Origin of the sequence: Stenotrophomonas maltophilia group sp. Smal17 (assembly GCF_030237045.1) — a bacterium.
Taxonomy (GTDB): domain Bacteria; phylum Pseudomonadota; class Gammaproteobacteria; order Xanthomonadales; family Xanthomonadaceae; genus Stenotrophomonas; species Stenotrophomonas forensis.
The window spans coordinates 1-51,972 of record NZ_JASJSU010000005.1; the positions used below are offsets into that span (position 1 = coordinate 1).

Annotated in this window: 58 protein-coding genes and 1 tRNA gene; 42 read left to right on the forward strand and 17 right to left on the reverse strand. The window is 66.5% G+C overall.

The features are described from left to right. Nucleotides 1-2,037 (forward strand): TonB-dependent siderophore receptor (locus QRO93_RS02725; RefSeq protein ID WP_285303939.1); only part of this gene is annotated, 2,037 nt, incomplete at its 5' end. On the opposite strand, the gene QRO93_RS02730 is transcribed toward QRO93_RS02725, so the two are convergent. Further along, nucleotides 2,021-3,538: an MFS transporter gene (locus QRO93_RS02730; RefSeq protein WP_180879656.1), complete on the reverse strand. Its 1,518-nt coding sequence runs from the start codon at nucleotides 3,536-3,538 to the stop codon at nucleotides 2,021-2,023. The genes QRO93_RS02725 and QRO93_RS02730 overlap by 17 nt on opposite strands. A 106-nt stretch (nucleotides 3,539-3,644) precedes the next feature. Between QRO93_RS02730 and QRO93_RS02735 the strand changes: the two genes are divergently transcribed. Then, nucleotides 3,645-4,544 carry a LysR substrate-binding domain-containing protein gene (locus tag QRO93_RS02735; protein ID WP_053508672.1) on the forward strand — a complete coding sequence of 300 codons (900 nt, stop codon included), beginning with the start codon at nucleotides 3,645-3,647 and terminating at the stop codon, nucleotides 4,542-4,544. Nucleotides 4,545-4,557: 13 nt separating this feature from the next. Here QRO93_RS02735 and QRO93_RS02740 read toward each other — a convergent pair whose 3' ends face one another. The 3 genes from QRO93_RS02740 to QRO93_RS02750 form a co-directional block, all read right to left on the reverse strand. Next, a complete protein-coding gene (locus tag QRO93_RS02740; RefSeq protein WP_180879658.1) occupies nucleotides 4,558-5,436 on the reverse strand; it encodes a LysR family transcriptional regulator in 879 nt (292 codons plus the stop codon). 38 nt (nucleotides 5,437-5,474) lie between these two features. Beyond that, a complete protein-coding gene (locus tag QRO93_RS02745; protein WP_285303940.1) occupies nucleotides 5,475-6,311 on the reverse strand; it encodes an SDR family oxidoreductase in 837 nt (278 codons plus the stop codon). Nucleotides 6,312-6,512: 201 nt separating this feature from the next. Then, nucleotides 6,513-7,376, reverse strand: a complete 864-nt coding sequence (locus QRO93_RS02750) for a DMT family transporter (RefSeq protein WP_053451252.1) — start codon at nucleotides 7,374-7,376, stop codon at nucleotides 6,513-6,515. A gap of 132 nt (nucleotides 7,377-7,508) precedes the next feature. Between QRO93_RS02750 and QRO93_RS02755 the strand changes: the two genes are divergently transcribed. Both QRO93_RS02755 and QRO93_RS02760 read left to right on the forward strand, forming a co-directional pair. Beyond that, nucleotides 7,509-8,888 (forward strand): PLP-dependent aminotransferase family protein, encoded by a 1,380-nt coding sequence (locus QRO93_RS02755; RefSeq protein WP_180879662.1) that lies wholly within the window; start codon nucleotides 7,509-7,511, stop codon nucleotides 8,886-8,888. Between the two features lie 78 nt (nucleotides 8,889-8,966). Beyond that, complete coding sequence (locus QRO93_RS02760) at nucleotides 8,967-9,641, forward strand: class I SAM-dependent methyltransferase (RefSeq protein WP_180879664.1); 675 nt, start codon at nucleotides 8,967-8,969, stop codon at nucleotides 9,639-9,641. Between the two features lie 15 nt (nucleotides 9,642-9,656). On the opposite strand, the gene smqnr is transcribed toward QRO93_RS02760, so the two are convergent. Then, entirely contained in the window at nucleotides 9,657-10,304 is a 648-nt protein-coding gene (gene smqnr / locus QRO93_RS02765; RefSeq protein ID WP_053448982.1) for a SmQnr family pentapeptide repeat protein, read from the reverse strand. Between the two features lie 126 nt (nucleotides 10,305-10,430). On the opposite strand from smqnr, the gene QRO93_RS02770 reads away from it, so the two are divergent. Next, on the forward strand, nucleotides 10,431-11,207 hold the full coding sequence (locus QRO93_RS02770; protein ID WP_180879665.1) for a DeoR/GlpR family DNA-binding transcription regulator: 777 nt from the start codon (nucleotides 10,431-10,433) through the stop codon (nucleotides 11,205-11,207). An 11-nt stretch (nucleotides 11,208-11,218) separates the two neighbouring features. After that, nucleotides 11,219-12,352 (forward strand): MFS transporter, encoded by a 1,134-nt coding sequence (locus QRO93_RS02775; RefSeq protein ID WP_180879667.1) that lies wholly within the window; start codon nucleotides 11,219-11,221, stop codon nucleotides 12,350-12,352. Nucleotides 12,353-12,361: 9 nt separating this feature from the next. On the opposite strand, the gene QRO93_RS02780 is transcribed toward QRO93_RS02775, so the two are convergent. The 5 genes from QRO93_RS02780 to QRO93_RS02800 all read right to left on the reverse strand — a co-directional run bounded on the left by QRO93_RS02780 (nucleotide 12,362) and on the right by QRO93_RS02800 (nucleotide 17,234). Then, the gene (locus QRO93_RS02780; RefSeq protein ID WP_180879669.1) at nucleotides 12,362-13,867 is read right to left on the reverse strand and encodes a PepSY domain-containing protein; all 1,506 of its coding nucleotides are present in this window, start codon (nucleotides 13,865-13,867) and stop codon (nucleotides 12,362-12,364) included. Nucleotides 13,868-13,878: 11 nt separating this feature from the next. Then, nucleotides 13,879-16,017 (reverse strand): TonB-dependent siderophore receptor, encoded by a 2,139-nt coding sequence (locus QRO93_RS02785; RefSeq protein ID WP_180879670.1) that lies wholly within the window; start codon nucleotides 16,015-16,017, stop codon nucleotides 13,879-13,881. Between the two features lie 128 nt (nucleotides 16,018-16,145). After that, complete coding sequence (locus QRO93_RS02790; RefSeq protein WP_053448977.1) at nucleotides 16,146-16,532, reverse strand: DUF2946 family protein; 387 nt, start codon at nucleotides 16,530-16,532, stop codon at nucleotides 16,146-16,148. Between the two features lie 211 nt (nucleotides 16,533-16,743). Beyond that, on the reverse strand, nucleotides 16,744-16,998 hold the full coding sequence (locus QRO93_RS02795; RefSeq protein WP_180879672.1) for a hypothetical protein: 255 nt from the start codon (nucleotides 16,996-16,998) through the stop codon (nucleotides 16,744-16,746). Nucleotides 16,999-17,009: 11 nt separating this feature from the next. Continuing rightward, a complete protein-coding gene (locus QRO93_RS02800; protein ID WP_080374871.1) occupies nucleotides 17,010-17,234 on the reverse strand; it encodes a hypothetical protein in 225 nt (74 codons plus the stop codon). Nucleotides 17,235-17,714: 480 nt separating this feature from the next. Between QRO93_RS02800 and QRO93_RS02805 the strand changes: the two genes are divergently transcribed. The 23 genes from QRO93_RS02805 to QRO93_RS02915 all read left to right on the forward strand — a co-directional run bounded on the left by QRO93_RS02805 (nucleotide 17,715) and on the right by QRO93_RS02915 (nucleotide 36,244). After that, complete coding sequence (locus QRO93_RS02805; protein WP_180879674.1) at nucleotides 17,715-20,051, forward strand: VapE domain-containing protein; 2,337 nt, start codon at nucleotides 17,715-17,717, stop codon at nucleotides 20,049-20,051. 156 nt (nucleotides 20,052-20,207) lie between these two features. Continuing rightward, nucleotides 20,208-20,435: a hypothetical protein gene (locus QRO93_RS02810; RefSeq protein ID WP_053448974.1), complete on the forward strand. Its 228-nt coding sequence runs from the start codon at nucleotides 20,208-20,210 to the stop codon at nucleotides 20,433-20,435. 41 nt (nucleotides 20,436-20,476) lie between these two features. Then, nucleotides 20,477-21,028 carry a hypothetical protein gene (locus tag QRO93_RS02815; RefSeq protein ID WP_180879676.1) on the forward strand — a complete coding sequence of 184 codons (552 nt, stop codon included), beginning with the start codon at nucleotides 20,477-20,479 and terminating at the stop codon, nucleotides 21,026-21,028. Nucleotides 21,029-21,179: 151 nt separating this feature from the next. Then, nucleotides 21,180-21,563: a hypothetical protein gene (locus QRO93_RS02820; protein WP_053508617.1), complete on the forward strand. Its 384-nt coding sequence runs from the start codon at nucleotides 21,180-21,182 to the stop codon at nucleotides 21,561-21,563. A gap of 353 nt (nucleotides 21,564-21,916) precedes the next feature. Continuing rightward, complete coding sequence (locus QRO93_RS02825; RefSeq protein WP_238581855.1) at nucleotides 21,917-22,345, forward strand: Mor transcription activator family protein; 429 nt, start codon at nucleotides 21,917-21,919, stop codon at nucleotides 22,343-22,345. Next, the gene (locus tag QRO93_RS02830) at nucleotides 22,342-22,692 is read left to right on the forward strand and encodes a hypothetical protein (RefSeq protein ID WP_053448970.1); all 351 of its coding nucleotides are present in this window, start codon (nucleotides 22,342-22,344) and stop codon (nucleotides 22,690-22,692) included. The genes QRO93_RS02825 and QRO93_RS02830 overlap by 4 nt, the downstream gene beginning before the upstream one ends. Beyond that, nucleotides 22,689-23,174: a glycoside hydrolase family 104 protein gene (locus QRO93_RS02835; protein ID WP_180879678.1), complete on the forward strand. Its 486-nt coding sequence runs from the start codon at nucleotides 22,689-22,691 to the stop codon at nucleotides 23,172-23,174. Before QRO93_RS02830 ends, QRO93_RS02835 begins: the two co-directional genes overlap by 4 nt. Further along, complete coding sequence (locus QRO93_RS02840; protein ID WP_180879680.1) at nucleotides 23,171-23,548, forward strand: hypothetical protein; 378 nt, start codon at nucleotides 23,171-23,173, stop codon at nucleotides 23,546-23,548. Before QRO93_RS02835 ends, QRO93_RS02840 begins: the two co-directional genes overlap by 4 nt. Next, on the forward strand, nucleotides 23,532-23,792 hold the full coding sequence (locus QRO93_RS02845) for a hypothetical protein (protein ID WP_053448967.1): 261 nt from the start codon (nucleotides 23,532-23,534) through the stop codon (nucleotides 23,790-23,792). The genes QRO93_RS02840 and QRO93_RS02845 overlap by 17 nt, the downstream gene beginning before the upstream one ends. A gap of 117 nt (nucleotides 23,793-23,909) precedes the next feature. Then, on the forward strand, nucleotides 23,910-24,461 hold the full coding sequence (locus QRO93_RS02850) for a hypothetical protein (protein WP_053448966.1): 552 nt from the start codon (nucleotides 23,910-23,912) through the stop codon (nucleotides 24,459-24,461). Beyond that, on the forward strand, nucleotides 24,458-25,048 hold the full coding sequence (locus tag QRO93_RS02855) for a phage baseplate assembly protein V (RefSeq protein ID WP_164086083.1): 591 nt from the start codon (nucleotides 24,458-24,460) through the stop codon (nucleotides 25,046-25,048). Before QRO93_RS02850 ends, QRO93_RS02855 begins: the two co-directional genes overlap by 4 nt. Nucleotides 25,049-25,100: 52 nt before the next feature. Next, nucleotides 25,101-25,439, forward strand: coding sequence for a GPW/gp25 family protein (locus tag QRO93_RS02860; protein ID WP_005408332.1), 339 nt, complete (start codon nucleotides 25,101-25,103; stop codon nucleotides 25,437-25,439). A gap of 2 nt (nucleotides 25,440-25,441) precedes the next feature. Then, nucleotides 25,442-26,338: a baseplate J/gp47 family protein gene (locus tag QRO93_RS02865; protein WP_164086082.1), complete on the forward strand. Its 897-nt coding sequence runs from the start codon at nucleotides 25,442-25,444 to the stop codon at nucleotides 26,336-26,338. After that, a complete protein-coding gene (locus QRO93_RS21560) occupies nucleotides 26,331-27,632 on the forward strand; it encodes a phage tail protein I (RefSeq protein WP_053448963.1) in 1,302 nt (433 codons plus the stop codon). Before QRO93_RS02865 ends, QRO93_RS21560 begins: the two co-directional genes overlap by 8 nt. Before the next feature lie 7 nt (nucleotides 27,633-27,639). Continuing rightward, nucleotides 27,640-29,157, forward strand: coding sequence for a tail fiber protein (locus QRO93_RS02875; RefSeq protein ID WP_053448962.1), 1,518 nt, complete (start codon nucleotides 27,640-27,642; stop codon nucleotides 29,155-29,157). A 4-nt stretch (nucleotides 29,158-29,161) separates the two neighbouring features. Continuing rightward, nucleotides 29,162-29,743: a hypothetical protein gene (locus QRO93_RS02880; RefSeq protein ID WP_164086081.1), complete on the forward strand. Its 582-nt coding sequence runs from the start codon at nucleotides 29,162-29,164 to the stop codon at nucleotides 29,741-29,743. Between the two features lie 107 nt (nucleotides 29,744-29,850). Then, nucleotides 29,851-31,050 carry a phage tail sheath C-terminal domain-containing protein gene (locus tag QRO93_RS02885; protein ID WP_053448961.1) on the forward strand — a complete coding sequence of 400 codons (1,200 nt, stop codon included), beginning with the start codon at nucleotides 29,851-29,853 and terminating at the stop codon, nucleotides 31,048-31,050. Between the two features lie 2 nt (nucleotides 31,051-31,052). Further along, nucleotides 31,053-31,556, forward strand: a complete 504-nt coding sequence (locus QRO93_RS02890) for a phage major tail tube protein (protein ID WP_004154666.1) — start codon at nucleotides 31,053-31,055, stop codon at nucleotides 31,554-31,556. A gap of 81 nt (nucleotides 31,557-31,637) precedes the next feature. After that, nucleotides 31,638-31,928 (forward strand): phage tail assembly protein, encoded by a 291-nt coding sequence (locus tag QRO93_RS02895; RefSeq protein ID WP_004154663.1) that lies wholly within the window; start codon nucleotides 31,638-31,640, stop codon nucleotides 31,926-31,928. A 120-nt stretch (nucleotides 31,929-32,048) separates the two neighbouring features. Further along, complete coding sequence (locus tag QRO93_RS02900; protein ID WP_180879682.1) at nucleotides 32,049-34,511, forward strand: phage tail tape measure protein; 2,463 nt, start codon at nucleotides 32,049-32,051, stop codon at nucleotides 34,509-34,511. Nucleotides 34,512-34,513: 2 nt separating this feature from the next. Beyond that, nucleotides 34,514-34,981, forward strand: a complete 468-nt coding sequence (locus tag QRO93_RS02905; RefSeq protein ID WP_164086080.1) for a phage tail protein — start codon at nucleotides 34,514-34,516, stop codon at nucleotides 34,979-34,981. Continuing rightward, a complete protein-coding gene (locus QRO93_RS02910) occupies nucleotides 34,965-35,180 on the forward strand; it encodes a tail protein X (protein ID WP_164086079.1) in 216 nt (71 codons plus the stop codon). The genes QRO93_RS02905 and QRO93_RS02910 overlap by 17 nt, the downstream gene beginning before the upstream one ends. Then, nucleotides 35,171-36,244: a phage late control D family protein gene (locus tag QRO93_RS02915; RefSeq protein ID WP_053448958.1), complete on the forward strand. Its 1,074-nt coding sequence runs from the start codon at nucleotides 35,171-35,173 to the stop codon at nucleotides 36,242-36,244. The genes QRO93_RS02910 and QRO93_RS02915 overlap by 10 nt, the downstream gene beginning before the upstream one ends. Before the next feature lie 31 nt (nucleotides 36,245-36,275). Here the strand turns inward: QRO93_RS02915 and QRO93_RS02920 are convergent, their stop codons facing one another. Next, on the reverse strand, nucleotides 36,276-36,656 hold the full coding sequence (locus QRO93_RS02920; RefSeq protein WP_053448957.1) for a tautomerase family protein: 381 nt from the start codon (nucleotides 36,654-36,656) through the stop codon (nucleotides 36,276-36,278). 565 nt (nucleotides 36,657-37,221) lie between these two features. Here QRO93_RS02920 and QRO93_RS02925 point away from each other — a divergent pair. The 3 genes from QRO93_RS02925 (at nucleotide 37,222) to QRO93_RS02935 (ending at nucleotide 39,627) form a co-directional block, all read left to right on the forward strand. Further along, nucleotides 37,222-37,629, forward strand: a complete 408-nt coding sequence (locus QRO93_RS02925; protein ID WP_053448956.1) for a hypothetical protein — start codon at nucleotides 37,222-37,224, stop codon at nucleotides 37,627-37,629. Nucleotides 37,630-37,681: 52 nt separating this feature from the next. Continuing rightward, complete coding sequence (locus QRO93_RS02930) at nucleotides 37,682-38,245, forward strand: hypothetical protein (protein ID WP_180879684.1); 564 nt, start codon at nucleotides 37,682-37,684, stop codon at nucleotides 38,243-38,245. A 209-nt stretch (nucleotides 38,246-38,454) separates the two neighbouring features. Continuing rightward, the gene (locus tag QRO93_RS02935) at nucleotides 38,455-39,627 is read left to right on the forward strand and encodes an integrase family protein (RefSeq protein ID WP_285303941.1); all 1,173 of its coding nucleotides are present in this window, start codon (nucleotides 38,455-38,457) and stop codon (nucleotides 39,625-39,627) included. Between the two features lie 88 nt (nucleotides 39,628-39,715). Here the strand turns inward: QRO93_RS02935 and QRO93_RS02940 are convergent, their stop codons facing one another. Beyond that, nucleotides 39,716-40,321, reverse strand: a complete 606-nt coding sequence (locus QRO93_RS02940; RefSeq protein ID WP_164240551.1) for a hypothetical protein — start codon at nucleotides 40,319-40,321, stop codon at nucleotides 39,716-39,718. 81 nt (nucleotides 40,322-40,402) lie between these two features. Here QRO93_RS02940 and QRO93_RS02945 point away from each other — a divergent pair, with 81 nt between their 5' ends. The 10 genes from QRO93_RS02945 to QRO93_RS02990 all read left to right on the forward strand — a co-directional run bounded on the left by QRO93_RS02945 (nucleotide 40,403) and on the right by QRO93_RS02990 (nucleotide 48,539). Continuing rightward, a complete protein-coding gene (locus tag QRO93_RS02945) occupies nucleotides 40,403-40,627 on the forward strand; it encodes a hypothetical protein (RefSeq protein ID WP_049417697.1) in 225 nt (74 codons plus the stop codon). A gap of 73 nt (nucleotides 40,628-40,700) precedes the next feature. Then, complete coding sequence (locus QRO93_RS02950) at nucleotides 40,701-41,072, forward strand: hypothetical protein (RefSeq protein WP_164240553.1); 372 nt, start codon at nucleotides 40,701-40,703, stop codon at nucleotides 41,070-41,072. Nucleotides 41,073-41,217: 145 nt separating this feature from the next. Continuing rightward, nucleotides 41,218-41,508, forward strand: a complete 291-nt coding sequence (locus QRO93_RS02955; protein WP_164240555.1) for a hypothetical protein — start codon at nucleotides 41,218-41,220, stop codon at nucleotides 41,506-41,508. After that, entirely contained in the window at nucleotides 41,505-41,738 is a 234-nt protein-coding gene (locus QRO93_RS02960; protein ID WP_164240558.1) for a hypothetical protein, read from the forward strand. Before QRO93_RS02955 ends, QRO93_RS02960 begins: the two co-directional genes overlap by 4 nt. Continuing rightward, nucleotides 41,731-42,240, forward strand: a complete 510-nt coding sequence (locus QRO93_RS02965; protein ID WP_204275089.1) for a hypothetical protein — start codon at nucleotides 41,731-41,733, stop codon at nucleotides 42,238-42,240. Before QRO93_RS02960 ends, QRO93_RS02965 begins: the two co-directional genes overlap by 8 nt. 172 nt (nucleotides 42,241-42,412) lie before the next feature. Next, on the forward strand, nucleotides 42,413-42,754 hold the full coding sequence (locus tag QRO93_RS02970; protein WP_164240560.1) for a hypothetical protein: 342 nt from the start codon (nucleotides 42,413-42,415) through the stop codon (nucleotides 42,752-42,754). Continuing rightward, entirely contained in the window at nucleotides 42,721-43,383 is a 663-nt protein-coding gene (locus tag QRO93_RS02975) for an HK97 family phage prohead protease (RefSeq protein ID WP_164240562.1), read from the forward strand. Before QRO93_RS02970 ends, QRO93_RS02975 begins: the two co-directional genes overlap by 34 nt. Further along, nucleotides 43,380-44,522 carry a phage major capsid protein gene (locus QRO93_RS02980; RefSeq protein WP_164240564.1) on the forward strand — a complete coding sequence of 381 codons (1,143 nt, stop codon included), beginning with the start codon at nucleotides 43,380-43,382 and terminating at the stop codon, nucleotides 44,520-44,522. Before QRO93_RS02975 ends, QRO93_RS02980 begins: the two co-directional genes overlap by 4 nt. A gap of 288 nt (nucleotides 44,523-44,810) precedes the next feature. After that, complete coding sequence (locus QRO93_RS02985) at nucleotides 44,811-45,179, forward strand: hypothetical protein (protein WP_239544090.1); 369 nt, start codon at nucleotides 44,811-44,813, stop codon at nucleotides 45,177-45,179. 9 nt (nucleotides 45,180-45,188) lie between these two features. Further along, nucleotides 45,189-48,539 carry a phage tail tape measure protein gene (locus QRO93_RS02990; RefSeq protein ID WP_285303942.1) on the forward strand — a complete coding sequence of 1,117 codons (3,351 nt, stop codon included), beginning with the start codon at nucleotides 45,189-45,191 and terminating at the stop codon, nucleotides 48,537-48,539. Nucleotides 48,540-48,650: 111 nt separating this feature from the next. Here QRO93_RS02990 and QRO93_RS02995 read toward each other — a convergent pair. The 5 genes from QRO93_RS02995 to mltG form a co-directional block, all read right to left on the reverse strand. Continuing rightward, nucleotides 48,651-48,725, reverse strand: a tRNA-Val gene (locus QRO93_RS02995). Between the two features lie 111 nt (nucleotides 48,726-48,836). Further along, nucleotides 48,837-49,190: a PilZ domain-containing protein gene (locus QRO93_RS03000; RefSeq protein WP_004146965.1), complete on the reverse strand. Its 354-nt coding sequence runs from the start codon at nucleotides 49,188-49,190 to the stop codon at nucleotides 48,837-48,839. After that, nucleotides 49,187-50,143, reverse strand: a complete 957-nt coding sequence (locus QRO93_RS03005; protein WP_049457619.1) for a DNA polymerase III subunit delta' — start codon at nucleotides 50,141-50,143, stop codon at nucleotides 49,187-49,189. Before QRO93_RS03005 ends, QRO93_RS03000 begins: the two co-directional genes overlap by 4 nt. After that, a complete protein-coding gene (tmk, locus tag QRO93_RS03010) occupies nucleotides 50,140-50,805 on the reverse strand; it encodes a dTMP kinase (RefSeq protein ID WP_180879690.1) in 666 nt (221 codons plus the stop codon). Before tmk ends, QRO93_RS03005 begins: the two co-directional genes overlap by 4 nt. Then, nucleotides 50,802-51,863: an endolytic transglycosylase MltG gene (gene mltG, locus QRO93_RS03015; RefSeq protein WP_004154649.1), complete on the reverse strand. Its 1,062-nt coding sequence runs from the start codon at nucleotides 51,861-51,863 to the stop codon at nucleotides 50,802-50,804. Before mltG ends, tmk begins: the two co-directional genes overlap by 4 nt. Nucleotides 51,864-51,972 lie beyond the last annotated feature (109 nt).

A 51,972-nucleotide genomic window follows, 5' to 3' on the forward strand; every position in this document is an offset into this window, starting at 1 on the left:
CTCGTCGCACACGCCGCACTGGCCGACGACGCGCCGACTCCCCGCACCCTGGACCGCGTCAGCGTGGTGGCCGAGCGTGCCAGCACCGCGACCAAGACCGACACCGCCCTGACCCAGACGCCACAGGCGATCAGCGTGGTCACCCAGCAGCTGTTCACCGATCGCGGCGCGCACAACCTGCAGGAAGTGCTGCGCTACAGCGCCGGCGTCACCGCCGACGCGTGGGGCCTGGACACCCGCAACGATGCCACCTCGGTACGCGGGCTGGATCCGGTGCAGTACCAGGATGGCCTCCGCCGCAGCTACGGGTTCAGTCCGTTGGCGCGGCCGGAAATCTATGGCCTGGAGCGTGTGGAAGTGCTGCGCGGTCCTTCGTCGGTGCTGTACGGCGCAGGCGCCACCGGCGGCATCATCAATGCGATGAGCAAGCGCCCGACGTTCGGCAACGTGGCGGGCGAGGTAGGCGTGCAGCTTGGCAGCTTCGACCGCAGGCAGCTTCAGGGCGACATCGGCGGTGCGTTGAACGAGGCCGGCACGGTGGCCGGGCGCTTCGTCGGCCTGGTGCGTGAGTCGAACATGCAGACCGATACGCTCAAGGACGACCGTGTCTACCTTGCGCCTTCGATCAGCTGGCGCGGCGAACGCAGCACCTTCAGCCTGCTGGCCAGCTACCAGCACGACAGGACCGGCTCCAGCCAGCAGTTCCTGCCGCTGGCGGCGACGCTGCTGGCGCCCCCCGGGCGCCGCCTCGATCCCTCCACGTTCATCGGTGACCCTGACTTCGACCGCATCGACTCGCGTGTCTACAGCCTCACCGCGCTGTTCGACCACCGCTTCAACGACGTGCTCAGCCTGCGCTCGGCCATGCGCTACATCGATGGCAAAACGACGCTGCAGCAGATGTACGTGGACAGCTACAGCAACCCGGCCGATCCCTTCATTGATGCCGGACGTCGCGTGGTCAACCGCACCGCCTACGGCACCCGCCCCGACGTGCAGATCTTCAGTGCCGACAACGCCCTGCAGTTCGACTTCGCCACGGGTGCCTTCCAGCACCTGCTGCTGGCCGGCGTCGACTACAGCCAGTACCGGGAGCAGCTGCAGCGCCTGGATGCGACCGGCACGCCGATCGACATCTACGCCCTGGTATCGGTGGCACCGACAGTGCGTGGCTGGGAGCGCCAGCCAGACCAGACCTCCACCCAGCTCGGCCTCTACCTGCAGGATCAGATCCGCTGGGCCGACCGTGTTTCACTGGTGCTGGGCGCACGACGCGACCATGCACGCTCGAAGACCGACGGCCAGCCCAGCCAGACCGACAACGCCACCACCTATCGCGCCGGCCTGATCGGCGAACTGGGCGCCGGGGTATCGCCCTACCTGAGCTACAGCGAATCGTTCCTGCCGGTTGCCGGCCAGGACCTGTTCGGCCAGGCCTTCAAGCCGATGCGCGGCCGCCAGACCGAGGCCGGCATCAAGTGGCAACCCGCGCGCAACCTGCTGCTGACGATGGCCGCGTACCGCATCACCGAAACCAACCGGCAGACCAACGACCCGGACAACGTGCTGAACGTGGTGCAGACCGGGCAGATCCGCTCCAAGGGCGTCGAGCTGGAGGGCCAGTTCCAGTTCGCCAACGAGCTGACGATCACCGCCGCCGTTGCGCGCAACGAGGCCGAAGTCAGCCGCAGCAACTTCGCATTGGAAGTGGGCCAGCGCCTCAACGACACCCCGCAGGACCTGGCCTCGGCCTGGGTCTCGAAGGGATTCACGCTGGAGGACGGCGCACGCCTGCGCCTGGGCCTGGGCGTGCGCCATGTCGGCAATACCGTGTCGCTGGGCAATGGCGGGCGCATCATCACCCCCAGCTACACGCTGGCCGATGCCCTGGTGGAAGTGCAGGTGACCGACTGGACGATGGCGTTGAACATCACCAACCTCACCGACAAGCGCTACTACGCACCGTGCCGTACCTTCGGTGACTGCTTCGCCGGCTACCCGCGGGTGGTCACCGGCACCATCACCTATCGGTTCTGATCACGGCCAACGCTGGCCGCCGCAGCAGTACGTGCAGCAGCACGGCACAGGCGGCGGTCAGCAACGCCAGCACCCGCAGCAGTATCGCCAGCGCTTCGGCACTGGCCTGCTGCAGGTGTGCGCCGCGCATCGCCGGAAGCAGCGCCTGCGCCTGTGCATGCGCACCGGTGGCCAGATAGGCCCCGGCCCTGGCCAGCGACGCGGGCGACGCGCCCTGCAGCCGCTGGCCGATCAGCAGCGCAAGCAAGGCAGTCACTGCGGCCAACGCAATGCCTTCGCCGGCCACCCGCACCGTTCCGAAGATGCCGGCGGCCATGCCTGCACGCTGCACCGGCACCACGCTGACCGACAGCCCATCCATCAGGCCCCACGGCAAGGCCGTTCCGGCACCGATCAGCATCAGCAACGGCACCCACTGCGAGGGCGACGGGTGCGACGCGTGGCGCGACAGCAGGTACAGGCCGGTGGCACAGACCAGCAAGCCGAGCGTGCACAACCGCGCACTTCCGATGCGCTCGGCCCAGCGCGCGGCCAGCATCGGCAGTACCAGCATCGGTGCGGACAGGGCCAGCATCTGCAATCCGACCGCGGCCGCGCTTTGCCCATGCACGCCCAACAACTGCAGCGGCAGTACCACCAGCAGCACCACGTAGCCGAAGCAGGTGGCCACCGGCAGCAGCTGGACACCGAGGAACGCCGGCTGCGAGAACAGTGAGAGGTCCAGCAGCGGTGAGCGGTGCACCCGTTCGATGCAGACGAACACCCCGCCCAACAGCAGCGTCGCCAGCAGCGCCAGCTGCACGCGCAGGGCATGCAGCCCGAATTCGCCCAGCCACAGCAGGGCCAGGGTCAACGCTGCCAGCATCAGGCTGAAGCCGAGCATGCCGCCGAGGTCCAGGTGTCCGCGCTCGCCGTGACTTTCAGGCAACACGCGCGCGCCCAGCACGAAGGCCGCCAACGCCAGCACGCCACCCGCCGCGAACACGCTGCGCCACCCCAGTGCCTGCAGCAGAAGGCCGGCAAGCAGCGGCCCCAGTGCCAACCCTGCACCGAATGTCGTGCCCAGCAGGGCAAAGACGCGGGCGCGCGCCGGTCCCTGCCAGGCCTGCGCCAATGCGGCGGTGCCGGACGCCAGCGCTGCTGCAGCGGCAACGCCCTGCAGCCCGCGCGCCAGGTCCAGCCACAGCAGCGTGGGCGCAAGGCAGACGACGGCTGTAGCGGCGGTGAACCCGACCGTGCCCAGCAGGAACAGCCGGCGCCGGCCATAGCGGTCGGCCAGGCCGCCGGCAGCAAGCAAGAGGCTGCCGAAGGTGAGCATGAACGCATTGGTCACCCAGGCCAGCGCAGTGGGTGAGGCCGCCGCGGAACGGGCCAGCACCGGCACCGCGACCGCGCCGGCCGAGAAGGACAACGGCAACGCCAGCGCGGCCAGGCAGACGGCAAGCAGCGTCCAGCGCTGCTGCGCACGGACAGGCAAGGGGAGCATCGAAACCGGGGCCATGCGGGCCTCCATCCATCAGGGGCATCGATGATGGAGAGGCCGTTATTGATGAAAAACTGGCTCGATGGACGTTGATTGCGGCCTGATGTTCCGCAATCATGCCGGCATGGATTCCATCTCTGCCCTGCTCGCCTTCGTCCGCACTGCGGAGGCAGGCAGCATCGTCGGTGCCGCCCGCGTTCTCGGCCTGTCCGCGTCGGCGGTGGGCAAGCGCATCGCCCGCCTCGAGCAGGACCTGGGCACGCGCCTGTTCCATCGCACCACCCGCCGCGTACACCTCACCGATGAGGGCGATCTGCTCCTGCAACGCTGCCGGCGTGCCCTGGACGAGCTTTCCGAAGCACAGGCGGACCTGGCGCAGCGACAGCACGCGCCCAGTGGGCTGCTGCGCATCGGGCTGCCGACCATCGGCTATCGCTTCCTGCTGCCGGTGCTGCCCGGGTTCCAGCAGCGCTATCCGCAGGTGCAGCTGGAACTGGATTTCAATGACCGCATCGTCGATGTGGTCAGCGAAGGCCTCGACGCAGTGATACGCAGCGGTGCGCTGGCCGATTCCAGCCTGACCGCGCGGCGGCTGGGCGGGTTTCGTTTTATCCTCTGTGCGGCGCCGGGTTATCTGCAGGCGCACGGTACGCCCGGTGATGTGAGCGAGCTGCGCATGCATGCGGCGCTGCGCTTCCGTTACCCGACCACCGGAAAGCTGCATCCGTGGCAACTGCCGGGCGTCGAAGGCGATGCCGGAGCGGGCCTGCCGACGGCGATGACCTGCAACAACATGGAAGCCGTGCTGGCCGCTGCGATTGGTTGCATGGGCCTGGCCTGGATGCCTGACTTCCTTGCCGCTGACGCGCTGGACGATGGCCGCCTGCAACAGGTGCTGCCTGCGCTGCCCACGCACCAGGGGCAGTTCTCGCTGCTATGGCCGGGTGGACGCCACCCCAGCGCGCGCCTGCGGGTATTCATCGACTACGCCGTGGCGCATCTGTTCCAGGGCGAACACGCATAGGCGGCCGGAAGGATCAGCTCGCGTTCGCGGCGTCCAGGAAATTGCACAGCACCGGCGAAGGTTGCTCCGGGCGCACGCACAGCTGCAGGGCGAAGCGCGCTGCATCGCCGGCCACCGTCCGGTAGACGATCTCCTGCGGACGGAAACTGCTCATGCTGGCCGGTACGATTGCCACGCCGGCATCCACCGCCACCAGCGACAGCACTGCATGCATGCCCTGCGCCTCCTGCACCACGCGCGGAGTGAATCCTGCAGTGGTGCACAGGCCCAGCACCTGTGCGTGGAAACCGATGCCCTCACCCGCCGGCCACGACACGAAGGGTTCATCGGCCAGCATCGCCACGCTCACTTCGGGCAATGCGGCCAATGCATGCGCACGCGGCAGCGCAATCGCCAGATGGTCGTGGTCGAAGTCGTGCAACTGTAGTTCGGCGGCAGGAATCGGTGGAATCAACACCCCCACGTCGATGCGCTGCTCTCTCAACCACAGCTGCTGCTGGCGTGAGGTCGCCTCCTGCAGATGCAGCCGCACCTGTGGATACTGCTGGCGGAAACGGCGGATCAAACCAGGCAACCGACCGTACAACGCGCTGCCGACATAGCCCACCTGCAGGCTGCCGCTCTGCCCTGCGGCGGCTTCACGGGTGCGCTGCAGCGCCTGTTCGGCCTGCTGCAGCGTCGCGCGCGCTTCCACCAGCAAGGTGTGCCCGGCCACGGTCAGGCCCAGGGTACGGTTGCCACGCACGATCAGCTCACTGCCCAGTTCGTCTTCCAGTCGTCGTATTGCCGCCGTCAGCGGTGGTTGCGACATGTGCAGGCGGGCGGCCGCGCGGTGGAAGTGCAGTTCTTCGGCCACGGCCACGAACTGGCGAAGCAGGCGCAGGTCGATCATCTCGATGCAGGCGGTGGGAACCCGGCTAGGGTACGCCCTCAGCTGCGCACGTCCACACTGGCGCGGGCGATGGCCGGCCACTGCAGGGCCACCGACTCGATGCTGTCGGCGCTGACCGCGCGCAGATCGCGCGGATATGCAACGTGTTCCGCTTCCTGCAGGCGCAATGCATGGAACTGGCCATTGCTTGCACGCAGTACCCACCCGCCGTCCTGGCAGCGCGTCGATGCCAGAAAGGCCACGCCGTGCGCGACTGCCTCCGGATGCAGCTCGTCCGGCTCGCCGTCGATGCCCCACATCCGCGTCTTGGCCACCGGCGAAACCGCATTGACCACGATGCCGTGCCCGGCATCTTCCAGTGCCAGCACATTGACCAGGCCGAGCGCGGCCAGCTTGCCCATCGCATAGGCGGAAAGGCCGCGCTGTGCGTACTGCGGATACAGCGCGCGATCGGAGGTGGTGATGACGATGCGGCCACCACCCGCCGCGCGCATTGCCGGCCACATTGCCTGTGCCAACCACAGGGGCGTCTTCGCGGCCAGGCACAGCATCCGCTCCATCGCATCGTCTTCGATGGCTTCCAACGCCTGGTACTCCACCCAGCCAGCGTTGTGGATCAGGAAGTCGATGTGGCCATGCTGCTGCAGCAGATCCTGCACCAGCGCGTGGCAACCGGCACGATGATCGATGGGATCACTGACGGCCTGCACCGATAGCCCACGCGCCCGCAACGCGTCGGCACTGTGCTGGATGCGCAGCGGATCGGTGCCACGACCATTGGTGCCGGCACCGACGTCGTGCATCACCACGTGCGCACCACGCTCGGCCAGCAGGCGACTGTAGGCCAGGCCCAGTCCACCGGCGGCACCGGTCACCAGCCCCACTTGGCCTTCAAAGGAAATTCGCGAAACAGGTTGCATCCGCACAGCTTCAACCACGGGCGGGGGCACCGGCCAATACCGTTGACCACACGCCACGATATGCTCGCGCTATCACCAGAAAAGGGGACGGAGGGGATTAAGTCGCTTCCGGCACACAAGGGGCAATAGCGACTTAATCCCCTCCGTCCCCTTTTTCTAGCGGCTGAAGCGGCGCGCGCCGGCCACGCAGACCACCGCGCCCAGCGTTACCAGCACCATGCCGGCGCTGACCGATTCGTGCAGCAACAGCGCCGCCAACGCCAGGCCGAAGAATGGCTGCAGCAGCTGCAACTGGCCGACCGCGGCGATTCCACCCTGCGCCAGCCCGCGGTACCAGAACAGGAAGCCGACCAGCATGCTGAACACCGCCACGTAGCCCAGTGCCCACCACGCAGGCGCGCCCACCGCGGCGAACGAGGCCGGGCGCATCACCACGCTCAGTGGCAGCATCACCGGCAACGCCAGCAGCAGCGCCCAGCTGATCACCTGCCAGCCGCCGAGATGGCGGGCCAGCCGGCCGCCTTCGGCATAGCCGAGCCCGCAGGCAAGGATCGCGGCCAGCATCAGCAGGTCAGCCTGCAGCGAGGCCTCGATGCCATTGCGCATCGCGTAGCCGACCACGCAGGCGCTGCCCAGCAGCGAGAACAACCAGAAGGCGGGGCGCGGCCGCTCGCCGCCGCGCAGCACCCCGAACAGCGCGGTACTCAGTGGCAGCAGGCCGACGAACACGATGGTGTGCGCCGATGACGCATGGCGCAGCGCCAGCGCGGTCAGCAGCGGGAAGCCGACCACCACACCGAGGCTGACCACCACCAGCCCCGGCAGGTCACTGCGCCGCGGCCAGGGCTGGCGCAACAGCAGCAACAGGCCAAGGCCAAGCACTGCGGCGATGGTGGCGCGTGCGGCGGTGACGAACCCGGCGTCCAGTTCAAGCACCGCCAAGCGGGTGGCCGGCAACGAGCCGGCGAAGATCACCACACCGATGAAGCCATTGATCCAACCGCTCGCTGACCGTTCCACGCCTGTATTCCTGTCATGCCACGCATCGCCCGGCGGAACCTGCATGGGAACATCCATCGCCGGGTCACCCCAGCTACAATCCAGTACAGTCGCAAGTAACTGTACTGCCCACACTTCCACTACAGTCCCGCCATGTCGCGTCCGCTCACCCGCATCGAATCAGTCATCCAGACCGTCCGCACCCGCATCAGCGCGCGCGTGGATGGCCCCGGTTCCCGCCTGCCGTCGGTGCGGGCGCAGGCGGCAGCGATGGGCGTATCGGTCTCCACCGTGGTCGAGGCTTACGAGCGCCTGGCGGCCGAAGGCGTGATCAGCGCGCGCGCGGGCTCTGGCTTCTACGTCAGTGGCCCGGCCGCACCGCTGGCGCTGGCCGCGATGGAGCCGCGGCTGGATCGCGTGGTGGACCCGCTGTGGGTATCGAGGCAATCGCTGGAAACGCCCGCGGGCCACCTCAAGCCGGGCTGCGGCTGGATGCCCAGCGACTGGCTGTACCAGGACGGCATGCGTCGTGGCCTGCGCCGGCTGGCACGTGTCGATGCATCGCAGCTGGTCGACTACGCCGGCCCGCTCGGCCTGCCCGCATTGCGCCAGTTGCTGCAGCGGCGCGCTGCTGCACTGGGCATCGACGCGCCGATGGAACAGATCCTGCTGACCGAATCGGGCACGCACGCGGTCGACCTGATCTGCCGCTTCCTGCTCAAGCCCGGCGACTGCGTGCTGGTGGATGACCCCAGCTACTTCAACTACCACGCGCTGCTGAAGGCACACCAGGTGCAGGCCGTAGGCGTGCCGTACACCCACACCGGGCCGGACCTTGATGCGTTTGCGCAGGCGCTGCAGGCACATTCGCCGCGGCTGTACATCACCAATTCGGGCCTGCACAACCCGACCGGCGCCGTGCTTTCCGCCAGCACCGCTCACCGCCTGCTGGGCCTGGCCGAGCACAGCGAACTGGTCATCGTCGAGGACGACATCTTCGCCGACTTCGAGCTGCATCCCGCCCCCCGGCTTGCCGCGCTGGATGGTCTGTCGCGGGTGATCCACGTCGGCAGTTTTTCCAAGACGCTGTCGGCGGCCTCACGCTGCGGCTATATCGCGGCGCGCCACGACTGGATCGACGCGCTGACCGACCTGAAGCTGGCAACCAGCTTCGGCGGCGGCCATCTGGCGATGCAGCTGATGCACATCGCGCTGACCGACAGTGGTTATCGTCGCCACATGCAGTCAGTACGTTCGCGCCTGGCCGATGCACGCCGGCATGCGCTGCGGAAACTGCACGCGCTGGGTATCACCCCGTGGCTGCAGCCCGAAGCCGGCCTGTTCCTGTGGTGCCAGCTGCCCGACGGCCGCGACGCTGCGGCCCTGGCGCGGCACTGCCTGCGCCAGGGAATCGTGCTGGCACCGGGCAACGCCTTCAGCCAGTCGCAGCGTGCGGCCGACTACCTGCGCTTCAATGTCTCGCAATGCCAGGACCCGCGCATCTGGCAGGTGTTGGCGCAGGCCTTGCGCTGAGCGCGATGCCGGTGCCCTGCGGCCCCGGCACTTGCGTGCCACGGTACAGTGGTAGTTCCCCGTTGCAGGAATGCACGCATGTCGTCGTTCTCCGATCCGCAGGCCGTGGCCCGCTATGCCGAGGGCCCGTTGCGCCAGGTGCCGGGCTACCTCGCCCTGCAGCAGATGAGTCGCCTGCTGCTGGCCGAACGGGTCCCCGTGCAGGGGCGCGTGCTGGTGCTGGGCGCCGGTGGCGGCCTGGAGCTGAAAGCCTTTGCCGAGGCACAACCGGGCTGGCAGCTGCTGGGCGTGGACCCGGCCGCACCGATGCTGGCCCTGGCCGAGCAGACGCTGGGCCCGTTGAACGCACGCGTTGAGCTGCTGGAAGGCTACATTGACGATGCCCCGGACGTGCGCTTCGACGGCGCCAGCTGCCTGCTGACCCTGCACTTCCTCGACGCCACGCAACGCCTGCATACGCTGCGCGAACTGCACAAGCGACTGCGCACGGGTGCACCCCTGGTGGTCGCCCATCACAGCGTGCCGCAGGATCCGGCCGGCAAGCTGCTCTGGCTGCAGCGCTACGCGGCGTTTGCCGAAGCCTCTGGCGTTGCGCGCGTGGATGCACAGCGCGCGATCGAAGCCATTGCCGAGCGGCTGCCGCTGCTGCCGCCCGAACAGGAGGTCGCGCTGCTGCAGGAAGCCGGCTTCGACGACGTGGAGCTGTTCTATGCGGGCTTCAGCTTCAAGGGCTGGGTGGCGTACGCGACGTGATGCATCCGGACCGGATCACGGCACCACGGTGATGCCGATGCGCTGCATCAACAGCGCCACCTGCTGCACGTCCAATGTCGCGCCGCGCAGGTTGGTGCTGCGCACGTCAAGCTCACCCAACTCGGAATTGGTCAGGTCGCAATCGGTGAAATTGGCGCTGTTCCAGTCGATGCCCTCGAACTGGCCACCGGACAGGTCCGAGCCGGCGAAACTGGCGCCGCTCACATTGGCGCCGTCCCAGCGGTTCTCCCACAGTTCGCACTTCTCCAGCGTCACCCGCGAGAAGTTCGCGTAGCGCAGGTTCGACTTCTTGATGAAGCCGCTGCAGAACCCGCTGCGCGTGGTGATCTGGTTCATGAAGCTGGCATTGCTGAAATCCGCGCCCTGCGCGCGGCATTCGCTGATCTCCAGGCCCAGCGCCTTGATGAAGTTGAAGTGGCACATGCTGATGTCGCAGCCACGGAAGCTGGCTTCCTTCAGCGTGGCGCCGTTGAAGCGGCAACCGCTGCGGCTGTCGGCGTCGTAGAAACTACAGTTGATGAACTCGGTCGCGGTCAGGTCCGCGCCGGAAAAATCGCATTGCTGGAACTGCTGGTCGACCACTTTCTGGCCGGTGTACTGGTCGGCGCCGATGCGCAGCTTGTGGTGAATGGTGGGGGACATCAGGGATTCCATGCCAGGGAGCGCGGCCATGATGCCGGGCAAGCGCCGTATTCCCAACCCCGCCAGCGCCGCGGAACGCGGTGCCTGATGTTGCACGTTCATGCACAGTAATGCATGATTCCCGGCATGAGCTCCGATCCCAGCCCCCTTCCCGCCCAGCGCCCCCAGCAGATCCTTGAGGAACTGCGCCAGCAGGGCCGTGTGGTGGCCGCCGACCTGGCGCGCCGCTATGCCGTCTCTGAAGATTCGATCCGCCGCGACCTGCGCGAACTGGCCACCCAGGGCCTGTGCCAGCGTGTCTACGGGGGGGCGGTGCTGCCGCCGCCGAAGGAACGCCCGCTGCGTGAGCGATTGACCCATGACCGGGGCGACAAGGCCGAACTGGCCGCTCGCGTTTGCGCCCTGCTGCAACCGGGCCAAGTGATACTGCTTGATGCCGGGTCGACCAACCTGGCCATCGCCCAGCAGCTGCCCGCCGCGCTCGGGCTGACGGTGATCACCAATGCTCCGCAGATTGCTACGGCCGCCAGCTATCACGAAGGCATCGCCGTGCAGCTGATCGGCGGCCGCCTGGCCAGCGGTGGCGGCGCGGTCGGTGCCGAAGCGCTGGCCCAGGTGCAGCGCCTGCGGGCCGATGTGTACCTGCCGGGTCCGTGCGCTGTGGACGGCGACACCGGCGTGTGGGCGATGGATTCGGAAGAAGCCACGCTGAAGCGCGCAATGGTGGCGTGCAGCAGCCGCGTCATCGTCGCTGCCACCACTGAAAAGCTCGGCGCGCGCGGCAACTGGCAGATCGCCAGCCTCGACGAGATCGACGATCTGGTGCTGACCACGTCGGCGCCTCCCGCACTGGCCGCCCGCTTCCGTGCCGCCGGCATCACAGTGCATCCCACCCTGCCCTGACCGAACCACCCATGCCTATTGCCAACCGCGCGCGTGCCGAACAGCACGCGACCCGCGCTGCATTCTTCATTCCCGGCTTCGCCACCGCGTTGTGGGCCACGCTGGTGCCGTTCGCCAAGTCACGCACGGACATCAACGATGCCACGCTGGGCCTGGTGCTGCTCTGCCTGGGTGCCGGTTCGCTGCTGGCGATGCCGCTGTCCGGCGTGCTCGCCGCGCGCCTGGGCTGCCGTCGGGTGATGGTGGCCAGCACGTTGCTGATCTGCCTCAGCGTGCCAGGGCTGGTGTTGGCCGACACGGCCTGGCTGCTGGGACTGGTGTTGTTCGTGTTCGGTGCCGCGGTGGGGGCGATGGACTGCACGATGAACGTGCAGGCGGTGATCGTCGAGCGCGAAGCCCGGCGCGTGATGATGTCCGGCTTCCATGCCTTCTTCAGCATCGGCGGTTTCCTTGGTGCGGCCGCCATGACCGTACTGCTTTCGGCACGGCTGCCACCGTTGGCGTCGGTGCTGATCGGCGTAGGCGCCATGCTGCTGGTGATGCTGTTGTCGGCGTCGTACTGGCACCGCGAGCGCATGCCGCATGACACGCCGATGCTGGCGATGCCGCACGGCGTGGTGCTGTTCATCGGCGTTCTGGCGTTCATCGCCTTCCTTGGCGAAGGCGCGATGCTGGACTGGAGCGCGGTGTTCCTCAGCGACGTACGTCGTGTCGACGCCAGCCTTGCCGGCATCGGCTATGTGACCTTCACCCTGACCATGACCGTCGCGCGCCTGTTCGGCGATGCGCTGGTGGCACGCGTCGGTCGCCAGCGCGCGATCGTGTTCGGCGCCCTGCTCGCCGCCAGCGGCGTGCTGGTGCTGACCCTGGTCACGCCCTGGCAGGCATCCCTGCTCGGCTATGTGCTGGTGGGTCTGGGCTGCGCCAACATCGCACCGGCCCTGTTCTCGCTGGCCGGCCACCAGACCCGCATGCCGGGTGCACTGGCGATTACGGCGGTGTCCACGCTTGGCTTTGCCGGCATCCTCGCCGGCCCGGCGCTGATCGGCTTCGCCGCCAATCACTTCGGCCTGGTCGCCGCGTTCATCGGCGTGGCGACGGCCCTGTTGCTGGTGGCGATGTCCACCCGCTGGCTGCGGGTGTGACCCGACGCATCAGCGCCGCCGACGCCGCACCTTCATCCGCACGCGCCGATAGCCGATCACGGTAGCGGTCGCGCACAGCGCGGTGCCTGCCGTGCTCAGCAGCAGCAACACCCCCAGCCGGGTGACGTCCTGCCGCAGCATCGCCGGCAGGTCCCAGCTGTGCAGGAAGTAGAACAGCCAGCGCCCCACCCGCTCGCGGTGCCCCATCGTCAACAGCGGGTCACCGCTGCCCAGGTCGAGGTAGACACGCGTCGCCTCGGCATCATCGAAGTCGGCAACCGCCACCGGAAAGCGGCGCACGGCCGCACCGTTCATCGCCTCGGGTGCGCGCGGATAGAAGTAGGCATCAGGCGACTGCAGGACGCGGAAGGCCTGCAGCGGCGCATCCGACATCAGGCCTGCCTGCTGCTGCAGGCGCGCAGCAGGCAACTGGCGCGCGACCTGGAGTCGCCCGTCCACACTGGACACGATGCGGGTCTCGCCCTGCCCGTCCAGCAACAGCGCGAACAGCTCACCTCCGATTCGACGCCACTGGATTTCCACCGGCCGGAAACGCGCGTCGCCAGCCACCGCCAGCAACGCCGACGGTTCGGCCAGCGCCCCATCCACCGCCACCCTGTCTCCGCGGTAACGGTCGGCATTGATCGCATTGCGGGTGCCGCTGAACACGCCCAGCGGATTCATCGACATCAAGCCGCTGAAGATCCAGGTGAACACGAAGGCAGCAGCGACCAACCCGATCAGGTGGTGCCAGCGCATCCAGGGTTCGACATACGGCGTCTTCGCGCCGGAGCGGTAGTGCCCGCGGAAACGCCAGCGCCACAGGCCAACCACGTTGCCGCTGATCGCCGCCACGGTGCACAGCGCGGACAGCACGATCACCACCCACGTCCATACAGGATCCACCGATTGCATGCGCAGGAAATACAGCCAGTGCAGCCATGCGCCCACATAGTTCCAGCGCTGCTGCGCATGCGGTGCATCCAGCACCACCTCGCCCGTGTGCGAGGACACGTAGAGGTCCCCAGGTTGGGTACCGCCCACCTCCACCCGGTACAGCGGCCGATGCGCATCCAGCGCGCGCGAGTGCGTCCAGCGATCCTCATCCACACGCATTGCGCCGACGAACGCCTGCCCGCCGGCGAACTGCGCGGCCGACGCTTCAGCTTGCTGTGCCGACACTGGCAGCAGCGCCTGGCCTGTCCGCGCCGACCACGCGCCGACGTTGCTGCCGCTGCGCACCACATAGGTGGGTTCGCCACGCAGCGTGGTCAGCGCCACCGCTTCCGGCTCGGCCTGTACAGCGCCTGGCAGCGCCGACAGCCCTCGCCAATCGACGGCATCACCCAGTAGCGGCAGCGCCGCCAGGCGCTCACCGGGTGTCAGCTTTGGATAGCCGATGAACAGCATCACCATGCCGCTGACGAACCACAGCAACATCAACAGGCATCCTCCGATGCCCAGCCAGCGATGCACCAGGTAGGTCCAGCGCTTGGCGGTGGAACGCAGCGACATGGCCCTTGCCCTCAGAAGCGATGATCGACAGTGAATTCGACGCGCCGGTCCGCACCCAACAACCACTGTGTACTGGTGTAGTACGCGGTGGCGTAGTACGCCTTGTCGAACACATTGAACATGCGTGCAGTCAGCCGCGTCCGCGGCGCGGCCTGCCAGGTCAGTGCCAGGTCGGTGGTGCTGTAGCCCGGCAGTTCCAGCGTGTTGGCGTTGTCGGCGTAGCGCTTGCCGACGTAGCGCGCGCCACCGGCCAGGGTCCAGTCGGGCAGGAACTGCCAGCTCAACCACACATTGGCCAGGCGTTCGGCCACATTCGGCGGCACATTGCCGTCGCGAGAGACCAGCACCGGCGGCGTCCCCGCGGTTTCCAGGAAGTCCTCGAACTCGGCCTTCAGCACCGTCGCGTTGGCATCGAGCGACCACTGCGGCGCGAAGTTCCAGTTCAACGAAGCCTCGATGCCACGCGAAGTCTGCGCGCCGATCTGCACGCGGCGGTCAGGCTGCAGCGGGTCGCGGCTGAGCAGACCGGTCTTGCGGATGCGGTAGGCGGCCAGCGTCCACTCGCCACCGTCGAAGGCCTGCTTCATGCCCACCTCGAACTGCCGGCCCTTGGCCAGGTCGAACGCCCCGTTGGCCGGGCTGATCATCAGCAGGCCGCTGACCGGGTCCGCTGCCTGCGAATACTGCGCGTACAGGCTCAGCGTCGGGCGCAGCGCAAACACCGTGCCCGCGCGCCACCCGGTGCTGCTGTAGGTCTTCGAGAACGCACGCTGGCCGCTTATCAGATCGGTACGATCAATGTCGGCACGATCGTGGCGCAGCCCACCCAGCACCGACCAGCGCTCACCCAGTGCCAGCCGGTCTTCCACGAACAGCGCATACTGCTCGGCGCGGTTGCGGTAGCGCGGCAGGTTCGGCGCATCGCTGACGAACGTGCCGGGCACCGGATGGAACGGATCGACCGGACCCGAACTGCCGGCATAGGTGTTGTTGGTGTGCTTGAAGTGCGCACGGTTGGCATCCAGTCCCACCGCGAAACTGTTCGCCAGGCCGCCCACCTCACCCTGCACGCGCAGCGTCGAGGTCAACCCGGTCTGGTCCTGGTTGTGGGTGATCCGGGTGTTGCCGGACCGATCAACCAGGCCGGTGCGTGGGTTGTAGACATAGGCCTCGGCGTTGCGCCAGTCGCGCTGGCTGTCGATCTGGTAGACGCGGGTGCGCCACTCCACGTTCGCGGTGGGCGTCCACAGCGCGTCGAGCTGGGTCCAGCGGTCACGGAAGCGGATCTGGCTGTCTTCCACGTTGAAGTTGCGGTGGCGCAGCGCGTCCAGCTGGCGACCGTCGATCAACGGCGTGCCGAAGTAGCGCATCGGCCTCTGCTGGCCCTGCGCATGGGTGAGGGTCAGCTGCAGGTCATTGCGCGGCTGCCACAGCAGCGCACCGGAGAAGGTGGCGTCGCTGTTGCGCCCGCGGTCGACCCACCCCGCGCTGTAATTGCCACTCATGTCCAGCCGGTACGCCAGCGCCGGAGTCAGCGCGCCGCCGCTGCCGAATCCAAGGCGTGCGGTGTCCTCGCTGCCGACGGTCACGCTGACTTCGTTCTCGATGGCGCCGCGCGAGGGCTTCTTCGGCACGATGTTGATGACCCCGCCGATCGCGCCGTCGCCATGGATCACCGAGGCCGGCCCACGCAGCACTTCGATGCGCTCGATCGACCAGGTATCGAACGGGAAGGTGATGCCCACGCCCCCGTACTGGCGCAGCCCGTCATACAACCGCATCACCGACGCCCCATCGGTGAAACCACGGCTGGACAGCGCACTCAGCCCGTTGCCGGGATGCGGCATGGCGCTGATCGCACCTGCGCGGCTGATCGCATCATTGAGGTTGGTATCGCCGCGCTGCTCCAGCTGGTCGCGGCTGATGACGGTGAGCGCGGCCGGCGTCTGCAGCACGCTCAGGCCCAGCGCGGAACCGGCGCTGGCGGAGGAGGACAGCTCGCCGCTGCGGGCATCCACCACGCGCACGGTATCCAGCGTGGTGGGAGGCGCCGTATCGGCGGCAAGGGCAGGCGCCGCCTGCAGAAGCCAGGCACACAGCGCAGGCAGCAGCGCCCGGCGCAGGCACGCGGAGTTGGGGTTGGTTTTCATTGGGTCACGGCATGCAAGGCCACCCCGCATTGCAGGGCAGCAATCAGAAAGGGATAGGCACGCGCGTGCGGGCACCGGCCGTGGCCGACAGCCTCATGGCAGGAAGATCACTGCAGCGCGCGTGCGGCTCAGGCGGCCCTGAGGACCGGTGGCCCACGCGCTCCCAGGGTGCCGCTGATCCGTTGCGGCAGGGCCTGCACCGCCCCGCGCAACGCACGGCAGACCGGCGTCATCGGTGCCAGCAGCAGCAACGCTGCCACCAGCAGGGTGATCATCCGTGCGGCGATCAGGCAGTAATCGCAGTCCACGCCCATCTCATGATCGGCATGGGGGTCGGCAGCAGGCTTCGGTGCCGCTTCGCCGTGCGGCATCGCCATCGCATGATGGTCGTGGTGGCCGTCCATCGCATGCTGTGCGTGCAGGCTGTGGTCCATCGCCAACACCGTTGCGCTGGCCGCAACGTGGCCATGCGCCAGCCAGCGGCTCACCAGCGGGGCGAGCAGCACCAGCAGCATGGCAAGCCATGCCAGGGCCAGGAACCGGCGGTGGAGAACAGAACGGCGCACGCGGCCATTCTACGGGGCCCCGCCCAACCTTGGACCAAGTTCAGGGTTGCTGCACAGGCGGTGCGACGTTATGACGCAGCCCCCGCTGTGCAGCGCGCCGAGTACTCCGGTGGGGACGGAAGGCGACCACACCGGCCCCTTCCGCCCCCACGCGGCAACGCTAGAACCGGGCGGGCTGCCGCACCGCGCGTTCCAGGAACATCACGCCCGCCTGCAGGCTGTTGCGGGCGTTCTCCAACCAGCGCTCCGGATCGGCGACCGCGAATCGCTCCTGCGCATCCACGTCACCCGAATCGGCCAGATCGGCCAACTGCAGATGGACGTGGTTCTCCACCAGGCTCACCAGCACGGCGAGCTCGGCCGACACTGCGGCGATGCGTTCGGTGAAGCCAGCGTCGTTGCTGTTCAGAGACATGTCCCCTGTTCCTATGCGTTGCGGTGTTGATGGATGGCTTCGTAGCGCTCGGCACAGGCAGGCCCACAGAACAGCCTGGCCGGATCGTTGTCGAAGTCTTCGCTGCAGTCCGGGTTGTGGCATTCCCCAATGGGCGTGAGAGGGGCAACAGTGCGGGCCCGCGTTGCGTGCTGGGCCAATGCGTGTTGCAGATGGCGCGCTTCCAGTTCCTGCGCTTCGTCGATGGTGTCCGTCATGCAGGCTGTATTTTATCGGGGGGTAGTCGCACCGATTGAGAACGCATCAACGGCGTTGGATGAGTCGCTCCCGGCATTGGTTCGGCGTTTGTGGTTGCAGTGGATTTCAGGCATGCAGGCTCCTTGTGCATGGGCGCCCGGAAGGGCGGAAGGCGAGTCGGAAGGCCGTATCTGACGGCAACGGCATCATCGGAAAAACGGTTCTCGCCAACTGCGACACGCCGCCGCAGAAGCGACAATCTGCGAAAGTCATCGCAGATCCTCATGACACCCGGCCGCACTGTCGGGATCAGGGATGCAAGGTGTCGTAAGGTGTTGCAAAAGAGAGGTCATTCCGACACCATGGCCGCATCACCGCCTCCCCTCTGCGGCTGACCCTGCCGCGTCGGCCGGTCGCCACGTGCACTGCGCCCGGCATGAATCACGCTGCGCATCGACAGGCTGCGGTGAACCGGACCACGCTTCAAGGGGCTTCGCCGAATGCACACATCGCACCCAGCGCAGGACGTCGTTCCTGCGTTCCTGCAGGTCATGCACGCACACGGCATCGTGCCGGACGCACGCGGCCGCGAGGCACTCAATGCCGACGGCACACTGGTGCGCTTCCATGTGCAGGGTGATCGCCCCGGCACACGCAATGGGTGGGCCGTATTGTTCGGCGACCAGGTGCCGGCAGGCGAGTTCGGCAGCTGGCGCACCGGCACCCGTCATGCCTGGTGCGCGAAGTCACCCGGCACGCTCAGCGCCGCCGAACAGCGCGCCATCCGCCACCGCCAGGAGGCGGCCCGTGCCGAACGCGAGCAGCAGCAGCGCGAGCGCGAGGAGGCCGCCGCCAAGGCCGCCAACGTCCTGTGGAACCGCGCCGTACCGGCGGACGGCAGCCATCCCTATCTGGTGCGCAAGGGCATCCCTGCGCATGGCCTGCGCGTGGCGCCGTGGCCGGTACGCAACAGCGACGGCCTGGTCTTCCGCCACATCGACAACACGCTGCTGGTGCCGGTGATGAACGCTGCCGGTCGGATCGTTTCGCTGCAGGCGATCTTTCCGCGCATGGAACCCGCACTGGGACGCGACAAGGACTTCCTGTCCGGTGGCCGCAAACAGGGGTGTTTCCATGTCATCGGCAAACCGCTCGCTGCACAGCCGATCGCCATCGCCGAGGGCTATGCCACCGCCGCCTCCATCCATCAGGCCACCGGTTGGTGCGTGGTGGTCGCCTGGGATGCCGGCAACCTCGCCGCAGTCGCCCGTGCCTGGCGCGGCGCCGTGCCCGATGGTGTGTTCGTGCTCTGCGCGGACAACGATCAATGGACCCGGCAACCCGTGGACAATCCCGGCGTCACCCAGGCAACGCGCGCCGCTGCGGAGATCGATGCACGCGTGGCATGGCCCGAGTTCTCCGCGGTGCACGGTGACAGTGACCGCCCCACCGACTTCAACGACCTGCATCTGCGCGAAGGGCTGGAGACGGTCCGCGCCCAGCTCCTGCCACCGCCAGCCGCCGTGGTGGAAGATGACACGGCCGGCGACGTCGCACCTTCGGCAGCCAGCGCGAGCTATCAGGTGCCTGGCAACCTGTCCGCATTCGATGCCTTCACGCCCTTTCCCGATACCAGCACGCGCGGCCGCCCATTGCCCACAGCGCGCAATCTGGCCGAACTGTGCCGGCGCACCGGCGTGACCGTGCGCTACAACGTCATCCGCAAGGACCTGGAGATCCTGGTGCCGGGCCTGCAGAGCACGGTGGACAATGCCAAGGAAGTGGCTGCCGGTGAAGTGATGGACTGCATGCACCGCGCTGGCATGACCACCGCCAGCTTCGAAACCAACCTGTGCCAGGTGGCCGAAGCCAACCCCTACAATCCGGTCGCCAGCTGGATCACCTCACGCCCGTGGGATGGCCAGTCCCGCCTGCAGGCCTTCTTCGATACGGTGCAGGAAGCGCAGCCCACCCGCATGGCCGACGGGCGCATCCTGAAGGAAGTACTGATGCGACGCTGGCTGGTCTCCGGCGTGGCGGCGGCCTTTGAACCGGATGGCGTGGTGGCGCGGGGTGTGCTGACGTTCGTCTCGAAGCAGAATCTGGGCAAGACACGCTGGGCCCGGCAGCTGGCACCGCCGGAACTGCAGCTGATCGCCGACGGCGTGGTGCTCGATCCGGCCAACAAGGACAGCGTCAAGCAGGTCATCTCCAAGTGGATCGTCGAACTGGGTGAAGTGGATGCCACCTTCCGCCGCACCGATATCGCCGCGCTGAAATCGTTCATCTCGCGCAGCCATGATGAGATCCGCCGTCCATACGCGCGCAACGAGTCGCGCTACGCGCGCCGGACCATCCTGTTTGCCAGTGTCAATGACGAGCGCTTCCTGCGCGACGCGACCGGCAACACGCGCTGGTGGACCGTGCATGCCGTGGCACTGGGCGAACCGGCGCGCATCGACATGCAGCAGGTGTGGTCCGAGGCCCATGCGCTGTACCGCAACGGCGAGACCTGGCACCTGTCCGGTGAGGAGCTGGATGCGCTGAATGCCACCAACAGCGAGCACGAACCGATCTCGCCGATTGCCGAACTGATCGACCGCCGCTTCGATTGGTCGCTGCCGACCGAGCACTGGAACGCACACTACCGCGCCACCGAGATCGTCATTGCCGCAGGCATCGACAAGCCGAACCGCCGCGATGTCAACGAGGCGGCCGCCTATGTGGTCAAGCGCCATGGCGTACGCACCCGCGTGGTCGGCAAGGAGCGGGCCAAGGTCTGGCTGATGCCGCCGCGCAGGCTCAACCTCGGCGAGCAGGCGGCAGGCCCGTTCTAGAGCCACGTTCCCCCCGGGTGCACGAGAAGGGCATTGGCGGGGACCACCACCGGCGGCACGATCCGAGATACAAGTAGATGCAAGGTGTTGACTAAGGCGGCCCGTGAAGGCAAGATGCCTATCTCGGCCACGCCACCTTCCAGGAGCGCTTCCGTCATGCCTCGTCCCCAACTGCATGCCTTCGAAGGCGAACAGCTGACCGTGCGGCAGATCCACCAGCGGGTACCGGTGCTGTCCGAACGGACCATCCGCGACCACCTTGCCGCTGGCCGTCGTACCCGCACCGCCATGCTCTGCTTTGACCCTGTCGCGGCCGCCGCCCGCGGGGGACGCATCACCCAACGCCTGCTGCGCGCGCGCGGTGCTGGCGGTCGCGATTCCTGACCCATCGCCGGCTGCCACCTTCTTCCAGGAGTAGATTCCGCATGATTCCCGCCTCCCTCGACAGTGGCCATCGCATGATCGCCGACACCCTGGCCGCATTCCGTGCCGGCCCCGCCCTGGGCCGCACGCCGCTGCGGCCTGCCCCGCAGGCGGTGGGCCCGCTCTACATCGGCATCGCCGGCGCCAAGCATGCGGGCAAGGACGCCCTGGCCAATGGACTGGCCTCTGCACTGGCGCTGCCCTGCGACAGCTTTGCGGCACCGCTGTGGGCGCTGGCTGAGCTCATCCCTCAGCAGTTGATGCAGAGCGCCGGCACCGGATCGGGGTGTGATTGCAACCTCCCCGAGCTGCGGGTGCGCTCGTTGTTCGCACGCCTGCCTGCAGGCGGACTGGTGCCGGATGTGCGCTTGGCCGATGAAGCCCGCGCGATCCGCCGCCGTGGCGGTGTCGTGATCCGCGTCAGCCGTCCGGGCCATGCCAGCGAACAGGCCTTGCCGGACCACCTGGTCGACATCGAAGTAAACAATGACGGCACCCCGGCCGATCTGGTGCGCAGGACGCTGGACCAGCTGCTGTCGCGCGGCGTGATCTGAACGCGGCACGGGGCCGTGTGATCTCTCTTCCCACTCATCCGAGCGCAGGTCGTGGCCCATCATCGGCGAGAATGATGTAAGGTCGCCTCATCACCGACGACACCTGTCGTCACCCTGCATCCCCCAATCATTTTCGCAGAGAGGAAACCCCATGGAGGTCGAACAGTTCGCGTCGACGCGCCTCAAGGCCATCGAATTGTTCAAGTCCCAGCCCAAGGGTGGCAAGGACATCGTGAGCCTGGATGCGATCTTCATCTCGCTGTGCTCGCAGGCCTGCACCCAGGCGGGCGATGGCAGCACGACGCAGGCCCGTACCGTGGCCCGCCCCGGCAGGCAGCAGCCGCCCGCACCGTGGTTCACCGAAACCCTGGCCGCCCTGAAGGGCAAGGGTGAATCGATCACGGTGGCGCGCTTCCTGATGTTCGCCAACCGCTTTCCGGTCAAGCGCATGGACCAGGTCAACGCGGCGCGCTGGTTGCGCGACGCCGGCTACATCCCACGCAAGACCGGCGGCAACCTGGTGTTCGACCTTTGACCCAGCCCCACCTGCAGTCCTGAAGCCCCGGCATCGTCCGGGGCTTTTTCGTTTCCGGGCCTGCGCCCATGCATGAGGACGAGCCGCGGGGGGCCATCCTCACCCCATCCCCACCGCGTTCCCTTGACCTGCCTCTGTTTCCCCGGGGTGAGGACAGCGAGTACAGGATTACGGAAAACAACCGCAGCAATGGCCGCCCGGCAGCAACCGTTGCAGGCATCCGCAGCGTACTCCTCACCTGTGCTCAGGCTCATTGAATGCCTTCAGCACATCGCATCGAAAGTAGATGAAAGGTGTTGACCGAGGGGACGGGATGGCAACAGTGGAGATCAATGCCACTGACGACACCCCTCATGAACGCCCTGCCCGACAGCATCCAGACCCTCGCCGAGGTCATCGGCGAATCCGCGGCCCTCACGCTGGTGCGTGCGTGGCCGCCGACCACCTCCAGCACCACCGGCCGCCACCGCGTCATCGTCTACGTTCCGTCCACCCTGCCCGACCAGCATCGCCTGATCGACATCCTCGGCCGCGACGTCGCCCAGCGGCTGGTCGCGCACTTCGGTGGCGAGCTGCTGTTCCTGGCGTCCTGCTTCGCCGCCGGGGCGCATCAGCGCCGCGAACAGATCGCACATGCCGTTGCCAGCGGCATGCCACGCGACCACGTCGCGCGGGAATTCGGCGTCTCGCAGACCACCATCAAGCGCGCCCTGCGTGGCGCCCGCTCCACGCCACCGCCGGCGGTGCACCCGGCCCTGCTGAAGGGATACGCACGCGCATGAACGAGAGCGATCTGCTGGCCGGCCTGCCGGACTGGGCCAAGTACCTGGGGGGTACCTCCGGCGTACTCATCGCGGTGTCGCTGTGGCTGCGCCAATGGCTGTCGTCGGCCAAGGTCGACCGCACCGCCGATGAAGCCACCAGCAACACCCTGCGCACCCTGCAGGAGCAACTTGCCGCCGAGCGCACCCGTGCCGATGGCCTGATGCACGAACGCGAGGCGATGGCGCAGGAGATCGGGCAACTGCGTGGCGAGGTCAACGCCCTGCGTGCACAGATCGCCCAGCAGAGCGTGCAGATAGACGCGCTGCTGGCACTGGTGCGCAAGCAGCCGGAGGCGGCCGCATGACCGCCGCCGCAGCCAGCGCCCTCGGCGGTGCCAACGTGGCCGCGTTCCTCGACATGCTGGCGGTGTCCGAGGGTACCGACATTCCCGGCCAGCGCTCACGTGACCGCGGCTACGACGTGATCGTCGGCGGCCAGCTGTTCGAAACCTACCGCGACCATCCCCGCGTCCTGGTGTCACTGCCACGCTACGGCATCAAATCCAGCGCTGCCGGCCGCTACCAGTTCCTGCGCAGTACCTGGGACGACCTGCGCGCACGCCTGGGCCTGCCCGACTTCGGCCCGGTCTCGCAGGATCGCGCCGCGGTCGCCCTGCTCAAGCAATGCGGTGCCTACGAGCTGGTCCGGCTGGGACGTTTCGACGCCGCCGTCGGCGCGGCACGGCGCATCTGGGCATCGCTGCCCGGCGCAGGTTACGGGCAGAAGGAACACGCGCTGGAGACGCTGCGTGCGGCTTATCGCGCCGCAGGAGGAGCCCTGGGATGACCCCGCTCGCGCTGAGGCTGCGCGTCGGCCTGCTGCTGCTCGTCGGCAGTCATGCGGGTTTCGCCTGGCTGGGGTGGACCCTGCGGGACCGCAGCGCGGACCTGGCCGTTGCGAGCGCCCAGGCCGCGCAGCAGGCATCCCGCGCTGATACGGCGCTGGCCGCACATCAGCAGGAACTCGCCAATGCCCGGGCCGGCGCCCGGGCCGAATCACAGCGCCTGGCCACACAGGCCGAGCGCACCCAGCAGTTCAACGCCCTGCAACGGGACATCGACACCCATGCCAAGACTCCTGGCCGCGATCGCGGCGACGCTGATGCTGAGTTCGTGCGCATCTGGCGCGAAGCCAACGCCGGCCATGCCCTGCCACGTTGACCTCAGCATCGCACCGGCACAGTTGCAGACACCCCCTGAGCTGCCGGACCTGCAGGGCGCCGACGACGATGCGCTGCTGCGCAACCACGTCGCCGTCGCGCGCCGATACCACGAACTCGCCGACCAGCTGCGGGCGCTGTTGTGCAGCCTTGGCAACCAGCGCGGTTTCACCATCAACGGTGCGTTGCCGGTCGCGCCTGCCAGCTGCGGCACTGCAGCCGGCGCCAGCAGGACCCTGCCCTGACCCCGCCGCTCGCGGTCACGCCTGCAGTGCCGCCCACCTCCGGTGATGGCAACACTGGCTGCAGACCGCATGGGCCGCACCGGCCCTGCCCTCCTTCCATTCACTGCATGAGCTGACATGGCGACCGATTCCCCACCTCCGACGCTCGACGCGCTGCACAGCGCCATCGAAACCGCGATACGCGCGCACTTCCCGGGCCTTGCCACCGTTGCGTTCTATCGGGAATCCAGCACGGACAACATGCCCATGCCGGCCTGCCTGCTGGCCATGACCCGTTGTGATCGCAACAAGGAAAACAGCGACGGCAGCGGCCTGCTGCACGCCCTGCTGCGCTTCGAGGCACGCATTGTCGTAGCGGCCAATGCCGATGCAGCGCTGCAGGTACGCAATGCCGCCGTCGCCCTGGCAACCTGGCTGCACCAGCTCGGCCGCTTCCCCGGGGCCGCCAGCGGCGCCATCGATGTGATCGCCGCGTTGCCCGAAGACGTTGCGACGGCACAGCCTGGTCTCCGCAGCTGGGTGGTCGAGTGGTCGCTGCCGATCGCCCTGGGCAGCAACGCGTGGGAGGACACCGGCGGCGTGGTGCCGCAGGCCTTCTACAGCTTCGCGCCCGAGATCGGCCGCGCCCATGAGCCACGCTACCAGCCACTGCCGGAGCACGCGCCATGAGCGCCGAGCACGCACGGCTGATCGGCAACCTGTTGATGATCGGCGTCGTGCGCGAGCTCGACGAAGGCGCAGCGCGCGTACGCGTCGATGCCGACGGCATGCTCACCGACTGGATTCCCTGGCTGGAACGACGGGCCGGGCCGGGCGCGCGCAGCTGGTGTGCTCCCGAACCGGGCGAGCAGGTGGTGCTGGCCTGTCCCTATGGCGACCCGGGCCAGGCGCTGGTGCTGGGCAGCCTGTACCAGGACCGCTTTGCCGCACCAGCCGACTCGCGCTTGCGGCAGCGTACCCAGTACGCCGACGGCAGCATCGTCGAGTACGACCAGGAAACCACCACGCTCAGCGTCAACGTCGGCAGCGGCAAGGTCATCGTGACCTGTGCAAGCGCGCAGGTGATCGCCAGTGAATCGGTGCTGCTCGATACACCGTCGATCAAGGCCACCGGCGACCTGGACGTGACAGGTGCGATCACCGCCGGCAAGGACATCAGCACCCCGGCGGAGATCAAGGCCGGCGCCATCGGCCTGAAGGCACACAAGCACACCGCGCAGGGCCCCACCGCCCCGACCACGCCGGCCCAGGCCTGACCGGCCACGCCTGCAATGCCCTCAAAACCTGCACTCCACGACGATAGAGACCATGCGAGGAATCGACGCCAACACCGGCAAATCCCTGGATGGGCTGGCCCATCTGCACCAGTCCGTGCGTGACATCCTCACCACGCCCCTTGGCTCCCGCGTACTGCGCCGCGAATACGGCTCACGCGTGTTTGAACTGATCGATGCGCCCACCAATCGCTCGCTGCGCATGGACCTGATTGCCGCCACCGTCGACGCCCTGGCGCGATGGGAACCGCGGCTCCACGTCGAGAACGTCGACGTCTCCCTCCCCGCCCCCGGCGTGATGATCCTGGCAGTGACCGGGATCCACCTGCCGGACGGCGAGGCCATCACCATCGAAGGAATCGAGGTTCGCTAACCGTGGCATCCGGCTCGTTCACCAGTGTCAATCTGTCCCAGCTGCCTGCACCGGCGGTCATCGAAGTGCTCGATTTCGAAGCCATGTTCGATGAATCGCTGACCGCGCTGCAGGCCCTGGATCCCACGTTCGACGCGCTGCTGCCGTCGGACCCTGCTTTCAAGATCCTGGAGGTCTGCACCTACCTGCGCCTGCTCGACCGCCAGCGCGTCAACGACGCCGCGCGTGGCGTGATGCTGGCCTACGCGGTCGGCAGTGACCTGGACCATCTCGCTGCGATCTTCGGCATCGCCCGCCAGGTGCTGGACCCGGGCAAGCCGCAGGAGGGCATTCCACCGCGCTACGAAGGTGATGAGGATTTCCGTCGCCGCATCCAGCTGGGCCCGGAAGGCTTCAGCGTGGCCGGGCCGGAGGGCGCCTACATCTTCCACGCCCTTAGCGCCGACGCCCGCGTGCTCGACGCCAGCGCGACCAGCTCCTCACCCGGTGTGGTGGTGGTTTCGGTGCTGTCGCGCGAAGCCAATGGTGCCGCTTCCCAGGGCCTGCTTGATGCAGTGGAAGCAAAGCTCAGCGCGGCCGACGTGCGCCCGCTGACCGACCACGTGCTGGTGCGGTCGGCGGAGATCGTCAACTACGCGATCAACGCCACGCTCTACACCTTCGCCGGCCCGGACTCGCAGGTGGTACTGGGCGAGGCCCGCACGCGCCTGGACCGCTACATCGCCGAGTCGCATCGCCTGGGCCGCGACGTGACCCGCTCGGGCCTGTTCGCCGCGTTGCATGCCGAGGGTGTGCAGCGCGTGGAGATCGCCAGCCCATTGGCTGATGTAGTGGTAGACCGCACCCAGGCCACTCACTGCAGCACGGTGATCCTGACCCATGGCGGCAACGATGAGTGATCCCACCACGCGCCTGATCAACGCACGCCTGCGCGGTGCGGTCGATGGGCAGAACCTTCAGTTCCGTCATCCGGGTGGCGCCCTGGCTTCCCTGCAGTCGGTGTACCGCACCGACTGGCAGGGGCGCCTGAAGTTGTCGGACACGCCAAGACGCAACCTGCAGCGCTTATCGGCAACCTTCAACGTGCCCCGCTGGACGGGCTACTACGTCAAGCCTGCCAATCTGTCTGCCGGGTCATTCGCGCCTGATGGCAGCCCCAATGCCTTCTCCTTCCCTGCCTCCGATGCGATCGGCGGGCCAGGGCAGCGCTTCACCGGCCTGGTGGACGAAGATGGAAGCGCGTTTCCCGATGGCGCCGTCCGCACCATCAGCGTCTGGCTGCGCGCAACCGAGCCGTGCGTCATCGGCTTCGGCATGCGCACGACCGGCCCAGGCAGGACCCAGCTGCAGGTGGGTACCGAGTGGAGGCGTTACAGCTACACCTACACCGCCACTGCGGATGACCCACCACGCGGCATGAGCATCGTGCTGGATCGGCTGGCAGCCGGGAACTCTGGCCTGAAGCCGGACAGCCGCATCCACGTATGGGGCACACAGGCCGAAGCAGGCCCTGTGGCGACGAGCTACATCCATGCCGTCGCGCAACCCATGACAAGGATCGACTACAGCATGGCCGGCAACGTAGTCACCTTGAACTACCTGCCTCCCCCCGGCGCGATCATCGATGGCGATGCGCTGGTCAGCGTACCTGCTGCCGCACATCTGTTGCCCCCCAACTCCACCCGTAGCGAGCAGGCCCTGGCGCGCGCAGCGGTCACACGCCCGCTGCCGGTGGACATCACCGCACTGTGGGATGCCGACCGCTGCCCGGCCGCGCTGTTGCCCTGGCTGGCCTGGGCACTGTCAGTCGACGAATGGAAGGCCTACTGGCCCGACAAGGTGAAGCGTGCACGCGTGCGCGCGGCAATCGCGATCCAGCGCCGCAAGGGCACGTGGGGCAGCGTGCGCGACGTTGTCGCCGCGTTCGGTGGCTCGATCCTGATCCGCGAATGGTGGGAGATGCAGCCGCAGGGCGCACCTCACACCTTCGAAGCGGTGATGACCATCGCCAACCAGGGCGGCGAGACCGCAACCGCCAAGTTCGTCGACGACGTGATCGGCGAGATCACCCGCACCAAGCCGGTGCGATCGCATTTCACGTTCACCCAGGGCATGCAGGCCAGCGCCGAGATCGGTGCGCTTGCAGGAGCCCGTGGCACCACCTTCCGCCGCATCCAACTGATCGGAGAGTAAACCCCGCATGCGCTTGAAAATCACCGACGCCGGCTTCGCCAAGCTGGTCAATCCCCCCAATACCGGCACCAGCGCCGTACTGATCACCGAGATCGGCCTGACCTCCACGGCGTTCACGCCATCGGCGGGGCTGACTGCACTGCCCGGCGAAATCAAGCGTGTCCTGACGTTCGGTGGCAAGGCCGTTGGCGATGACACACTGCACGTCACGATCCGTGACGACAGCGCCAGTGCCTACAGCCTGCGAGGCTTCGGCCTGTACCTGGGCGACGGCACGCTGTTCGCCACCTTTGGCCAGGCCGATCCGATCATGGAGAAGACTGCGGCCTCGATGCTGTTGCTCTCCACCGATACCCGCTTCAGCGAAGTCGATACCGGGCTGATCGAGTTCGGCAATGCCGAGTTCATCTACCCACCGGCGACCGCCGAGGTGCAGGGCGTGGTGGAGCTGGCCACCTCCACCGAGGCCGAGGAAGGTGCCGACACGCAACGTGCGGTCACCCCGCGCGGGCTGCGTGCGTTCATCGACAAGCGATTGGGCGCCAGCGCACCCACGCAGTTGGTGCGGACGCTGCTGTCGATCGCCACCGAAGCCGCGTTCCGCTCCGCATTGGGGCTGAAATCGGCTGCGCTGAAGGATGAAGGCGCCGACAAGGGCCTGGATGCCGACCTGCTTGACGGCCGACACGGCACGCACTATCTGGATTGGCGCAACATGACCGGCGTGCCGTCCAGCGTGCACGTACCCGGCCAGGTGATCCTGTTCGCCGGTGCCACCGCGCCCAACGGCATGCTGCTGTGCAATGGCGCCGCTGTTCCGCGTGCCAGCTACCCGGCCCTGTTCGCTGCCATCGGCACCCGCTACGGCGCCGGCGATGGCGCAACCACCTTCAACCTGCCGGCAATGCAGGAAGGCACGGTCGTCACCCACACGCTGAATCCCGAAGCGGTCGGCAGCTTCACCCAGGGCGAGGTGATCCGCCATGCCCATAGCGCAAGCACGGCAACGGCAGGCAACCATAGCCACGCCATTTCCGTAGGTGCAGGCGGCGCTCACTCGCATGGCGCCAGCGCCAGCGCGGTCGGTGACCACGCGCACGGTGCGTGGACTGACTCGCAGGGCCATCACGCGCATACCGGCGGTACATCCTGGATCGGCGACCACCAGCATCTCACCGCGTTCGCCGAATCGGGTACCACCTATCCGTGGGGCGCCGACTACAACAATCACGTCGGCTCGCGCGGCAACCTGGACTACGACAACCCCTGGCCCAACACCAGCCCGGCCGGTGGACACGCACACAGTTTTACCACCGACGGCGCAGGCGGCCATGGCCACAACATCGGCATGAACGGCGCCGGCGGCCACTCGCACACCATCTCCATCGCCCAGGTTGGCGACCACGGCCACACCGCCTCGGCCGCTGACGCCGGTGCCCACACCCACGCCATCGTGGTGGAGACCTCCGGTGGCGAACGCAACCTGCCAGCCGGGCTGCGGATGATCTATTGCATCGCTTACTGAGGACATGAACGTGCCCATCGAACCGCGCTTCGCGCACTCCTACGACCCCGACACCCGCGCCTACATGGGCAAGGTCCGTCTGCAGCCCTCCCCCGACGGCCGCTGGAACCTGCCCGACTACACCGTCGACCTGGCCCCCCGCCAGCCCGCCGGCGAGTACCAGACGCTGCGCCTGGCCGATGATGGCACGCGCTGGGAAGCGGTCGCCGACTTCCGCAACTGCATGCTGTGGGACACCCGCACAGCAATGGCGGTGCCCAATCGCCTCACGCTCGGCGAGCCCCTGCCCAAGGACGTGACGCTCTCCGAACCGTTCCGGCTGGACGGCACCACACCGCAGTACAACGCGTGGAACGCTGGGCGCCGCGAATGGACGCTGCTGCCGGACTACAGCGCACGACCGTTGTGGAACAAGAGCGATGCCAGCTTCGCGACTCCACTGCCGCGTGGCGTCGGGTTGCCGCCCACGGTGACCGATCTGGCACCACCGGCCGATCGCAGCTACCCGATCATCTATGACGACGCCAGCGCGGCCTGGTTGATCGTGGCCGATCCCGCAACACCCACCCCGCAACCGCAGGCGTGACATCAGGCCACGGCTGCAATTAATCCAGCCGCGGCCAGATACGAACATGTACCCATGCGGCGCAGCTCGCGACCGCAGCACCCACCCAACCAAGGAAAGAACAACGCATGGCCGAATTTCTGCATGGCGTGCAGGTCGTCAACATCGATGGTGGTTCCCGCTCGATCGCTGTTGCTTCGACCAGTGTCATCGGCATCGTGGGCACCGCGCCCCGCGCCGACAAGACCGCCTTCCCGTACAACACCCCGGTCCTGGTGACCTCGCGTTCGCAGGCTGCCAAGCTGCTCGCCAACGCCGCTACCGAAGTCGATGACGGCACCCTCCCGGGCCAGCTCGACGCCATCTTCGACCAGTCCAACGCGGTCGTCGTCGTCATCCGCGTGGAAAAGGGCGCGACCGAGAATGACACCCTGGCCAACGTGCTGGGCGGCGTGAATGCTCAGACCGGTGCCTACACCGGCGTGCATGCGCTGCTGGCGTCCAAGTCGGTGGTGGGCATCAAGCCGCGCATCCTGGCGGTACCGGGCTTCACCCACACCCATGAAAAGCGCGACACCGAGCTGCTGGCCAACCCGGTCGTGGCCGAGCTGCTCGGCATCGCCGACAAGCTGCGCGCGGTGATCATCAAGGACGGCCCGAACAGCAACGATGAGGCCGCCAAGAGCACCACCGCCCTGACCGGTTCCAAGCGCGTCTACGTGGTCGACCCGGCGCTGCTGGTGCAGTCCGGTGATGCCATCGTCACCCGCTACGCCTCCGGTGCCGTGGCCGGCGCCATCGCCCGCAGCGACAACGAACGCGGCTGGTGGGCATCGCCGTCGAACCTGGAACTCAACGGCGTGGTTGGTACCGCGCGTGCCATCGACTTCGGCCTGTCCGACGCGACCAGCCGCGCCAACCTGCTGAACCAGTCCAACGTGGCGACCATCATCCGCGAAGGTGGCTTCCGCCTGTGGGGCAACCGCACCGCCAGCAGCGACCAGAAGTGGCAGTTCCTGTGCGTGGTGCGCACCGCCGACATCATCGCCGACAGCCTCGAGGCCGCCCATCTGTGGGCTGTCGACCGCGGCATCAGCAAGACCTACGTCGATGACGTGCGCGAGGGCGTCAATGCCTTCCTGCGCGGCTTGAAGACCCAGGGCGCGATCCTCGGCGGCAACTGCTGGATCGACCCCGATCTGAACGCAGCGGACAGCGTGGCCCAGGGCCGTTTCTACTGGGACTTCGACTTCACCCCGACCTACCCGGGTGAACAGCTGACCTTCCGCATGCACATGAACAACAACTACGTCTCGGAGATCTTCTAAGCATGGCGCGCAACGTCCGCAAGAACTTCAACTTCTACGTCGATGGCAAGGGCTATGCCGGCAACGTGGAATCCTTCACCGCTCCGAAGCTGACGCTGAAGACCGAGGATTTCCAGGCGGGTGGCATGTTCGCCCCGACCGAAATCACCCTGGGCCACGAGAAGCTTGAAGCCGAGGCCGTCCTCATCGCCGATGATCCGGACATCATGGGCAAGTTCCATGTTGTGGAGAGCAAGGAGTATTCCTTCACCGCACGCGAGGCACTCGAATCCAGCGACGGCAGCATCACCGCCGTGGTCCACAACATGCGCGGCAAGGTCAAGGCCATCGATCGTGGCGAGTCCAAGTCCGGCGAGAAGGGCACGGTGAAAATCTCGCTCGCGCTGAACTACTACAAGCTCACCCACGGACCGCTGGTCGTCCAGGAGCTGGACGTGGTCAACATGATCGCCAAGCAGAACGGCGTGGACATGCTGGCCGGCCTGCGCAGCGCCCTGGGCATCTGACCCCGCACGCATCTCCACAGCACCGGGGGCGCCTCGCGCCCCCGCCTTCATCGCGCTCCCTCGATTTCCAGGAACACATCCATGTCCAGCAAGACCAAGACCGCCAACGACCACGTCATCGAACGCGATGGCTATGCCGAAGTCACCCTCACCCGCCCGCGCCAGGTCAATGGCGTGGAGACCGCCGTGCTGCGCATGCGCGAACCCACCGTGGAAGACATGGAGCGGTTCCAGGATGACAAGGGCAGCGATGCACAGCGTGAGGTCCGGATGATCGCCAACCTGTGCGAGATCCCGCCGGACGACCTGCGCAAGCTGCCGCTGCGCGACTACGCCCGCCTGCAGTCGGGGGTCGCGCTTTTTACCACCTGACCCTGCCGCAGATCAGGCAGGGAGTGCTCGCCCTGGCCGGCCATACCGGCTGGGGCCTGCGCGAAATCATGACGCTGCGGGTGTCGAAGTTCATCTGGTGGATACAAGGATTGCCGGTACATGGCGAGTAACGTTCAAACGACAACGATCACGATCGGTGGCTCGATCTCGGGCTCGCTGAAGTCCGCACTGTCCTCCACCGAGGATGGACTGAAGAAGATCGGCAGCGAACTGGACAGGCTGGAGCGCAAGCAGCGCTCCATGAGCAAGGCGAACCCCTCGCTGGTGAAGCTCAAGCAGAACGTTGCCGGGCTGCGCCAGGAGTATGCCAGGCTCTCCAGCGAGGGCGATCGCCTGCGCAAGGTGCAGACCGGCCTGGAGCGCGTCGAGAAGGCGAGCACCGCCAATCTGCGTAGCCGCAAGAAGCTGGGAACCTCCTTCAAGGAGTCACGCACCCTGCTCGGCAGCGCAGTGACCCAGCTGGCCAAGCCGGTCGAGAACGCCTCCAGCTTCGCCCGCCAGAACCAGCAGATCGGCAGCGCAGCGGGCCTGGACAACGGCCAGGTCAAGGCGCTGGGCAGGACAATCCTGGCCGAGACCGGCAACACCAACCAGAAGGCGAATGACCTGCAGCGCGCCATCCGGCTGCTGGTCGACGCCGGCATGGATGCACAGTCGGCGCAGACCAGCCTGCGCGCCATCGGCCGCACCGCCACCGTCACCGGCACCGGGATCGACGACGTCTCCAGCGCCGCCGTTGGCCTGCAGCAGTCATTCGACATCGACCCTGCCAACATGCAGTCGGCGCTGGATGTCCTGGTCGTCAGCAGCCGCCAGGGCGGGCTGGGGCTGAAGGACATGGCCAAGGTAATGCCGGTGCTGGGAACGTCGTTCCAGGCGCTGAAGCTGCAGGGCAACGCCGCAGCGGCCACCATGGGCGCGGCACTGGAAGCCACGCGCAGGTCCGCGGGCGGCGCTGACCAGGCAGCCACCCAGATGAAGGGCTTCATGACATCGATCATGTCGCCCGAGCTCCAGGCCAAGGCCAAGAAGGGATTCGGCCTCGACCTGCGCAAGGTCATCAGCGACGCGCAGAGCAGCGGTGGCAACCCGTTCGACGCTGCGATGCAGGCCATCATCCAGGCCACGGCCGGCGATCAGCAGAAGATCGGCAAGCTGTTCGGCGATGCACAGGCGAAGAACTTCGTCGGCCCGATGATCCAGAACTGGGACCAGTACACCCGGATCCGCGACAAGGCGCTCAATGGCTCTGCCGGAACCACCGATGCGGCTTACGCCAATGCCATGCAGACCGACCCGGAGAAGATCCAGGGCGCGAAGATCGCCGTGGACAACCTGTCCAAGGCCTTTGGTGCGGCGTTGCTGCCCGCGGTCGGCGACGCCGCGGTGAAACTGACCGAACTGCTGAACGGCGTAACCACCTTCGTGACCGAGAATCCGAAGCTGATCGCCAATACCACCAAGGTGGTGGTGGGCATGCTCGCCATGCGCAGCGCGGTACTCGGTGCCCGTTACGCCTGGACGTTCGTGAAGGGTCCGATCCTGGCCGTGCAGAAGGTCTTCCAGCTGTTCCGTGCCGGCAACCTGCTGGCCCAGCTGGGGCGCTTCGGCCCGATGGCCATGCGTATCGCCTCGGTGTTCCGCGTCGTCGCCACCGCAGTGGGGGCCATTGGTGGCGGACCTATCGCGGTAGCTGTGGCCGCGCTCACTGCCGGTGCCCTGCTTGTCCGCAAGTACTGGGAGCCGATCAAGGCCTTCCTCGGCGGTGTATGGGAAGGTCTCAGCAGTGCGGGCACCTCCGCGATGGGAGAACTGGTGAATGCCGTTGCGCCGCTGCGTCCAGCGTGGGAAGCGGTCAGCGCCCTGCTGGGGCAGGCCTGGGACTGGCTGTCGCGGATGCTGGCCCCGGCGCAGTACACCGGAAACGAACTCTCCCGCGTGGGCGAGATCGGCAAGCTGGTGGGCGAAGCACTCATGCTCAACTTCCGCGCCGTCATCCATGTCGCTGGCTTCGTCGCCGAGGTCTTCAGGATGATCGGTGAGGTCATCGGCACCGTGGCCGGATTCATCGTCGTCACCTTCGGCGGTGCCTGGGACTGGGTTGCAGCAAAGGTCAGCAGCGTGATCGACACGATGATGACCAAGATGGCCCCCTTCATGAAGGTGGTCGGCACCATCATGGACAAGGTCGGTGGCATGCTGGGCACCGCCAAGGACAAGATCGCGTTCGGTGTGAACACCGCGGCCGATGCCTACGGCGCGATACGCGCAAACGGCGGCATACAGCTGCCTCCGGTGATGCTCGCGCCCGCCAGCATGCACAGCGCCAGCGTGCAGCCACGCATGCCGAATGCCTTTGGTACACCGGCCGGGCGTGCCGCACCGGAGATGCCTTCGCCCACACCGCGCAGCGCCACCACGGTGCAGCAGCAGCAGACCAACAACATCACCATCCACCAGCAGCCAGGCGAATCCAGCGAAGCGGTGGCGCGCCGCACGGCCGACGAGCTGCAGCGTCGCAGCGCGGTGACCGCCCGTGGTGGCCTGGCAGACAGGAACTGAGCATGAAACGCGAATTCGTAACCGGCGCAGTGGACAAGCTGCTGTCGCAGTTCAAAGCCAACGACTCCGGCAACGCCCCGGTCCTGCTGATGCTGGGCGGCTTCAAGTTCAGCCTCAACACCGCGGTCTTCCGGGAGATCCAGCAGTCCAACGAGTATCGCTGGCAGGCGCAGGACCGCGTCGGCCAGATGGCGGCCCTGCAGTACACCGGACCGGGCTCGGCCAGCATGACCCTGCCTGGCGTCATCTACTACCAGTTCCGCGGAGCCGGCAATGAGCTCGCACAACTGCGCAGGCTGGCCGCGCAGGGCACGCCTCATCGACTGCTGACCGGCAAGGGCGGCAACCTGGGCCTGTGGGTCATCGAGAAGATCGATGCCACGGCCAGCGAGTTCACCGCCGACAGCGCGATCCTGAAACAGGAATTCACCCTTTCACTGCGGAAGCACAGCAATGGCACGAACGTATAGCACCCGCGACGGCGACGTCGTAGACCGTATCGCGTATGCGCACTATGGCGAGCAGTCACCGGCCATCCTGCGCGCGGTACTCGACGCCAACCCGGGCCTGGCGGCGCGCGGCGCAGTGCTGCCTGCCGGCGTGGCGATCACCCTGCCGGAGGTGCAGCGCCCGGCCAGCGAGCGCAAGGGAGTCGCCCTGTGGGATTGAACATCGCACCGGCCTTCCGCGTAGTGGCCAACAGCCAGGACATCACCGACAAGATCATGGCGCGCTTCAAGTCGCTGCGCATCACCGACGAGACCGGCAACACGTCCGACACGCTGGAACTGCAGCTGGCCGACCATGATCCGTCCGATCCGATCCAGCTGCCACCGGTGGGCGCGGAACTGGAAGCCTTCATCGGCTATGACGGCCAAGTGCGGCGCGTGGGCCTGTACATCTGCGACGAGGTGGAGATCTCCGGCTTTCCCGGCAGCATGACGCTGCGCGCCCGGGCGGCACCGTTCGAGACCAGCAAGGGGGGCAAGAGCGACCTGCAGACGCAGAAGACACGCACCTGGAAGAAGGGCACCACGATCGGCGACATGGTGCGGCGCATGGCCGGCGAGCATGGGCTGAACGCAGCGGTGAGCGCATCGCTGGCATCGATCGTGCTGCCGCTGACGGTGCAGTCGCAGGAGTCGGACATGAACCTGCTGCTGCGCCTGGCCAAACAGCACGATGCCATCGCCAAGCCCGGAGGCGGGCGCCTGGTGTTCGTGAAGCGGGGCGAATCCACCAGCGCCAGCGGCGAGCGCATTCCCGATGTCACCCTTACCCCGGCCGACGGCAGCGACTATCGGGTAACCCTTGCCGCACGCGAAGATGCCGGCACCACCATTGCCTACTACCGCGATGTGCGCGGTGCCAAGCGCCAGGAAGTGAAAGTGGGCAGCGGTGAACCGATCATGCGCCTGCGCATGGCCTATGCCGACCGGGAGAGCGCAGAGGCGGCCGCACGCGCCAAGCATCGCGAGCAGGCACGGCAGACGCGGACGCTCAGCTACACCCTGCCCGGCCGCGAGACACTGATGGCCGAAGCCACCGTGGTGATGCAGGGGTTCCGCGAAGGCGTGGATGGCCAGTGGCTGGTCAAGCGCGCCGAGCACAGCATCGGCAGCGAGGGCTACGTCACCCGCATCGAATGCGAACAACCCAACAGCGCCGATGCAGTGAAGGCGGCCAGCAGTGCCGCGGCCACCGAAGGCGAGCAGGTAGCCAGCGAAGTGTAGATCCACGCCATGCGTGGATGCTTTTTGCACATCAACTCACGTACTGCGCCACCCCATTGCCAAACGACCAGTTCTCCTTCTTCACTTCCACCAGGTTGATGAACACATCCTCGCGGCGGATACCCACCGCCGCGTGCAGGCCCTCGGCGATGCCCGCATACAGCGCCTTCTTCTGCTCCAGCGTGCGCCCTTCGTTCCAGGTGATCTGGATGCAGATGAAGTCGTCGGTGCGGTCCACGCCCAGGTAGCCCGGGTCGTAGATCAGCGTCCCGGCGTCGTGCTGCTGGAAGATCTGGAAGCGATCGTTTTCCGGCACGCCCACCGCGCGCATGGCCTGGTAGATGGCTTCACCCACGCGTTGCAGGTAGTCGGCGGATTTACCTTTGCGAAGATCGATGCGGGCGAGCGGCATGGCGGGGCTCCAGGGCTAGGTAGGACGGTAGTGAGACGAGACTACGCCCGTCGTGAGCGGCGGCACAGCGCATGGATGGAACGTCTGCTTTCATGGATGGCACGTGGGCCCGGCGCCCCGGCGCCGGATGACGTGATTGCCGCTTGGAGCATCTGAGGAGTGCTGCTGCCCCGTTCAGGTGAGGGCGGCGAATTGCGCCATCGGTGATGGGACGCACACGGTGCGAGTGCTTTGCTGCTCAGATCCGGAGACGCTGGCTCATGGAAGGCCTTGTTGCAACTTTCCTCACTGACTTTCGGGTTCGAGCGATTCGATGATCGCCCCGCCAAGGCAGCACACCTTGGTCGGGATTGGCGTCTCGAATAAACGAACAGGCTCACACGATGTTGCGATTTCGATCGCAGCGAAGAGAATGCACCGACTGCCTTCTATGGCGGGCGGTGTGTGGGGATCGCAAGATCCGCCAGGCCTTTTCTCCGTGTGAGCCTTTCTGCCTTGGTACGCCAACCCGCACCGTCCGCCACCTTCATTCCGAAGGTGGCCCTACGCCAGTGAGGGTTTTGCCATGACCAAACGAGCCGCATCGCTTCCACGCCTGTACGCATTGATTGCCGACATCGCCAACCAGGTTCCCGACGACATCGCACGCGAGATCGAATACGCATTGGACGAACAGAACCTGCCCATGCAGTCACCCGCGTTTTTCGCGTGCCTCAATGCCATCAACAACGCCGAGGGCGAGGATGGGCAACCGTGCAGCAGTCTTACCCTTGCCGCGGGCAATCACGCGTCGCTGCGCCGCTCGATGGCAGGACTCACCGCAGTGCTCGATCTGCTGCAGGCCGCCGACCGCGCGCGCAGCGAGGCCGGTCCGGATGAACAGCTGGGCGCCTTCCATACCGATGGGCTGATCGTGGCGGCACGGCAACTGGTGCGCGAAGCCAACCATTGCCTGGAAGGTGGAACCGCCTGAGCGCTCGGTCGCGACGTAGCTACAATCGCGCAGGGAATCGCAGGAGACCGCAATGGACGCCGAACACCTGGAGTACTTCAAGGCCGCCCTGGAAGGCCGCGCAACGGTCGGCTGGAACGTCTGGTTTGCCGCCAACCAGCAGGCGCTCGCCCAGCAAGTGAGCCGCGCTGCCCTGCTGCGTCTCAAGTTCAATCATCTGCATGAAGCCGAGCGCCTGCTGGCCGAAGCCGGCATCGTGCCGGCCAGCACGGCAGGCAAGCGCTACGAGATGTACTGCGCGCAGTTGTCAGCAGACGTGGTGGACGAGAACGGCCGTCCGTTGCCTGCGGTGTGGCGTGCAGCGCACGGCGGTGCCATTGGCCTGCTTGCCGATGGCGAACACGAAGCGGGCCGGGCAAAGCTGCTTGCGGAGTTCAGCCACGCGCGCAAGCGCGGGCTGCAGCAGGCGCATGAATGGTTGAGCGATGTGTGCTTCGAAGGCGAGATGGAGCTGAGCGGCGGCAATGCCGTAGTGGGCCGCAGCCTGCTGGCGGTGGTGGTGCAGGCCGGCAGCGGCCACGACCTGCTGGATGCCACGGCGATGATCGCGCGCGAGCTGCTGGGGGATCTCAACTGAGGCAATGCGGCCGTGCCACATCACAGTGACCCGTTCTGCAACATGGTGGGCGGTACAGGGATCGAACCTGTGACCCTTGCCGCTTGAAGGATGGCATAGTCCCTTGCGGCACAAGGATACTGCCTGAAAGCCCTTGATTTACCGTGTCATTGCGTCCCGCTGAATTTGGTCGCACACTGCAATTTGCACTTACCACGCACTTACGGGATATGGGAACCAAGCTGACGATCCGCGCAGTGGAGCTGGCCCAGCCCAGCGAGAAGCCCTACGAGATCAGCGACAGCGACATGAAGGGCCTGCTGCTGCGGGTGCAGCCTTCGGGCGTGAAGTCCTACATCGTGACGTGGGGTCGCGGGAAGCGCCGAACGCTCGGCAAGCACCCGGTGATGACGCTGGCCGGCGCGCGCGCTGCGGCCCTTGCCGCCCTGTCGGAGGCATCCCAGCATGGCGCCCCGCTCGCCGTGGTGGCGCCCAAGAGCGAACTCACCGTGGCCGATGCCTGCCGCGACTACATTACCGCCTTGGAGAAGGATGGGCGCAAGACCGCATCGGATGACGCAAAGCGCCGGTTTGAGCGCTGCCTCTATGGCGACAAGCTGGGCAAGGTGCGCCTGAAGGATCTCCACCAGGATCACATCGAAGCTTGGCGCGATCGCGTGGAGAAAGGCGACCTCCCGCCGCTGCCAGTGAAGCGCGGCCGGCCACCCGTGGCGAAGCCCTTGGCGCGCTCCAGCATCAACCGCATCCGTACAGCGCTGGTGGCCGCACTGAACCACGCCGTGGCCCGCCGCAAGGTATCCCCCGACCTCGCCTTCGAGTGGAACGCCGTGAAGCCGCTCAAGGATGCCGGGCAGCGCCGGGAGTTGTACCTGGAGCGTGAGCAGCGCCGCGCGCTGCTGGAGGCCGCTGAGGGGCCGGTGCGCGACCTGATCGAGTGCGTGGCCCTGACGGGCTGCAGGCCGGGCGATCCGTCGCTGTGCCTGCGCTCGGACTATGACGGCCGCACGGCCAGTGTCAGGTTCCGCAGCAAGGACCACGACCGCAAGATACCGCTCTCCCCCGCTGCCACTGCGCTGTTCGACCGCCTTGCCAAGGGGAAGCTACCCAAGGCGCACCTGTTCACCCAGGACGGGAAGAAGGTGTGGACGCCCACCGACTGGAGCGAGCTTGTTCGGGATGCCTCAGCGCGCGCTGGACTGCCTGCCGGCGTGACGCTCTACACGCTGCGCCATTGTTGGATCACCGACGCCATCGTGGGCGGCATGGACCTGCTGACCGTGGCCAAGCTGGCCGGCACGTCGTTGGCGATGATCGAGAAGCACTACGGCCACCTGGTGCAGGGTGCAGCGCGCGACAAGCTGGCACAGGTGCAGTTCCTGTAGCACGGCTCAATTTTCAGCTTTGCTTTGAAATCAGCCACTTGCCTGCAAACCTCAATATTGAGGTTTGCGGGTGCCATGCGGATCGAATCTAGTCGCCCGCTGCCATAGCAGCGATTTGGTCGTAAACCGACCTCGCAGCTTCTTCCTCCGAGTCCCCCTTCTGCGCTCCTTCAGAAGCAGCTGCATAGAGTTGCTCGAGCAACTCGGGACGCGCCAGAGAACTCATGACAGCCATCATCGTTGCTGTCGCGCGCTCGTCCTCGCCGCCGGCGGCTGACTCATTCGCAATGCGAAGTAGCTTTGCGTAGAACCTGAGGAAGTAACGCTCGCTGGGTGTCTGGAGCGCATTTGGCATGAAGAACGCCCGCCCCGAAGGGCTGGCCAGCAGCATAGCGGCCACTTCCTCTGCGTCTTCTGGCTCCTTCTCCACCAGCGGATTCCCATTTGATAGGTGATCCCGCATCACGCCAACCACGCCGTCCAACAGCTTTGTGGCAGGTGCTCCCTCCACTTGGTAGCTGCGCAGTTGCTGCTCAATCAGGTACTCCGCTGCCTGGCTCAGTGACGTGCGGCGGTCTCGCGCCACCACTTCTAAGCCAAACAGCAGGCCCGGCCTAAGCGTCAGGTTTATGCGCTGCAGCTTTTCACCCGGCGCGCGCGGCGGACGCCCACCCTTGTTCTTGGTCGTTGACATGGCCTATCCCGGTGTGTCTAACTACATTCAGTGGGTTTGTGAGCATTAAACCCACTGAACCCATTCATCTAGAGCCCAACTATGTCACAGGATGCAACGAAACCCAAACTCGCCTACCCCATCGAAGAGGCGTTCGAGCAGATAGGGGTGTCGCGGACCAGGGGATATCAGCTCATCAACAGCGGGCATCTGCGCACGTACAAGGACGGCAAACGGCGCCTGTGCAGCCACTCGGCGCTGGTGGAATGCCAGCAGGCCATGGAGAAGGCATCTCAAGGGGGAAAGCCGGATGCCCCTCGCGCCTGAAATGAAAACGGCCCACCCGGTTGCAGCCGGAGTGAGCCGTGAAAGCCATCGAACCCTTACCAGGAACGAGACCATGAAGAAGACTGTACAGCAACCAGCGCCCGAATCAATCGGGCAAACCCCCGATGCGCATTCAGAAAACTCTGACGTGCTGGAGCCGGCAGACACCCGCTACGACTGGCTGCGCGAGGAGTGGCGGCAGAGCAACCACGCTGATCAGTACCGGCTGGAGATGGTTGATCGCGCGCTGTACGCCGCCAGTGGGCTCCAGAGGATTTTGATCCGGGAACAGCGCGGCCGCGCGCTGCAGGCCGCAGCCCCCGATCAGCTGTCCCATGACCTGCTGGACGAGCCAGAGGCGGAATCGATGTGCGACGCGGTAGCGCTGCTCCTGCACTTGGCCATCGACACCTTGGAGCCCCTGCGTAGCGAGGCTCGCCGATGAACGCCGTCATCATCCCCTTCCCTGCACACCGCATCGTGCGGACTCCGCCGCTGTCCACACTGTCTGAGGCTCGCCTACAGGCACTCGCCGAGCGCCTGGCAGCTGCCATCGATCGCGCCCAACCCCGCCAGCAGGAGCGCGCGCCATGAGCCGCCGATTCGAAGTGATCCCCATTGCCTGCGACTGCTGCGGCAAGCCGCTGCTGCCGGTGTTCGGCACGTTCCATCGTGTGGAGCGAGAGTTCGGGTGGGCGTCCCTGCCCTATGTGCTGTGCGGCGACTGTGCCCTGCAGCACCGAGGCAACCCGAGCGAGGCGCGCGTGCATGAGTGGATCCAGCGCCGTGCAGATCGTGCCGGCGCGGATTGGGGCCGTAGCGTCGGCCAGCTGCTGCAGAGCGCCGCCCGGGTGGTGGCAGCGCGGGAGCGTATGCGATGAACGACCTGTTCGATTCACTGGAAGCCGCGGCCATCAATCTCCGCGACATGGATAGCCAAGGCGATGCCATCGACGCAGCGAATCGCATCGTGCGTCGCTATCGGGACGCGGTGACTGTGGACGTGATCCGCCGCTCCCAGGTTGGTGCCTGCATTCCGTTCACTCCCCTCCCGAAGCACTACCTCGGGAAGAAGGTGCGCATCGTGATCGTAGGGGAGGCTGATGAGTGAGCGAGAAGCCCGCAGGCAGGCCAAACGGCGCGCGCGGGCGACGGGACGCAGCAGCAGCGTCTATGTCCCCGTGTCACCACACGTCCGCTTGTACGCGTGGGAGCTGGATTGCCCTGCGTACCGGACCCTTTCCACGGATGCCCGCGCGCTGCTGGTGGAGCTTCGCGCGCTGTACAGACCATCCACCGGCAACGAGGTTTTCCTCAGCGTGAGAGAGGCGCGGCGCCGACTGGCGAATGTCGGGCAGGCGAAGGTGCAAGCGGCCTTCGCCGCTCTAGAGGAGCGTGGGTGGATCGAGGAAGTCAAAGCCGGCAGCTTCGATCAGAAGACCGGCACCGGCCGCGCGCGCTCCTTCCTGCTGACGAACATCGGTCCGAATGGCGATGACGTGGACGCAAAGAAGACCTACATGCGCTGGAGGCCATACGCTGCCGAATGCCAAAAAAACACGGTACTCAAGGCGAGTACGCCCCGTACTCAAGGTGAGTACGGTCATGCATAAACGTAACGAGAATCTAACGAAAGCGTACTCACCGCGAGTACGGTCAAGGCCAATTTCAGCCCCAAACCGTACTCAAGGTGAGTGCACAGATAACTACTACCAGGGGGTGTGCAGTTTTGCGCACACCCCGCCCCTGCTGTTAACGCTCCGAGCGTTACCTGCACTGCACGTCGTGCACCACCTGCGCCCGCTGCACCCGATGCAGCACGTTCACCAGTGCGGCAGGTTCACCACCACCGTACGCGACAGCACCAGTACCGCATGTGCGCTGTGCGGAAAGCCCATCACGAATTCACCAACAGGCAGACCACGCACCTACTGCAGTGATGCCTGTCGGCAGAAGGCGTATCGCAATCGCCTGTTGTTACGAAACCCATTGAGCCGCGCGCTGGAAGGCGTATCGTTGCAGTTGTCGGCGATCCGCGATCCCGACACCGCACACTCCGCGATCAGCGATCCGGCAGCGGCCAATGAGTTCACTTGGCAAGCCTGTACCGGAGATTCCCGCGCGTGATCGTTAGCCCCTCCTTCGTAATCGAAAAGTCCCTCGGGCAAGGCCGCTTCGCTGGCCTGGCATGGTCCTTCCTGGACACGCCTGACCGCGAGGGCGACCTCATCTTGCCGTCCGCACTGGCGCGCGCTGTCGATGCAGCCAAGAGCCGTCCAGAGATCCGCATCGAACACGATCCCGACCAGGTGGCCGGCGTGATCGACGTGATGACCGTGACTGACCGTGGCCTGGAGGTCGAGGGCCAGATCAACACGGCGCAGACCATAGGGCGCAAAGCCTACGACCGCCTCAGTGACCGCTCGCTGGGCGCGCTGAGCATGGGCTTCGTCGGCAGCGCCGAAACCTCGGGCCGCAATCGCGTGTTCACCGAGATCACCGCCATCCCTGAAATCTCCCTGTGCCGCGAGCCGATGAACGCGGGTAGCCGAATCCATGCGGTCAAGAGCTGGGCCCAGGTGGATTCGGAGCGCGCGCTGGAACACCTCCTGCGGGACGTGGGCATGCCCAACCGTCTCGCCCGCAAGTCAGCCGCCATCGTGTGGCCTGCCATTTCCACCGACGACGACGCGCGCGCTGAAACGCTCGCCCGCGAGCTCGACGCCATCACCCTTTCACTGAGGAACAACGCATGACCGACGTAATCGAAAAGGCCCTGAAAGATCACAGCGAAGCCCTCAAGGGCTTCCAGAATTCCGTGAATGACAAGCTCGACGCACAAAGCCAGGAGCTGGACAAGCTGGCCGACAAGGTCCTGCGAATGGAAGAGAAAGGCGTCAAGCTGGCGCCAGGTGCGCGCCGCAAGCAGGAATCGGTGTCCGACGCGATCACCAAGGCGCTGAAGGATGAGCAGTTCCAGCAGTTCAGCGCCGGCAAGTTGCAGAGCAGCGGCAAGCTCGAACTGGAAATCGGCCTCAAGGCACTGACCTCGCTGCAGGGCTCGCCAGAGACGCCGCCGGCTGGCTTCGACGTGCAGCCGGACGTGATGCCCATCCAGACCCCGGTACAGCAGCGCCTGCGCGTCCTGGACGTGCTGCCGCAGCGCGACACCACCAGCAACAAGGTGGGCTATCCCCTGCTCGACTTCTCCGAGGGTGGCGCTGATTATCAGGAGGGCGAAGGCACCCGCAAGGCTGAGGCCAAGTTCAAGGCCGAATGGGACGAGGCCAGCATCGCCACCATCGCGGTGCACACCGAAGTTTCCAAGCAGGTGATGGACGACGTGGCCGGACTGTCGGAAACCATCCAGCTGCTGCTGCGCTACAAGCTGACCAGCAAGAGCGATATCGAGCTCATGTCGGGCGATGGCGCGCAGTTCCACATCAAGGGCCTGCTCACCCAAGCCAACAGCTTCGCAGGCGGCACCGGCAAGCCGGTGGACCGCATTGGCCGCGCCGGCGCCTTGCTCAGTTCCCAGGGCTACCAGCCGAACATCGTGTTCGTGAACCCGCTGGACTACTTCGACTTCTCGTCCGAGCGCGCCACTGATGGCCAGTACGTTGCCGGCGGCTGGAGCCGTCCGACCAACAGCCCGATCTACAACCTCACCCCGATCCAGACCATGGCCGTGCCGGTCGGCCAGGCGCTTGTGCTGGACACCAACGTCACCAAGGTGCTGATGCGCGAGCGTCCGTCGATCACCTTCGGCTGGGTCAACGATCAGATGGTGCGCAACCTCATCACCATCCTTGCCGAGCTGCGCCTCGGCCTGCTGGTGCTGGACCGCAAGGGCATGCTCAAGGTCGACCTCACCGCCGCTCCAGCTGGCGGCTGAGGCGACGACGGACAAGCCGTGAGTGTCCGGATCGCTCGAAGAACCACGGCAGTCAGGGCAGCGCGTACTCCCGCGTTGCGGGCGCCTCCGGGTGCATTCCCGCGCTGTGACCTGACCACCAGCAGCAGCGAACCGAGGTTCGTTCAGGTAGGGGGAGGGCGATTTATCCCAATCGCCCGAGCCTAGACCGACCTGGGCCCCACGTTCGCGCATCCGCAATTGGAAATACGACCCCTCAGAGGGCATGGAGGAACCGTGGCGAGGGCAAGAACCCCCACAAAAAAGGCGATGGTGTCGGGCGCCGCGCTTAAGGACCCGGCCCGTTACAAGAACAGGTCTGCGCCAGCCAATCCCAACCCGGTAGGCACTCCCTACAAGGGCATGACGCGCCCTCAGCTCGCCGTCTGGCGCGAATGCGTTGCCAACATGCCGTGGCTCAATGCCGCCCATCGCATCCTGCTGCGCCAGGTCTGCATTCTCGCGGCCAAGATGGAGTCTGGCGATGAGCTGAGCGTGTCCGCGACGCACGCTCTCAGCGCCATGCTTTCCAAGCTCGGCGCAACGCCGGCTGACGAATCGAAGGTGAACCACGGTTCTGACGACGATGACGGCGGCGAAGAATTCTTCGGCGGGCCATCGGGCAGCCGCCTCAACTGAGGAACAACAATGTCTACTTCCGCCGCAACCATCGATGTGCAGCTGCGCGCCAGCACCGCCAACTATCGCGCAGGCATGATCGATGCCGCTCGCGTGGCAAATCAGAACCTCGGCCAGATCCGCAAGGAGGCCGCGCAGACCGCCACGTCTATCGCCAACCTCAACCGGGCGGCGGTGGCCTTCGTCGGCTTCCAGTCGATTCGCGCGGGCATCGGCTCGCTGGTAGAGGCCCGAAAGGAGTTCGAGGCCATGCAGAACTCCATGCGCGGCGCCACCGGCTCCACGGCAGTGGCCCAGGACGCCTATGCGTTCGTCGCGCAGACCGCCAAGGATCTCGGCCTCGACCTCAAGAGCGCCGCCGAGGGCTTCACCCAACTGACCGCCTCGGCCACCCCCAACGGCGTTGCCATGGCTACCCAGCGAGAGCTGTTCACCAGCATGTCGCGCTCGGCCACGGCTATGCACCTCAGCACTGAACGCGTGGACCGCGCGATCACCGCGCTGGCGCAGTCATTCGGCAAGGGCAAGTTTCAGGCCGAGGAACTGAAAAGCCAGCTCGATGAGGCAATCCCAGGTGTACTGCCGCGCTTCCAGCAGGCGGTGCTTAAGATGACCGAGGGCACGGACCTGGCCGGCAAGTCCTTCGAGCAACTGCTGCAGGGCGGTCTGCTGGATGCCAAGAAGTTCACCCCGGCCATGATCCAGGCATTCAACGATATGTCCTTCGGCTGGCAGGACGCTGCAAAGTCCATTCAGGCCGAATCCAACCGCGTTGGTAACGCCTGGCGGGACATGAAAAACGAGCTGACCAAGGGGGCATTCTCCGAGGTTGTCGCCTCTGGCCTGCGCGGAACCACGGTGCTGCTGGAGAACATGAACACCATTCTCCCGGTGGCAACCGCGCTGCTTGGCTCGTTCGCTGCGGTGAAGCTTGGTGGCCAAGCCTTCGAGTGGGTCCGAGGTCTCAAAGCAACCCGGCAGGCGATGCTGGAGCAAGCGATGGCGGCCGAAACTGCCGCCGCTGCCCAGGTGAGAAAGGCCCGCGCCGACCTCGTTTCAGCCGAGATGGAGGTTCGAAGGGCAGCGGCCTACGGCGGTAGCATCGCGGCAGATGCAAACCGGGCCATCGCGGCCAGGCAGCTCAAAGTGGCCCTTGATGGCCTCTCGGTGGCTCAGCAGGGCGTCGCAGCGACGGCCAGCAGCATGGGACTGGAGGCCAAGAGTGCGCTCAGCTTCTTCGGGGGGCCGGTGGGCCTTGCGTTCATGGTTGTCAGCACTGCGGCCAGCTGGCTAGCTTTCAGGGACAACACGAACCACGCCGAGCGCGCGTTGCTCGACTTCAACGGTACTGCCGACGAGACGATAAAGAAGTTCCGTGAGTTGAATCCTCAGATGCAGGCGGGGCAGATCCTGCGCCTGCAGGGTGACATGAAAGAAACCTACGGCGAACTGGCCTCGGCAATTGATCGCATGGTGGGCACTGCCAGCTCGGAAGTGGGCGGCATTCCGTTCCGGAACTATGCGACCGAGGTTCGCGGCCTCCGCGAGCAGCTGCATGCGGGCAAGATCACCGCTGATGATTTCGCCAGCTCCGTTGCCGCCGCCAACTCCAAGTTGCTGGACGGCGCACCGGCCGGTAAGCGCATCGCGTCCAGTTTCGTGGAGCAGACGTCCGCCGCCGCGACCGCCGCAACGGAGTACCAGCGCCAGGGCGGGCTGTTGGACCAGTTCACGGGCAAGCAAGTTGCCGGCGCGGCCGCAGCACGCGAGCACGCTGCTGCGCTTGGCGGGTTGGGCAATGCCGCCGGCACCGCGAGCCAGAAGATCCGTGAAGCGATCTCCACCCTACCCGGCCAGATCGAGCGCATCGGCAAGAGCGCGCGCCAGGTGGCCGCGCTGGACGTGCGCGATTGGTTGCGAGCCGAGGCCAAGGGCGGCGTGGATTTCAGCAATACGGCAGACCCGGATGTGCAGGAGAAGATCCGCACTGGCGCCGAGTACATCCGCCTGTCAATGCAAAAGGCGGCGGCCGAGAAGGCGTGGAAGGAAGAGCAGAAGGCCAGCACCGCGGCGACGCGCGCTGACCTTGCGGCCGACAAGGCCCAAGAGAACCAGTACGCCTCGATCACCGACCGCATCCAGCGGCAGATTGCTCTGGACAAAGAGCAGCTGGGGATGACCGAGAACATGACCGCTGCGGAGCGGTTGCGTGTGACCATCTTGGCCGAGCTTGGCTCGACCAAGAGTCAGATCAGCGCCGAGGAAGAGCGCAACACCAAGGCGATGCTGGAGAACATGGTGGCGCAGGGGCGCCAGGTGGCCGAGATGGAAGCCGGCCGCAAGGCGGCTAAGGACATGCTCGCCCTGCAGAAGGAGCTGGGCGAAGCCGCCGCCACCCAGCGCCAGGGCAACGCCATCGACCTGGCCGGCATCGGCACTGGCAGCGAGCAGATGGAGCGGATGCGTCGCCAGTTGCAGCTCAAGGAAGACTACGACCGCCGCCTGTCCGCCCTCAACGACCGCAACGCCGTCGCCAACAACGGCAATGGCTACACCAGCAAGCAATACGCGCGACAGCTGGCCGAGCTGGACAAGTACCACAAGGAGGCATTGCAGCGGGAGGCACAGTACCAGGTAGACCGCCAGAGTTCGATCACCAACTGGTCGCTGGGCGCATACCGCGCCTTCGAGGACTATCGCTCCCAAGCGGCCAACGCGGCGGAGCTGAGCAACCAAGCATTCACCAACGCTTTCCAGGGCATGGAAGAGTCGCTGGTGAACTTTGCGATGACCGGCAAGCTCAGTTTCAGCCAGCTGGCCAACTCGATCATCGCCGACCTGGCCCGGATCGCGGCCAAGCAGGCGACCTCGGCTCTGTTCAACGCAGCGTTCAACGCTTTCGCCGGCCCAGTCGGTGCTGTACAGCCCGAGAAGATTGTTATTCCCGGGTTCGACGGCGGTGGGTTCACCGGCCACGGGGGGCGCCTGGAGCCGGCCGGTATCGTCCACAAGGGCGAGGGTGTGCTCAGCCAGGACGACATGCGCGCGCTGGGCGGGCCTTCGGCCTTCCACGCTCTGCGTGCGTCGCTGCGGCGCGGCTACGACACAGGTGGCATCGGTGGGCAGGTTCCGGCACGCGTGGCGCTGAGCGGGCGCAGCAGCGGCCAGGGCGACCTTATCGTGGAGGTCAACAACAGCACCAGCGGCAGGGTGCAGGCGCGGGAGCAGCGGCAGACGGCGCCAGATGGCTCAGAGATCCGCAAACTCATCATCGACGTGGTTGCAGATGACATTGCCAGCGGTGGCATGGTGAGCATGGCCGGGCGCGCGCGGCACGGATGGCCGGATGTGGTGGGCTGAGCGTAAATCACCGGAAAGAGGGTGATTTAAAGCTTGCACTTACCCTGCACTTACGAAAAAGCCGGCTCAAGGCCGGCTTCTTCATATCACCTGAAAAATCAGGGATTTATTTGGTGGGCGGTACAGGGATCGAACCTGTGACCCTTGCCGTGTGAAGGCAATGCTCTACCGCTGAGCTAACCGCCCGGTGTGTTGCTGAGCCGCTCATTATAGGGGCTTTTCAGAGGCCGTCAACACTTTTTCACATGGGTGTTCACCGGCGTTTTCCGAGGCACGCAGCCGAGCGTGGCTCGGGCCTCACATCGTATGGGTCGGCTTGTCCGAACTGGTCAGGCCGGCCAGCAGCGTCTCGATCTTGTGGCGCACGCCCTCGCCTTCGGCACCATCGGCCAGCTGTACGCCGATGCCGGCGGTGCGGTTGCCCTGCGCGCCGGCCGGGGTCACCCAGATCACCTTGCCGGCCACCGGCAGGCGCTCGCTGGAATCGGGCAGGGTCAGCAGCAGGAACACTTCGTCGCCCAGGAAGTAGCGCTTGGGCGTGGGCACGAAGATGCCGCCATTCTTCACGAACGGCATGTACGCGCTGTACAGCGCGGCTTTGTCCTTCACGGCCAGGGACAGGATGCCCTGGCGGGCGTTGCTGGCACTCATCGATTTCCCCTTGCGGCAGGCCGCTCGTTCACCTTGTTCCAGGCCAGCAGCAACTCCACCACCGCAAGGTCTGCACGCACCGTGGTGCGCAGCAGGTCGCGAGTGCGGTTGGCCGCATCGAACCAGGCTGCAAGCTTGTGCAATCGCTCCGGCGTGGTCAAGGCATCGGTGCTGGCCTGGGCCAGTGCCAGGTCGGCAGCGAAACGCAGGCGCAGCGCCGCGTTGTCATCACCGCACCACTTCTGCGCCAGCTCTACCGCGCCGGTCTTGCCGGCGGCCAGCTGCTCCAGCTCCCGGCCCACTTCGCGGCGCAGGCTCAGGCCGTCTTCGCGCAGCCAGTTGTCGGCTTGGCCGGGATGGCCGCGCGCGGCGTCCAGCGCCTCGCGCGCCGATGCTTCGCTGTGGCCCTGTTGCTGCAGCCACGCCAGTGCTTCATCGCGGGGCGGCAGCTTGAACTCCAGCCGCTGGCAACGGCTGCGCACGGTCTGCGGAAGGCGCGCCGGGTCGCTGCTGATCAGCCACAGGTAGCGGCCGGGCTGCGGCTCTTCCAGCGTCTTCAGCAGCGCATTGGCCGCCGAGCGGTTGATCGCATCGGCCGGGTCGACGATCACCACCTGCGCCACGCCGTACTGCGGGGTCAGCGCCAGCTTGTTGGTGATCTCGCGCACCTGCTCGATGACGATCTCGGTACGCAGCTTGTCGCCGCTCTTGTTCGGAATGAAGCTGACCAGCTGCAGGTCCGGATGCGTGCCGGCGGCGATCAGCTGGCGCGTGCGCGTGGCATGTGCAGCGTCGCCACGTGCCAGCACATGGTCGGCCAGCGCCAGCGCCACCTCATGCTTGCCCAGCCCGGCGGGGCCGCAGATCAGCAGGCCATGACCGAGGCGATCGGCATCGAGCGCGGCCACGGTCTGCTCGAACGCGCGCTGCTGCCACGGCGAGAACGTGCTCATGCGCCCTCCCCGTCCTGCAGCCAGCGCTCGACGCGCGCGACCACGTCGGCCGCCACGCGCGCCTGCACCTGGCCGGCGTCGATCAGGGCGAAGCGCTGCGGGTCCTGCTGTGCGCGGCGGCGGAACACTTCGCGCACGCGCTGGAAGAAATCGTCCTGCTCGCTCTCGATGCGGTCCGGCCACAGGTCACGGCCATTGGCACGCGCGCGGCCCACCGCCACATCCACGTCCAGCAGCAGGGTCAGGCCGGGCAACAGGCCGACCGCGCGGCGCTCCAGATCGGCAATCCAGTGCGGATCAAGCCCGCGGCCACCGCCCTGGTAGGCATAGCTGGAATCGGTGAAGCGATCACTCAGCACATAGGCGCCGCGCTGCAATGCCGGCTGGATCACCTGGCGTACATGCTGGGCGCGGGCGGCGAACACCAGCAGCAGCTCGGCTTCGGCACTGAGCGGCTCGGCGGCGATCTCGGCATCGGGCTTCAGCACCAGGCCGCGGATGCGCTCGGCCAGCGGCGTACCGCCCGGCTCGCGGGTCAGCACCACTTCGTGGCCATGGCTGCGCAGGCAGTCACGGATGGCATTGATGGCGGTGGTCTTGCCCGCGCCCTCGCCGCCTTCCAGGCTGACGAAACGCGGGTGGCGAAGCAGCGCGGGACTCATTGCGCCGGGGTCTCCTGGGTACGTTGCCGGCGCAGCTGCTGCAGGTAGCGGGCTACTGCGGCGTTGTGCTGGTCCAGGCTGGACGAGAACACGTGCGCGCCACTGCCGTCGCCGACGGCGACGAAGTACAGCGCGTCGCCCGACAGTGGCTGCGCGGCCGCCATCAGCGCATCGCGGCTGGGCATGGCGATCGGGGTCGGGGTCAGGCCGGCACGGGTATAGGTGTTGTAGGGCGTATCGGTGGTCAGGTCGCGGCGGCGGATGTTGCCGTCATACGCGGCACCGATGCCATAGATCACGGTCGGGTCGGTCTGCAGGCGCATGCCGATCTTCAGGCGGCGCATGAACACACCGGCAATCTGCGGGCGCTCGCTGGCCAGCGCGGTTTCCTTCTCGATGATCGAGGCCATCGTCAGCAATTCATACGGCGTGTTGATCGGCAGGTCCGGTGCGCGGCTTTCCCACGCCTCGTCCAGCGCCTTCTCCATCGCCGCGTGGGCACGCTTGAGTACGTCCAGATCGCTGTCGCCACGCTGGTAGACGTAGGTCTCCGGCAGGAAGCGGCCTTCCGGATGCTGGCCACCGAAACCGAGACGCTGCATCAGGGCCGCGTCATCAAGCGTGTCGGTGGTGTGCAGCAGCGGCTCGGCGCGCTTCAGCGCGGCACGCAGCTGGCGGATGTTCCAGCCCTCGACGATCGTGACGCGGTGCTGCAGCACCTTGCCGGCGCGCATGCGCAGCAGCAGTTCGCGTGGGGTCAGGTCGGCGCTGAGCGCGTATTCGCCCACCTTCAGTTTGCCGGCGGCATCGAGCTGGCGCGCCAGCAGCTGCCACTGCGCATCCTGGCCTTCATCCACGCCGGCCTCGCGCAGTTTGCGCAGCACGCTGTTCATGCCATCGCCGCTGGCGATGACCACGCTCTCGGCGGTCGGGGTGATCCGCGCGTCGGCGAACTGGGTCTGCTGGTAGAAGAACCACGCGCCCGCACCGGCCACGACGGCGGCCAGCACCACCACCAGCGTTACCACGAACAGACACCCGCGCTTGGCTCCCGCCATGGACTACCTCTGAACTCGATTCCGTCGTGCAGGATACCGTGCCGGTGGATTGGGGTCATGACCGGGGGTGGCAGACATCCCGGTAGTGCCGGCCGCTGGCCGGCAACCT

What these genes read in the sequence shown, in the direction of transcription:
- QRO93_RS02925 (WP_053448956.1), top strand. Translation starts at nt 37,222, where the DNA reads ATGACCAAACGAGCCGCATCGCTTCCACGCCTGTACGCATTGATTGCC.
- QRO93_RS03000 (WP_004146965.1), bottom strand. Translation starts at nt 49,190, where the DNA reads ATGAGTGCCAGCAACGCCCGCCAGGGCATCCTGTCCCTGGCCGTGAAG.
- QRO93_RS02980 (WP_164240564.1), top strand. Translation starts at nt 43,380, where the DNA reads ATGACCGACGTAATCGAAAAGGCCCTGAAAGATCACAGCGAAGCCCTC.
- QRO93_RS02885 (WP_053448961.1), top strand. Translation starts at nt 29,851, where the DNA reads ATGGCCGAATTTCTGCATGGCGTGCAGGTCGTCAACATCGATGGTGGT.
- QRO93_RS02760 (WP_180879664.1), top strand. Translation starts at nt 8,967, where the DNA reads ATGTCGTCGTTCTCCGATCCGCAGGCCGTGGCCCGCTATGCCGAGGGC.
- QRO93_RS02850 (WP_053448966.1), top strand. Translation starts at nt 23,910, where the DNA reads ATGGCGACCGATTCCCCACCTCCGACGCTCGACGCGCTGCACAGCGCC.
- QRO93_RS02790 (WP_053448977.1), bottom strand. Translation starts at nt 16,532, where the DNA reads ATGCTGCTGGTGCTGCTCGCCCCGCTGGTGAGCCGCTGGCTGGCGCAT.
- QRO93_RS02825 (WP_238581855.1), top strand. Translation starts at nt 21,917, where the DNA reads ATGAACGCCCTGCCCGACAGCATCCAGACCCTCGCCGAGGTCATCGGC.
- tmk (WP_180879690.1), bottom strand. Translation starts at nt 50,805, where the DNA reads ATGAGTCCCGCGCTGCTTCGCCACCCGCGTTTCGTCAGCCTGGAAGGC.
- QRO93_RS02965 (WP_204275089.1), top strand. Translation starts at nt 41,731, where the DNA reads ATGAGTGAGCGAGAAGCCCGCAGGCAGGCCAAACGGCGCGCGCGGGCG.
- QRO93_RS02845 (WP_053448967.1), top strand. Translation starts at nt 23,532, where the DNA reads ATGCCCTGCCACGTTGACCTCAGCATCGCACCGGCACAGTTGCAGACA.
- QRO93_RS02815 (WP_180879676.1), top strand. Translation starts at nt 20,477, where the DNA reads ATGATTCCCGCCTCCCTCGACAGTGGCCATCGCATGATCGCCGACACC.
- QRO93_RS02735 (WP_053508672.1), top strand. Translation starts at nt 3,645, where the DNA reads ATGGATTCCATCTCTGCCCTGCTCGCCTTCGTCCGCACTGCGGAGGCA.
- QRO93_RS02810 (WP_053448974.1), top strand. Translation starts at nt 20,208, where the DNA reads ATGCCTCGTCCCCAACTGCATGCCTTCGAAGGCGAACAGCTGACCGTG.
- QRO93_RS02840 (WP_180879680.1), top strand. Translation starts at nt 23,171, where the DNA reads ATGACCCCGCTCGCGCTGAGGCTGCGCGTCGGCCTGCTGCTGCTCGTC.
- QRO93_RS02880 (WP_164086081.1), top strand. Translation starts at nt 29,162, where the DNA reads ATGAACGTGCCCATCGAACCGCGCTTCGCGCACTCCTACGACCCCGAC.
- QRO93_RS02855 (WP_164086083.1), top strand. Translation starts at nt 24,458, where the DNA reads ATGAGCGCCGAGCACGCACGGCTGATCGGCAACCTGTTGATGATCGGC.
- QRO93_RS02960 (WP_164240558.1), top strand. Translation starts at nt 41,505, where the DNA reads ATGAACGACCTGTTCGATTCACTGGAAGCCGCGGCCATCAATCTCCGC.
- QRO93_RS02740 (WP_180879658.1), bottom strand. Translation starts at nt 5,436, where the DNA reads ATGATCGACCTGCGCCTGCTTCGCCAGTTCGTGGCCGTGGCCGAAGAA.
- QRO93_RS02950 (WP_164240553.1), top strand. Translation starts at nt 40,701, where the DNA reads ATGAAGAAGACTGTACAGCAACCAGCGCCCGAATCAATCGGGCAAACC.
- QRO93_RS02770 (WP_180879665.1), top strand. Translation starts at nt 10,431, where the DNA reads ATGAGCTCCGATCCCAGCCCCCTTCCCGCCCAGCGCCCCCAGCAGATC.
- QRO93_RS02900 (WP_180879682.1), top strand. Translation starts at nt 32,049, where the DNA reads ATGGCGAGTAACGTTCAAACGACAACGATCACGATCGGTGGCTCGATC.
- QRO93_RS02860 (WP_005408332.1), top strand. Translation starts at nt 25,101, where the DNA reads ATGCGAGGAATCGACGCCAACACCGGCAAATCCCTGGATGGGCTGGCC.
- QRO93_RS02905 (WP_164086080.1), top strand. Translation starts at nt 34,514, where the DNA reads ATGAAACGCGAATTCGTAACCGGCGCAGTGGACAAGCTGCTGTCGCAG.
- QRO93_RS02835 (WP_180879678.1), top strand. Translation starts at nt 22,689, where the DNA reads ATGACCGCCGCCGCAGCCAGCGCCCTCGGCGGTGCCAACGTGGCCGCG.
- QRO93_RS02930 (WP_180879684.1), top strand. Translation starts at nt 37,682, where the DNA reads ATGGACGCCGAACACCTGGAGTACTTCAAGGCCGCCCTGGAAGGCCGC.
- smqnr (WP_053448982.1), bottom strand. Translation starts at nt 10,304, where the DNA reads ATGTCCCCCACCATTCACCACAAGCTGCGCATCGGCGCCGACCAGTAC.
- QRO93_RS02935 (WP_285303941.1), top strand. Translation starts at nt 38,455, where the DNA reads ATGGGAACCAAGCTGACGATCCGCGCAGTGGAGCTGGCCCAGCCCAGC.
- QRO93_RS02920 (WP_053448957.1), bottom strand. Translation starts at nt 36,656, where the DNA reads ATGCCGCTCGCCCGCATCGATCTTCGCAAAGGTAAATCCGCCGACTAC.
- QRO93_RS02955 (WP_164240555.1), top strand. Translation starts at nt 41,218, where the DNA reads ATGAGCCGCCGATTCGAAGTGATCCCCATTGCCTGCGACTGCTGCGGC.
- QRO93_RS02795 (WP_180879672.1), bottom strand. Translation starts at nt 16,998, where the DNA reads ATGTCTCTGAACAGCAACGACGCTGGCTTCACCGAACGCATCGCCGCA.
- QRO93_RS02985 (WP_239544090.1), top strand. Translation starts at nt 44,811, where the DNA reads ATGGTGTCGGGCGCCGCGCTTAAGGACCCGGCCCGTTACAAGAACAGG.
- QRO93_RS02940 (WP_164240551.1), bottom strand. Translation starts at nt 40,321, where the DNA reads ATGTCAACGACCAAGAACAAGGGTGGGCGTCCGCCGCGCGCGCCGGGT.
- QRO93_RS02730 (WP_180879656.1), bottom strand. Translation starts at nt 3,538, where the DNA reads ATGGCCCCGGTTTCGATGCTCCCCTTGCCTGTCCGTGCGCAGCAGCGC.
- QRO93_RS03005 (WP_049457619.1), bottom strand. Translation starts at nt 50,143, where the DNA reads ATGAGCACGTTCTCGCCGTGGCAGCAGCGCGCGTTCGAGCAGACCGTG.
- QRO93_RS02755 (WP_180879662.1), top strand. Translation starts at nt 7,509, where the DNA reads ATGTCGCGTCCGCTCACCCGCATCGAATCAGTCATCCAGACCGTCCGC.
- QRO93_RS02775 (WP_180879667.1), top strand. Translation starts at nt 11,219, where the DNA reads ATGCCTATTGCCAACCGCGCGCGTGCCGAACAGCACGCGACCCGCGCT.
- QRO93_RS02990 (WP_285303942.1), top strand. Translation starts at nt 45,189, where the DNA reads ATGTCTACTTCCGCCGCAACCATCGATGTGCAGCTGCGCGCCAGCACC.
- QRO93_RS02895 (WP_004154663.1), top strand. Translation starts at nt 31,638, where the DNA reads ATGTCCAGCAAGACCAAGACCGCCAACGACCACGTCATCGAACGCGAT.
- QRO93_RS02820 (WP_053508617.1), top strand. Translation starts at nt 21,180, where the DNA reads ATGGAGGTCGAACAGTTCGCGTCGACGCGCCTCAAGGCCATCGAATTG.
- QRO93_RS02830 (WP_053448970.1), top strand. Translation starts at nt 22,342, where the DNA reads ATGAACGAGAGCGATCTGCTGGCCGGCCTGCCGGACTGGGCCAAGTAC.
- QRO93_RS02890 (WP_004154666.1), top strand. Translation starts at nt 31,053, where the DNA reads ATGGCGCGCAACGTCCGCAAGAACTTCAACTTCTACGTCGATGGCAAG.
- QRO93_RS21560 (WP_053448963.1), top strand. Translation starts at nt 26,331, where the DNA reads ATGAGTGATCCCACCACGCGCCTGATCAACGCACGCCTGCGCGGTGCG.
- QRO93_RS02945 (WP_049417697.1), top strand. Translation starts at nt 40,403, where the DNA reads ATGTCACAGGATGCAACGAAACCCAAACTCGCCTACCCCATCGAAGAG.
- QRO93_RS02800 (WP_080374871.1), bottom strand. Translation starts at nt 17,234, where the DNA reads ATGACGGACACCATCGACGAAGCGCAGGAACTGGAAGCGCGCCATCTG.
- mltG (WP_004154649.1), bottom strand. Translation starts at nt 51,863, where the DNA reads ATGGCGGGAGCCAAGCGCGGGTGTCTGTTCGTGGTAACGCTGGTGGTG.
- QRO93_RS02875 (WP_053448962.1), top strand. Translation starts at nt 27,640, where the DNA reads ATGCGCTTGAAAATCACCGACGCCGGCTTCGCCAAGCTGGTCAATCCC.
- QRO93_RS02910 (WP_164086079.1), top strand. Translation starts at nt 34,965, where the DNA reads ATGGCACGAACGTATAGCACCCGCGACGGCGACGTCGTAGACCGTATC.
- QRO93_RS02805 (WP_180879674.1), top strand. Translation starts at nt 17,715, where the DNA reads ATGCACACATCGCACCCAGCGCAGGACGTCGTTCCTGCGTTCCTGCAG.
- QRO93_RS02780 (WP_180879669.1), bottom strand. Translation starts at nt 13,867, where the DNA reads ATGTCGCTGCGTTCCACCGCCAAGCGCTGGACCTACCTGGTGCATCGC.
- QRO93_RS02785 (WP_180879670.1), bottom strand. Translation starts at nt 16,017, where the DNA reads ATGAAAACCAACCCCAACTCCGCGTGCCTGCGCCGGGCGCTGCTGCCT.